We start from the raw sequence: 57065 nt of genomic DNA, 5'->3' as shown, positions 1-57065 counted from the left end.
GCCCTGGTCAAGGCCCAGGCGCTTGCCTTCCTGATGTTCGAGAAGCGCGACCTGCGCGCGACGCAGACCTTCCTGACGGATTTCGGCATGCATTGCGTGTCGCGCACCGGAAGCCGGCTGTTGATGCGCGGCGCCGGCCCCCAGCCGTGCCTGATGCTCGCGACGCCAGGGCAGCGCTCGCGTTATGTCGGCGCGGCCTTTTCGGTGCGCAGCGAGGCAGACCTGGACTACCTCGAGGCCAACGCGAATGCGCGCCGCCTCCAGGCAGACGAGATTCCGGGCGGCGGCGCCGGCGTCGAACTGACCGACCCCGCCGGGAACTTGCTGTGGCTGGTGACCGGCCAGCAGCCGGTCGACCCGCTGCCATTGCGGGACCCGCTGCATTCGCTCACCAACGACCCGGGACAGCTTCGGCGGGTGAATGCTACGGTCCGGCCGCCGCTGGAGCCCGCGGCCGTGGTCAAGCTCGGCCACGTCGTGCTCCAGACCGTCGACTTTCCCGGCATGGCGCGCTGGTATATGCGTCATCTCGGCCTGATCCCGACCGATGTCCAGTATCTGGAGGACGGGTCTCCCAATCTCTGCTTCTTCCGCTTGGACCTCGGCAGCACGCCCGCGGACCATCACGCCTTCGTGCTCGCCGGCGGCATCGAGGAGAAATACGAGCACAGCGCATACGAAGTGCTCGACCTCGACGCGCTCGGCCAGGGCAACAACGTGCTGCGCGCGAATGGCCACCGCCATATGTGGGGTATCGGGCGCCATGTGCTCGGCAGTCAGCTATTCGATTACTGGTTCGATCCGGACGGCATGGAATTCGAGCACTACGCCGACGGTGATGTCTTCACCGCCGACCGGGAAACCCACTACGTGCCGCTGGAAATGTCCGGCATCTGGGCATGGGGCGACGACGTCCCCGCCAGCATGGGTGTCAAGCGCAATCTCGCCACGGTGTTCCGGGTTGCGCGGCTGCTGCGCGCCGGCCGGCTCTCGGCCGCGCGGCTGAAGCTGCTTGGCCGCGTGATGACCCAGGCGCGGCCCTGGCTCTGAGCCTGCGCATCCGCCCCACTACGAACCCCCTCACGTCAAGGAAAGCAAATGTCCGTCAAAGTCGTCCGATATCTCCACGGCGGCGAACCCTGCTGGGGTGTGGTCCACGACCGCCGCATCGCGCCCCTGTCTTGCGGCTCTGCCAGCACCGCCGACTTCGTCACGAACGGCCTCGAAGCCGCGTGGCGCAGCACCCCCGGCCAGGCCACGCTGCCGCTCGACGCCGTCACGCTGCTGCCGCCGGTCACGTCTGACCGCCAGTTCCTGTGCCAGGGCATCAACTACGCCAGCCATGTGCGTGAGTCCGGCATGGACCCTGACAAGATCGGCTTCAACACCCTGTTCACCAAGGCCCCGTCCTGCCTTGCGCCCGCCGACGCCGACGTGGTGCGGCCGGCGCATGTGCATCTGCTCGACTACGAAATCGAGCTTGGTCTCGTGGTGCGCAAGCCGCTGAGCGAGGCGGTCCAGGTCGGGCCGGACCAACTGCACGAGTACCTCGCTGGCGTGACCATCGTCAACGACATTTCGGCGCGCGACGTCCAGCTGCCGCAGGCCCAGTTCTACAAGGGCAAGAGCTACCGCAGCTTCGGCCCGGTCGGGCCTTTCCTGGTGCTGTTGGACAAGGAGGAATGGCGGCGCTGGCCCGCGTTCCGCATGCAGTTGCATGTCAACGGGCAGCCCCGCCAGGACGCCTATTGCGGCGACATGCTTTTCAAGCCGCACCAGACGCTTACCGAGATGTCCGCGCTGCACGACCTGCAAGCCGGCGATCTGATCGCCACCGGCACGCCGGCCGGCTGCGCCGCCCGTGCGCCTGGCAAGCTGGCGATGTGGGTGTTCCGGCATTTGCTGTCCGAGAGTGCGAAGTGGCGCCTCTTCATCAAGAAGGGCTTGTCCAACCCGGCTTACCTGCGGCCGGGCGACATCATGACCGCTTCGATCCGCACCGACGACGGCGCCATCGACCTGGGCGAGCAGCGCAATCGGGTGGTGGCGGCATGAGCCACAGTTATACCGCCGCCATCGACGGCTTTGGCGATGCGTTCGGGTTGCGGCTGCGCCCGGCGCCCCGCCCGCAGCCGCGCCAGGGCGAGATCGTGGTGCAAGTGGAGGCCGCGGCGGTCAATCCCATCGATGTGCGCCGCCGCGGCGGCTACGGCAGCAGGTTTTTCTCTCTGATGGGCGCGGCGCGCATGCCGCTCGTGCTCGGTAACGATTTTGTCGGGACGGTTTGCGCGGTGGGCCAGGGTGTGACCGGGCTGCGCGAAGGCGATGCCGTGTTCGGCGCCAAGCCGCCATCGAGTGCGGGCACGCATGCCACCCATGTCGCCATGCGCGCCGAACACGCTCGCCTGAGGCCGTCGTCCATCCCGGCCGCCGCCCTGGCGACGCTACCGTACAACTTCCTGACCGTGACGCGCGCGTTCGCCGACGCCGGGATCTGCCGCGAGACCGTGAACGGGCGTCCCGTGCTCGTGCACGGCGCAACCGGTGGCCTGGGCCAGATCGCGGTCTGGTTGCTGCGCAGGCTGGGAGCGAGTGTTACCGCTGTCGGCGGAGGTAAAGGACTCGTTGCCTGCCTGGCCGCTGGCGCTGACGTACTCGTCGATCGCCACCGCCAGTCGCTGGCGAGCCTGCCGCGGCATTTCGCCGCCACCCTGAATTTCGCCAACTGGGATGACGAAGCGGACCTGCTGCGCCGGCTGGCGCCCGACGCGGCCGGTCATGCGACCACGGTACATCCGCTGCTCGGCAACTTTGACCGGCTGGGACTGTTCAGAGGCGGGGTGGCCACGCTGGTTGGCAAGCGTGGCAAACGCGGGCTGATAGCGAAGGGCGCGCGCTATGGGTGGACGACCTTCCGCCCGAACCCTTCGGCCTTGCAGGCACTGGCCGATTGCGCGGCGGCGCTGGCGCCCGCCGAGGTTAAGACTTTTGCGCTCAGCCAGGCCGGGCAGGCGTTCCTGCACGTCGGGCAAGGCCAACCCCGGCGGGCCGTCCTGCTGCCAGGGGAACTCTAGAAAAAGACAGCGCCACAACAAGGAGACAAGCATGCCCCATAACATAAACGACCGCGGGACGCGTACCGGCGGCATTCGGACCCAGGCCGATATCGACGAATTCGAACGCACGCCCTGGCAGGAAAAACTGCCCGCGCAGAACACCTACGAACTGCTGTGCCGTGCCTGCGACAGTCATCCGGACAAGACCGCGTTGCGCTTCGTCATGACCGGGGAGGCTGACGCGCCAGACTTTGTCGTCGATTACGCAACCCTCAAGGCGCGCGTGACGCAAGCGGCCAACGCCTTTCACCGCGCCGGCATTACCACCGGCACGGCGGTGGCGTTGCTGCTGCCCAATCTGCCCCAGACCCATTACGCCTTGCTGGGCGCGCAGGCTGCCGGCATCGCCAGTCCCATCAACCCGATGCTGGAGGTCGACTATGTCGCCGCCATCGTCAATGAGACAGGCGCGCAAGCGCTGGTCGCCTGCGCTCCGGTCTCTGACAGCGCGCTGTGGGACAAAGCCGTCGCCGTGGCCGACCGTTGCCCATCGGTGCGGACCCTGTTCGTCGTCAGCGCTGCGCCGTATCTTCCTGCCGCGCAGCGTGCGCGGGTCGACGCGGCCTTCGACACGGCGTCAAGGCCATGCCGCGCGGACGTGAAGATGGTCGGCTTCGACCAGGCGCTGGCGGCCGAGCCGTCGGACACGCTGGTTTCGAAGCGCCGCATCCTGGCGACTGACCTCTGCTCGCATTTCCATACCGGCGGTACTACCGGCCTGCCCAAAGTCGCGACGCACACGCATCTCAATGAAGTCTTCGTCGCGTCGATGCTCAAGGCGCTGATCCCGTCGCCAAACACGATCCTGTGCGGCCTCCCACTGTTCCACGTGAACGGCGCGATGATCACCGGCCTTGCCGCATTCCATGGCGGCTGGGAGGTCGTGATGCTGACGCCCGCCGGCTATCGGGGCCAGGGCGTGATGCCGAACTTCTGGAAGCTGGTCGAACGGTTCCGCGCCACCAGCTTCAGCGGCGTGCCGACGATCTACGCCGCGCTGGCCGATCTGCCGCGGGAAGGCGCCGACATTGCGTCGTTGCGCTTCGCCTTTTGCGGCGCCGCGCCGCTGCCGGCCGAGGTCGCGCGGCGCTTCGAAGCCGCCGCTGGCATTCCGCTGTACGAGGGCTACGGTCTGACCGAAGGCGCGTGCGTCTCGGCCCTCAATCCGCCGCAGGGCGAACGTCGCCTCGGCACGGTCGGCCTGCGCCTGCCGCACCAGGCAATCGGCGCCTGGAAGGTCGACGGCTCCGGCCACGCCACCGAGCCTTGCGCGCCGGGCGAAACCGGCGTCATCGGCATCAACGGCCCCAATGTGTTTCCCGGCTATCTGCGCGAGCAAGACAATGGTGGCATCTGGCTCAAGCCGGGATGGCTCAATACCGGCGACCTCGGCCATCTCGATGCCGACGGCTATCTGCATCTGACCGGCCGTGCCAAGGAACTGATCATCCGCGGCGGCCACAACATCGATCCGGCGATGATCGAGGACGCGCTGCTGCAGCATCAGGCCGTGGCAATGGCGGCCGCGGTCGGCCAGCCGGATGCGCACAGCGGGGAGTTGCCAGTCGCCTACGTCACGCTCAAGCCAGGCTTCACCCCGGCTGCCGACGAATTGCTCGCGGCCGCGCGCAACCTCGTGCCGGAACGCGCTGCAGTGCCGGTGCGCATCGACATCCTGCAGGAGATGCCGCTGACCTCCATCGGCAAGGTGGCGCGGGCGGAGCTACGCATGCGCGCTGCGCAGCAAGTATTCCGAGAGATTCTGGCGCGGGCCGGTACGGCCGCCAGCGTGCATGTGGGGCCGGATATCCGGCGTGGCACCGTCGCCTTCGTCCGATGCCCCGCCGCGGACGTGGCGTACGTGCAGGATCTGCTCGGACGGTTTCCGTTCCCGCTCGACTTCAACGGCCCGGTGTGAACGCGCCGAGTCCCCTCCCGTAGAGAAACCGCTCATGAATACCACATTGCCCGAGCAGGTCGACGTCTTGCTGGTGGGCCTGGGCCCGGTCGGCGCCACCGCGGCCAACCTGCTGGGACGCTACGGCGTCCGTACCCTGGCCATCGACAAGGCCGCTGATATTTTCACCGCGCCCCGGGCCATCGTGCTCGATAACGAAGCGCTGCGCATCTTGCAGATGGCAGGGCTCGAGGAAGGCGCGTTCGAAACGCTGGCCATTGCCAAGGTGCAGATGCATTCGCCGCTGTTCGGCAGATACGCGCGTGCCAACACAGCCGGCACCATGGACTGCCACCCGCGACTGGTCACGTTCTATCAGCCAGATCTCGAACGCGCCTTGCGCGCCCGCTTGAGCCGCTATCCCTGCGTGAGCATCGCGCTTGGCGCCGATCTTACCGGTTTCGACGACGACGGCGAAACGGTGCGCGCCACTGTGTGTCTTCCCGGCGGTGACACGGCCACCGTGCGCGCGCGCTATATCGTGGGCGCGGACGGCGCCAATTCTTTCGTGCGGCGCCACGCCGGCCTTGCCTTCGAAGGCAAGACCTTCACGCAGGACTGGCTGGTCGTCGACGCCCTGAACGTGCCCAACCCGATCGACCATGTCGAATTCCTGTGCGACCCGCGCCGGCCTACGCCGCACATGGTTGCCCCGGGCGGCAGGCAACGCTGGGAGTTCATGCTGCAGCCCGGCGAGACGCGTGAACAGATGGAATCGCCTGACAAGATCCGCGAGCTGCTCGCCCCCTGGTGCAAGCCGGAGGACATCACGATCGAGCGCACAGCGGTCTACCGGTTCCATGCGCGCATCGTCGATCGTTTCTCCAAGGGTAGGGCGTTCCTGGTGGGCGACGCCGCGCATATCACGCCGCCCTTCGTCGGCCAGGGGCTCGTCGCCGGGCTGCGCGACGTGGCCAACCTGTGCTGGAAGCTCGCTTGGGTCGTGCAGGGAAGGGCGACGCCCGCCATTCTTGAAACCTACGACACCGAGCGGCGCCCACACGCCCGCTCCATCATCAACCTGGCGCTCCTGATGGGCCGGCTGGTGATGCCGCGCAACCGGCTGGCGGCATTTGCCGTCCATGGCGCGATGGCGCTGATGCAGCGCATGCCCTGGGCTCGAGCCTTCTTCGAGGACCTGAAGATCAAGCCGCCGGCGCGTTTCAGGCGCGGCCTGTTCCAGCGCGGCAAGACGCGCGCGAGGCTGGTGCGCGGCGGTCTGCTGCCGCAAGCGCTTGTGCGCCGCGGGCCGGGGGCACCCATCGTGCCGAGCGACGATGCGCTCGGGGCGCGGCTCGTGCTGGCGGGATTCGGCTGCGATCCCGCGCCGATGCTCGACCGTAGCCTCCTGGCGGCATGGCGGCAGGCAGGCGGCGCCATCATGCAGCTGCGCCATTGCGGACAAGGCGAGCATGGGCCGCAGCAGGCGCACGAGCGGCAGGACGGACATTCCTGGGAGGACATGTCGGACCAGCTTATCCCGGGGGCTGCACCCGTCGGCTGGATCGCGGTCGTGCGTCCCGACCGCACCGTGCTGCACGACGGCCCGCTCGAAGCCGTCGACGACATCGTCCGAGAGTCGCTGGCAATGCTGGGAGAGGGAAGCCCCTTGCCAGACGGCATGGCGCGCGCGTTGCGCGCCGCAGGCTGACATTGGTCTGACCTGATCGCTTTGGCGTGCGCCCCCGCGCGCCAGCGATGTGCTGGCGATGACGCCCCGTCCGACCAGAGGCATCCCGCGATAACCGCGGGCGAACACACCGGCCCCGGTCGAGGCAAGGGTCGATCCCGGCTCGTCAAAAAATAAAGCAAAACGGCTTTGATGCCGGAGGAGACAAAGATGGCAACGAGAACAGCGGACGCGCTTCGCTCCGTCGTTTCATGGACCATGCTTGCGTGGTCTTGCGCGGGATGGGGGGCGGAGGGCTTCGAGCCGCGCTACAACCTCGCCGGAAGCCTGGGCGGCGAGATGTTTGCGCCGCCCAACCAGACCGGCTTTATCAGCGCGCTCGCCGCCACCTACGTCAGTGTCAGCAAGGTGACCGGGGACGATGGCGGGCAGCTGACCCAGAGCCTTCCGGGGGGCACCGTTGCCTTGCCCAAGCCGACGCCGTCGGCCCTTTATCCCTCTTATTCGCGTGGCACGGTAGAGATTCCCGCCTCCGGCACCATGACGCGCTGGGACCTCGTGCTCGGCTATATCACCAGCGAGCAGTATGGCGGCGGGCGGCTGGCCTTTGCCGTCGACGTTCCATTCGCCAGGAAATCTCAGTCAATCAGCACGAGCGGCGCCACGCCGGTGCTCAACTGGAGTCCCGCGGTTCCGGCCGACGTGCAGAGCGCCGTGCAAGGGCAATTCAGCAGCCAGTACCAGGGCGCGCTCAAGGCGCAGGGCGCGAGCGAAAGCGGCGACGTCAGCGGTCTCGGGGACGTCGAGCTCATCACCGGCTGGCACTACGTGGGCGACAAGTTGCGGGTGCTGGGCAGCGCTGCGCTGGTGGTGCCGACGGGGAAGTACAGCGCCGACGCCGGCCCGGATATCGGCAACGGCAACTTCTACACGGTGCGCCCTGCCATCCAGGTGGCCTACCTGCCCACATCGAACCTGGCCTTCGCGGCCAAGGTATCCGCGGGCCTGAACAGCCGCAACCGGGACAACGATGTACGCAGCGGCAACTGGTTCGGCGTGGAGCTGGCTGCCGGGTACAAAACGCCTATCGGGGTGGTGGGCGTGCATGGGATCCGGATCCAGCAGTACCAGGACGACGAGAACAATCCGCTGGGCGCAAGCCGTCTCCGTTCCAACAACCTGGGGGCGTTCTTCACGACGATGATCCCGGTGGTCGATGTGGCATTGACCGTGCAGTACATGGCGACGACATCGTCGCGCAATGCCAAGCACGGAAACTTTACCCAGGTCCGACTGATCCGGATGTTCTGACAGCCGCCAGGGGGCCGGCCGAGTATTCCCGGCGCTCCCCGACGGCGCCGGTCATTCCGGCTGAATGCCGGCGGCTTTGATCACCTCAGCCCATTTCACGGTCTCGCCGCGCACGAACGCGGCCAGCTCTTCTGGCGTCGATGGGGAGGGTTGGCCTCCTGTCCGGCTGAAGTATTCGGTAGCCGCGGGGTTCGTCAACCCCTGTCGAATCAGCTGGCTCATCCGCGCGACGACCGGTTTTGGCGTATTGGCAGGGAAGAAGGCAGCAACCCAGGCCGTCATCTCGTACCCTGGCAGGCCGCTTTCCGCCATGGTCGGGACATTGCCGAGCAGGGGATGGCGGCTGGACGTGGTCACGGCGACCGCGCGCAGCTTGCCGTTCTGGATCAGGGGCAGGGCCGGATTGATGTCGGAAATCATGAAGTCCACCTGGTGGCCCATCAAGTCGGTCAGGCCTTGCGGCACGCCCTTGTAGGGCACATGCAGTGCCGATGCGCCGCTCATCATCTTGTAGAGCTCACTGGCGACCCGGGTGGAAGAACTGCCGCTGGCGAAGGTCATCTTGCCTTGCCGGCTTTTCGCCAGCGTGGTCAGTTCTGACACCTTCTGCACCGGGCTGTCGGATGGCACCACCAGGACCAATCCGCTCTTGGCGATCAGTGAAACCGGCGCATAGTCCTTGATGGGATCATAGGGCAGCTTCCTGAACAGGGACGCATTGGCCGCGTGGGTGGTATTTGTCGTGATCAGCATCGTGTACCCATCTCCGGGCGCCGTCGCGACCGCCGTGGCCGCGATGAACCCGTTGGCACCGGGGCGGTTTTCCACGACGACGGTCTGTCCGGTCTGGGCCGTGATGGTCCGCGCGATGTAGCGCGCGATGTTGTCCGTGCCACTGCCTGCAGGGAACGGCACCACGACACGAATTGGTTTTTCCGGATACTCGTTCGGGCCGGTTGCCCACACCCATTGCGGGGCCGCTGAGGCAGCTGCCAGTCCGGACAGCAGGGCGAGCATGCGTCGCCGAGGAAATCGCTGGATCATCTTGTCTCCTCCCGCATCCCGGGATCTGATGGATTGACTTGGCCGCGCTTGCGTCAGGACAGCGGATCGTGTGCGCGAATGACAATCAGCTCGCACGTCCCGTCTGCCGCTTCGAGGCTGAGCTCCGCACCGTCGGGAACGTAGACCCACTCCCCAGTCCCGGCGGCAAAGCGCTCGCCTTCGATGCGACCGTGAATCGTGCCGCCACGCACGAAGAGCACCTGCTCGGTCTCGCCAAGCCTGTGCGGCTCGGCGCCGCCATCGGGAGCAAGATCGACCATGTAGATGTCGAGAAACCGGGAATCGACGGTCTGGCGTGTGATGACCGGCCTGGCGAGCGCGCCACGGTAGTGCGGCAGGGCGATCGGTTCGGTGCTGGCGGGAACGTCGCGGACCTCGGCGGCACCGGCCTGAAGGCGCGGATCGTCCGGGCCGGTCGCAGTCACTGCTGCGTTCGGGTTCTCGCTGTACGGCGGCGCGTAGACCACCATCACCTGCACCGGTTCGTCGCTGATGACCTCGAAGCGATGGAAGACGCCGGCCGCATTGAAGCTCCAGTCCCCTGCGCGCAAGACGCGCTGCTTTCCCGGTAGTTCGCCGAGACCCTCGCCGGCGAGCAGGAACGACGCCTGCTCGAGGTTCGGGTGTGCATGCGGCAACGCGCCATGGCCCCGCGATATCGTGCCCAGCAGGACCTCGAGCCGGCGCGCGCCGACAGTCTCCTTGCCGATGATGCGCTGGTTCGCCGTTCCCGTGTGGTTGGCCGGTGCGTATGCGGCCACGTCAGTGGCCCTCCGTACAAAGGGTGATGTCATACCGATGTCTCCTTTCTCGAATGGTGAAGGCTGTCGCGCTCAGCGGCGGCTGTCGGGGATGGCCAGCGCCGGGTAGTGCTCGGTCAGCTTGGCTGGCATCTCCACATCCAGGATGAAACGATCACCGCGATACCAGAACTCCCCTGCCAGGAGCACATTGCCGTCGACGTCCAGCGTCGATCGAATGATCCTGGCGATTGGCGCCCCGAAGCCATAGGCGAGATCGCGTGCCAGGATGTAGTCGGCCGGCTCGACCGTCATGGTCTGCTGCATCATGCCAAGGCGGTCGCCTTCCACCTGGCGCAGCAGGTGACCGAGCTTGTGGTGCTTTTCGCCACCGCGTGGAAAGCGGGCAAAGACTGACGAGGCCACATACACCTCGATCAGGCAGAATGGCGTGCCGCCATGCAAATGCAGTTTGCGGACCATCACATAGCTGTCCAGCGGCGTGCCGCGGCGGGCCAGCCCCGGCCGCAGCGCCACGCCCTCGCGCATTTCCAGGATGCGGATTTCCAGCTCGCTGCCATGGGCCGATTCGTCATTGATGGCGGAGCGCAGGCCTTCTCCGGGTGCTGGCGGCTGCTTCATGACGTGGGTGCCACGACCGCGCTGGCTGCTGACCAGCCCCTCTTCCGTCAGCGCAGCAAAGGCCTGGCGCACGGTGACCTTGGCGATCCCGTAGGTTTGCGCGAGGCTGTCCACGGTTGGCAGCTGCATGCCCACCGGGTACTCGCCCGAAACGATCTTGTGCCGGATGACGCTGGCCAGTTGTCGATATCGCGTCACGCCGCCGATGCCGTCGTCGGCGAGGATGACGCCCTCGTTGGCAGCTGCGTTGGACGCATTGCTCGTCATGACAACAACTCCCGCGGCACGCGCACCGGCATGGTCAGCAGGATCTGCGCCATGCCCTTGCCAAGCGGATCATTGCGCAGCGACGCCATGCCACCGCCATCCAATGCTGACTCGCAGACAAAGTTCATGGCGTCGAAGCCGGGCAGGTCGTAGCATGTCACCGGCCCCTTCACCAGGTACCCAAGCCAGTCCGCCACGCGCGCCACCGTCACTTCGGCCCGCAGCACGGGCAGGTACGCCGGCCGGCGGGCGATCAGCCCGATGTTGGAGGTATCCCCCTTGTCGCCGCTGCGGCCATAGGCAAGCCGTATCAGCGGAACTTCGACGGTATCGTGTTCCGCAGGGCCGGCGCCCGTTGGTTCAGCGACTGCAGGTGCTGCGGCCGCGACCGGTGCCGCCGGGCTGCCCGAAGGAACGGTGACGCCGCTGCGTACGCCGTCCATCACCACCGCCGGGGTCAGGGCGCTCTTGTCGAGCAGGAATGCATACTGGCGGATCGATGGCGAGGGACTGGAACGCCCGCCAGCCGAGCCCGTCGTGCCCGGCGCCCAACTGGTCCCCGCCGCGGCGATTTCCCGCGCGAACAGTTCCAGCGCCGCCTTCTCGGGATGCATCACCGCCAGCCGCATCACCGCCTCGCGGGTGTGCCGGACGGCAGCATGTGGCCCAAAGCAGGACTCCGCTCCCAGCACCTCAATGTGGGTACGACTGTAGTCTCCCCACCCGTTCTCCGCGAACAGCTTGCGCGTGCGGGCAAGGATCGCCTGCGCCGTGCGTTCTGCCTTGGCGACCGCGTCGACGCCGACGATGGAAAGCTGTGCATTGCAGCGAAAGCCGTCGACGTAGGTGGCACAGACCTTGTAGGCATTGCCCGGGGCCCGCCCGCGCGCGCCGCTGACTTCCACCACGTCCGGTGCGGCCTGCCGAAGGGTTACCTGCGTGAAATCGCAGGTGACGTCTGGCAGCAGGTAGGTGGCCGGGTCGCCGATCTCGTACAGCACCTGCTCGCCGACCGTGGCGGTATTGACCAGTCCGCCGGTGGCGGGCGGCTTGCCGACCAGGAAGGTGCCGTCGGCACGGCACTCGACCACCGGATAGCCGATGTCGTGCCAGTCCGGGACGCTTTCCCAGTCGGTATGCAAGCCTCCCGTGGCCTGGCACCCGCACTCGATGATGTGGCCGGCCAGACTGCCTTGCGCCAGGCGGTCATAGTCGTCCGCCTGCCAACCGAACTCGTGCATCAGCACGCCGAGCGTCACGGCACTGTCCACGCAGCGTCCGGTGATGACGATCTGGGCGCCCTGGTCCAGCGCTTGTTTGATCGGCAAGGCCCCCAGGTACGCGTTGGCGCTGACCACCTTCTCCGGCAGGGGTCGGCCTTTCTGCATGTCCTGCACACCGGCTTCGCGCAGCTGTGGAAGCAGCGGCATCACGTCATCGCCTTCCACCACGGCGATGCGCAGCGTCAGGCCCTGTTCCGCGGCCAGCGCGGCAATGGCCTGCGCACACCCGTGCGGGTTCATGCCGCCGGCATTGCTGACCGCGCGAATCCCACGCTCGGCAATCTCTCCGAGCAGGGTCTTCATTGTCACCGTCACGAAATCGGTGGCGTAACCCAGTTCCGGCTTGCGCAATCGGGCGGCGGCGAGAATCGACATGGTCAGTTCGGCCAGGTAGTCGAACACCAGGTAGTCGATATCGCCGTGGCGCACAAGCTGTGGCGCGCCAACGCTGCTGTCGCCCCAGAACCCGGAAGCCCCGCCAATGCGTACCGTTTTCGCGTCCATTCCCATCTCCCTATCTGCCAGTCCACTCGGGCTGGCGCTTCTCGCGGAATGCCAGCTGGCCTTCGCGCGCGTCCTCGGTCAGTGCAAACAGCCCGATCTGGCTTTCCGTGAACGCCATGGACTGCTCGAACGACATGGTTTCCATATGCTTGAGCGTGTACAGCCCCCGACGGATGGCGGCGGGCGAATTGTTCCGCAGGCGGGTCAGCAGCAAGTCCAGCCTGGCGTCGAGATCGTCGCTGACATCGTTGATTAGCCCCGCGGCCAGCGCTTCCCGCGCGGACAGTGGCTCGCCGCACAGGCACAATTCGGTGAGCGTGCGACGCGGCACCAGGTGCTGCAGCACGCTCAGCACCTGCGCCGGGAACAAGCCCAGCTTGACCTCCGGCAGGCCGAAGCGGGCACCTTCGCTGGCTATGGCCAGATCGCACATCGCCATCAGCCCCATGCCGCCCGCCATGCAGGCGCCATTGACACGGGCGATCAGCGGCACCGTCGACTGCCTGGCGCAGCGGAAAAGGTCCGCCATCCCCAGGTAGGGCTCGGCGTAATCGAAGGCAAAGGATTTGCCGGTCTGCAGATCGGCGCCGGCGCAAAACGCCTGCTCGCCCATTCCGGTAATGACCACAGCGCGGATGTCGGCGTCGCGATTGGCGCGCAGGATGCCGTCGCGAAGTCCCTGCAGCACCCCCGGCGTGATGGCATTGCGGCGCTCCGGCCGGTTGATGGTCAGGTAGAGTGCTGCGTCCCGGACCTCGCTCAGCAGTTCATCATTCATGCGGAGTTTCTCCTTCGGTGCGTTGCACTTGTGACCCATCCCTGGAGATGCCAGACGCGAACAGCGTATCGATGGCGTCGTCGTCGTAGCCGGCCTCACGCAGGACCTCGCGGCTGTGCTCACCCAGGCTTGGTGCATGGCGGCGGCTGGTCGGTGGGGTGCCATGCCATTCGCTGGGCACCGCCATCTCCCGGATACGCCCGACGGCCGGGTGGTCCGATTCGCTGAAGAAACCGATGTCCTGCAAATGGGGATCGTCCAGCAGCGACTCGAATGTGTGCATCGGAAAGACCGGAACATCGGCGTCCTTGAGCAGGGTGCGCCATTCCTCGGTGGTGCGCTTGGCCATTTCGTCGCTGACCATGGCATACAGCTCGGTGATGTTGGCGGTGCGGGTGTTGATGTTGGCGTAGCGCGGATCGGTGTCGTACACCTCCGGCTTGCCAATGACCTCGAGGAAGGCCCGCCAATGATGATCGTGATAGATCAGGCAGCAGACATGTCCGTCCTTGGTCTGGTACGGTCGCCGCTCGGGCGAGAGCAGGCGCGGATAGCCGAAGCCGCCCTTGGGCGGGACGAAGGTCTCGCCATACAGGTGGTCTCCCATCACATAGGGAACCATGGTCTCGAACATGGGGACATCAACGCGCTGGCCTTTGCCGGTGCTCATGCGCGCATACAGGGCGGCACAGATCACGCCGAAAGCATAGAGTCCCACCGAGCGATCGGCGATGGTGATTGGCAGGTATCGCGGACTGTCGCCACTGCCCAGCGAAACGGCCAGCGGCAGGCCGGTTGCGGCCTGGATCAGATCATCGAAGGCAGCCTGGGGCGCGTAGCGTCCGCGCTGCGAAAAACCGAACATGCCGACATAGACCAGGCGCGGATTGATGGCCGACAGCGATTCATAGTCCAGGCCCAGCCGCTGCATGGCCTGCGGGCGCACGTTGTAGGCCAGCACGTCGGCATCCCGTACCAGGGAAAGCAGAGCCTCCCGTCCCTCGGGCGCTTTCAGGTCAAGCACGATGCTGCGCTTGTTACGGTTCAGGCCAAGGAAGAGCGGCCCCAGCTTTTCATCGCCGCAGGGACCTATGCCGCGCGTACTGTCTCCGCCCGGCGCCTCGACCTTGATTACATCGGCGCCAAGGTCAGCCAGCATCTGCGTGGCAGAGGGCCCCATGAATACTGACGTGATGTCAACGACTTTCACGCCGGCCAGCGGCCCCGTTGTCTGGTCTTTCTTCATATCCCTTTCATCTCGGTGGGGCAATGTATGACGGCTGGCCGGGAGGCCACCGTTGCCTGCCGGTTGGCCGCCACATCGCGCTTGCAACAACACATCGATCATCGGTCGACCTCCGGCCTGGCCAGCCCTGGTATCCGCTTCTTGATTTTCGAGACGGTGTGGAGCTTCACCCGCTGCGCCCATGGCCCATCGATGGTGCGCAGATTCTTGTCCTTGAGATGCGCCAGGCCGAGCTCGTCGCTGAGTTGCGCAAGGGACGTCTCGACATCGAGCGAGAGGTTGGTGACAAGAACGTCGCCGCCATGGAAGACGAGGCTGTTCGACCAGAGGAAGCCGATGGGCGCCCCCTTGCGATCGATGCCGCCGAAGTCGCCGAGCTTGGCAATCACCTGCCCCTGCGTCGGCTCGAGCACAAGAATCTCGTTAGACTGGTTGCACGCGATCCAGAGGTTGTCGTGCTCGTCGATGATCAGGCCGTCGGGTCCGCCGCCGATCCGGTTGACGAAGACTTCAGGCGTGCCGGGCTCGAGCGTCGACCCGGTCACCGGTATCTTGACGACGGTGTCGTTCGCCGTATTGGCGACGAACAAGGCCGTCTTCTTGTTGTTGAACGACAAGCCATTGGCGCCGATGGTCGGTGGTATCCGCGTGGGCTTCAGCAGCGCGCTGGTGACCCATGCCGACGCTTCGCCGCCGGCGGGTCCGACTTTCCAGATGATGCCCTGGTGGGCGTCGGTCACGTAGACGTTTCCGGCGGGGTCGAACGTCATCCCGTCGAGGCCGGGGTTCTTGCCGCTGACCGTCATGAATACGGTCGAGGCACCCGTCCTGGGATCGACGCTCAGGACCTTCGCGCCCAGGTAGTCGACGACGAGCAACTGGCCCGTCCGGGGATGGAAGCCGAGGTCAAGCAACAATCGGCTCGAGCCCTTGATGGTGACAGTGCGCAGGTGCTTGCCCTGCGGGTCGAACACTAGCAGCGCGCCCTCGCTCGTCCTGGGTTTTTCCACCGCCACCGTGACGACGTAGACGTTGCCCTCGCGGTCCACGGTGATCCCCTCGGGATGCGCCTCACCCGCGGGCAAGGTGGCGAATGTCTCAACCTTGCCGCGCTCCCAGGCTCTTGCGGCCAGCGGTGTCGCCAGCAACACAAGCCAAATCAGCATTGGCAGTATCGGCATCCTGTGGGCTTTGATCATTCTCATGTTGCACTCGCTCAATCGCGCGGATTGATGGATCGTCACAAATTGATCTGATCGGTGTCGTACACGCTGGTCTCCAAAGGAGCAGAGGAACGGCACCGCGCAGGCCGACGAGCGGCCTGCCATGGTGGAAAGTCGCCTTTTTATTCCTCAGTAACGTCGGAGCCGTTGCCGCGGACGTAGGGCATCGGTCCGATGCCGCGCGCCGCCGCGAGCGTGTGGAGCGCGTACTGGATCGAGAGCGCGTCATTGAGCGAGTGGAAGGTGCCGTCCTCGTTGAAGCTCACTTGCGCGCCTTCGATCCAGGCGATTGTGATCGTGTCCTCGGTGTTGTCCTCGGGGGTATAGAAGGTGTGCACCGAGCCGCCGGGTTCGTATAGGTAGGAGCCGGCCGTCTGCGGCTGGTCGGGGTACTCGCGATACTTCCAGCAGCCCTGAATCGTCCACACCTGCGCCGTCCCGGTGTGGTAGTGGATCGGCAGGGAACAACCGGGTTCCACGATGGCCATGAAGACCCACTCGCCGCGCTCCGGGTCCAGGCGCAGCGGCTTGATGTGGATGCCCGGAAAGACGTCCTTGATCAGCGGGATCTGCTCGATGTTGACGGTCAGCAGCTTGTCTTGCGGCAGGGCGGGCAGCGGCAGCTTGGCGCCGGTGGACGTGGTGGGCTGCTCGAGAATTCTTGCATTCATGAGTTGTCTCCGTTTGTCAGAGGATGTGAAACAGTGGAAGGAAGCCGCCCTTTGATGAGACGGAAGAGTCACGCCGGTCCGCCGGGAAATTCAGAGCTGTGGCGGCAATGCGCCGAGGAATAGAAGCGTCCAGCGCGACGGTGAAGCCTGGATAACCTCTGCCCGGCCGCATGTCACTGGATACTCCTAAAGTTCTAATGTTAGTAGTTTAGAGGCTGAGAAAGGTTTTTTCTGCCCCTTGTTTACCCTAGGGACCTGACCAAGGGCCTATCGCTTCATTTGTGCTCGCTAGCCGCTCGCCGCTGGGGTTCGGTGATGGCGGGCACCGCCTTCAATGCGGACGCCGGGATCTCGATTTCGGAGACGTAGCGGTCACCCCGATACCAAGTGACGCCTGCGTACAGCACGCTGCCTTTGCCATCCAGAAGACGCCGCGACATCTTGGCGACGGGTGAGGCGAACGGGATCTTCAGCATGCCGCACAGAGGAAAATCCGCCGGCATCACGGTCATGCGTTGTCGTACACGTTTGCTGCGCGAGCCCAGTTCATCGAGCACCGCGGCGAGAAGCTTTTTCTTTCTGGCGGTGTCCTTGGGCAAGGCGTCGAAGACCGGGGCCAACACATAGATCTCTGCGTAGCAGAACGGCTCGCCGGAATAGGTGTGCAGCTTGCGGACACAGACGTATTCGCCGTCCGACTGGTCGCCCGGTCCGAGCAGTTCCTGCGGCACGCCGGTGCGGCGCCGGACTTCGAGTACCTCAAAGGCGAGCGCCGCAGGTGCGGCGAACGGATCGTTGATCGCCAGTTCGATGTCGCCCGTGGCGGCGGGCAGGGCAGCCACGTGGGTGCCGACACCCCGCTGGCTACGAATCAGCCCTTCTTTGGAAAGCAGCTCATACGCCTGCCGGACGCTGACGACGGCCACGCCGAGGTCAGCCGCGAGCTGCGTGATCGGCGGCAGCAGCATGCCGAGCGGATATTCGCCCTTTGCGATCCGGTACCTCAGCAACGAAGCCAGCCGCTGATATTGCGCAACGCCCCGTTCAGCCGACAGCTCCGCCCGCTCAATCCCCGTAGTTCGTTCGTCCGTCATTCCAGTTGCCTGATACTCAGAACATTGGAGTATGCACCAGAAGAACGGGCGGCCTATCACCTGGCAGGCGTCTACCGTCGGCCGGCTGGAGCCGGTAGCGTCGAGATGTGGCGCGGTGGCAGCGGGCGCGGAGCGTTTCACGTCTAGCGGTTAAGCGCTTGCACGCCAACCGCTATATCGGCCGCGGTTGCCGCGAGGATCTCCCGGTACGCCTTCACCACGCCCTCTACCGGCCCGGGCGCGGGCACCTCCGTTTCGGTGCGGCCGCTCAGGACCTTGCCGTCCGGCAGCCGCCGCACGGTCCAGGCGATGGTCGCCGCTGCCCGCTTGCCCACGTCGGCGTCGAGGGCTACCACATCGGTCGTCACGCGAAATGCCCGCTGCGTCGCCGACAGGCCGCGCTGGTAGACATCCACCGCATCGAGGCTCGCCTGCAGTTGCTGCGACAGCGCATCGCGCAGTTCGTTGGGGAATGGTGAGGTCCAGCGCGAGGTGTCGGACAGCTTGAGGCCACCGCCGTTGCCGTCACGCACCACCAGCTGAATGCGGTTCAGGCGCTCCGGCACGCGCACCGGCGTGACTTCGATCCATAACGGGTCGCCGCTACGGCTGGCTCGCGCGGTCGCGGGCGGCGCGGCGTCGGAGCGACTGGCCGCCAGCGTGTAGTAGCGCGCCTCGGGCGACGCGCAGCCGTTCATCAGGGTCGTGGCGGCGGCCAGCGCAACAAGCATCGTCAGATGTTTCATCATTTCTCTTCCCTCTTGCCTTGCAGGAGCGCTTCGGGATGCCGCTCGAGATAATCGGTGAGCATGCGCAGCGAGACGGCCGTTTGCGTGAGTTCCTGCATCATCCGGCGCGTATCCTGTTGCAGCGAGGCGTCGGGCGCCAGCGCGCCATTGGCCGTGGCGAGCGTGCGGCGCATATCCTGCAGTGCGGCGACCACCTGTGGTGCCACATCGCCATTGACCTGGGCCACGAGCTTGTCCGCGTTGACGAGCATCTTGTTCATCGACACCAGCGCCGTGCGCGCGTCCTGCCCGATCTGGTCGAACGGCACCTTGCCGATCTTGGTGACGATGTCGCCAAGCTTGGCCTGCAACTCGTCGAAGGTGCCCGGTGTGGTGGGAAGCTCAGGCACGGACGCGTTCAGGTCCAGATCAACCGGCGCGGACACTTTCGGAAAGAAGTCGAGTGCCACATACATCTGGCCGGTGAGCAGGTTGCCGGTGCGCAACTGCGCACGCATGCCGCGCTGTACCAGGCTATGCACGATCGCGCGCTTGCGCGTGTCGTCAGCCACGTCGTTCTCGCGCAGACCCATGCGAGACGGATAGAGCTCCACCACCACGGGCATGCGGAAGGCCTTCTTGTCACGCTGGTATTCGATACCGATCGAGCGCACCTGCCCGACGGTCACGCCGCGGAAATCGACCGGCGCACCGGGCGACAGCCCGCGCACGGACTGATCGAAGTTCAGCACTGCCAGTGCGGGGGCGAGCTCGTCCGGTTCCTTCATGGCTTCGGACTGGTCCGCTGCCAGCAGGTACTCGGTGTTCTCGGCGGCCGCGGCATGCGCGGTCGAGTGGTCCGGGGCCTGGAAGGCTACGCCGCCAAGCATCACGCTGGCCAGCGACTGCGTGGACAACTTCAGCCCGTTCGCGTCCAGTTTTAGGTCGACACCGCTGGCGTGCCAGAAGCGCGTATCGGCGGAAACGAGCTTGTCATAGGGCTTGTCGACGAAGACCCGCAGCGTGATGTCGCGGCCGTTCGGTTCGAGCTGGTACGCCACCACATGGCCGACCCGCACGCGACGATAGTAGACCGGTGAGCCGATGTCGAGCGAGCCCAGGTCCTGCGCACGCAGCACGAACTGCCTGCCGGAGGCGTCGGTGGTGATGACCGGCGGATTTTCGAGCCCGGTGAAGCTGTGCGTGGTCTCGCCCGACTTGCCGGCATCCACGCCGATATATGCGCCCGATAGCAGTGTTTCCAGTCCAGACACGCCACTGATGGCAAAGCGGGGCCGTACCACCCAGAACCGTGTGTCGGCGACGGCGAAGTTCTTGGCGTCCTTGGTCAGCGCAATCGTCGCGATCACATGCGAACGGTCCGCTGCCAGCCGTGCTGTCTTGACCAGTCCGATATCGACATCCTTGTAGCGCACGGCAGTCTTGCCTGGCGTCAGGCCTTCGGCAGTGCGGAAGGTGACAGTGATCTCGGGCCCGCGCGACGCAAGCGTGCTGACCAGCAGCGAGAGCCCGACCACCGCGGCAACGATCGGGATTACCCAGACAAGGGACGGTAGCCAGCGCGCGCGGGGCTGGCGTCCTGGCTGCGGTATGTCGTTGGGAGGAGGATGGTTAACGTGTTCGGGCATTATTGGCGTGCAGAAATTCGATGGGGGAGGGCGAGGTCTCGAGCGCATCCCACAGCAGACGGGGATCAAAGCTCAGTGACGCGAGCATGGTCAGTACGACAACCGAGGCAAAAGCCAGAGCTCCGGCACCGGCCGTAATCGTGGCCAGCGCCCCGGCACGCACCAGCGATGCCAGCAGTGCCACCACGAAGATATCGAGCATGGACCACCGGCCGATGACTTCGACCAGGGTGTAGAGCCTGGTCTGCTCGCGAATGCGCCAGGTCGATCCGCGGCGCGCCGATAGCAGCAGCAAGGTCAGGATCATCATCTTCAGCAACGGGACGACGATGCTGGCGATCAGCACCACGATTGCCAGCATGTATGAGCCGGACAACCACAGATAGATCACGCCGGACAGGATGGTGTCGCGCTGCGTGCCGAAAATTGACTGCGTCACCATGATCGGCAGCAGATTGGCCGGGATATACAGCAGGTAGGCGGCCAGCAGGAAGGCCCAGGCGCGCGCCAGGCTGGCCGGCTTGCGATGATGCAGTACGGTGCCGCAGCGCGGACACGGTTCGGCCTCGAGCGTCATCGGACTGAGCCGGTCGCAGGTGTGGCACGACAGCAGTCCGCGCGAGGTCGCGGTGGGGTGGGGTGAGTGAAGCGCGGTCACGGCGCGGCATCCCGCGAGCGGGCCGGTACGTCATCTGCATCGTGCGCATCGAGGTGGTGCCAGAGTTCACGCGGGTCGAACGACAGGATGACGGCGAGTACGACCACCAGGGCAGCGAACGACCAGAGCGCGACGCCAGGCACCACCTGCGCTATGGTCGACAGCTTCACCAGCGTAACCAGCACGCCGATCATGAACACTTCGATCATGCCCCAGGGCCGCATGCGGCAAATGCCGCGCAAGATGCGCTCGAACCCGGGTGGCGTGCGCTGCCGCGCCATCGGCACGAGCAAATAGCACATCATCAGCAACTCGGCCAGCGGAAACAGGATGGTCGTGGCGAACACGAGCATCGCCACCGGCGCCATGTTGTCCGCGTAGAGTGCCTGTACCGCGCTCCATAGCGTGGTCTCCATGCGCGAACCCTTGAGGTCCATGGCGACAATGGGGTACGCGTTGGAAATAAAAAGCAGGATCAAGGCAGTCACCACGAGCGGCAGCAAGCGGCGATAGGCTCGCGAACTGTCGCGATAGAGCGCGCCGCCGCAGCGCAGGCACGTGGCACGTTCGTCGCGCTTCAGCGCCGCGCGCGTATGGAGCGCGTCGCAATGCTCGCACGCCAACAGCCTGTGCGGATCCAGCATGGCAACCGGCGGCGAGGCGTGGTTCTGATGCACAGGTGTCCTGGGGAAAATGATCGGCCTCGTTGCGTGAGGCAAGCAGCGCGTGCGCGCACCGGAATCCTTCATGAGTTCCGTATTCTTCCACATAATGACTTACGTGTCATCATGACATTGTGTGTGTTATAAGAAGAGCACGGGCGCCGCTGCTGCCAGCATGGCGTACTCCATGTTGGCGGCGTTGAAGCGGCGTATTGATATAATCGCCTCGTCACATAAGGTCCTCTAACTGAAGATGCCTGCCGTTCCTGATCCCAAAGACCACCGCCCTCGCGTTGCCGCAGAACGGCGTGCACGGATGCGCCAGCGTCTCATTGAAAGCGCGATGATTGTTTTTGCGCAAAGGGGTGTCGGAGCCAGCGTGATCCCGGAAGTCATTGCATCAGCTGGCGTCTCGCAAGGTTCCTTCTACAACTACTTCCGTACTAACGAGGATCTGCTGGCGGCTGTCGGCGACGCGCTCAGTCACGACATGGTGCAAATGATCGAGAGCGTGGTCGGCGATATCGAAGACCCAGCGTTGCGTGTTGCAACGGGTATGCGCTTATACCTGCACCTTGCGCGCTCCTATCCTGTCGTGGCGCAATTTCTTTCCGGTACGGGCCTGCTTCTGGTCGGCGCCAAGGGTGCTGCCGTCTACGAATACCTGCCCTCGGATATCAAGGAAGGCCTGAAGACGGGCACGTTTGACGAGGCTTCGGCCGACGTGGCATTGGACATGGTGGCCGGCGCCGGGCTGATCGCCGTTCACCGCATGGCCAAGGGAAGAACCGCCAGGGATTATCCCGAACGGATTGTGCGGGCGGTATTGCGGTCGCTTGGCGTGTCCGCAGCGAGTGCGGTACGGTTGACCTCCGCGCCTTTGCCAAAGCTGGTGGCTCCGCCGGAATCATTGCTCGAAAAAGCCCAGGAGAAGCTCGCCGCCAAGGCCGAGCCCTCCAACTAGCAGCCAGCGCTACGGCACATCGCTGATCGTTTCCGCGAGCAAGCCATCGAACAGCGCTTCGCTCGCCTGCAGCGGCGACCTGGATATCGCATCGGCCGCTGATTCCTCCACGCCCAGGGCGCGCAATGCCACCGCAGCGGCGAGCTCCGAAAAGTCTTCGCGGCATTCGGTATCAAGCATGCTCTGCATTGCGCTCATTGCGGCGCCGGCAACGATATTGAAGCCCAGGGCGATCGGCATGCGCTTGAAACGATTGCGACGAACGCCTTCCTCTATGTCCCTGCGGACAAACTCCAGCATATTCGGCGCGTGGTAGCCCGCCCATCCGAGCCGGCCAAGGATGCCAGCCACACCGGGCTGGTGTACCGTCAGGATCGACGCCAGCCGTATTCCCCTGGCGATGTGCTCGGCCGGGTCGTCATGGTCGCGCACAATGGGGTCGGCCGCCCGCACCCACTGTTCAGCCATCTTCCCGACAAGCTCCCGCACGATCGCATCAGACGACGGAAAGTACTTGTAGAACGTTCCGCGTGAAACCCGTGCTGCCGAAATGATGTCGTCGATGGACGGCGTCGAGGCGCTGTTCTCCAGCATCAGGCGCATCGCACTGTTCAGCAACAGCGAGCGCATACGCTGCCGCCGTGTTGCCGCAACGCGCTGACGGTGGTCGCCAGTCTTCCACGGTCCTGTTTCAGCTGCGAATTGCGTCTGCATCGGGGTCATTGATCTGTTTCCTCCTCATGGTTAATGCGTCGACAACGCCGCGCGCCGGTCTTCCTGCGTCTTCGGCCTATACCCGTCGCATCACTTTGCGTATGCCGTTGTCGTTGCGCACCACAGCCTTCGGGCGCGCGCGTTCTTCGTCTCATGCGGTCCGGGACCGCAAAGTCGACCCGTCCTCACACAATAAAATAAATTGTACGTCATCATGACAAATAAGTCAGTATGACGTAGACTTCGAATCCTCAGGAAGGGCGAAGAGCCCGAACAGGCTTGCCGTCAATGACGCCAGCACGAGTCCGGTCAGACCGGCTCGGTGACGTGGATCGCTGATGACTCGCAGGCGAGCGACGGACCTTAGTGGAGCGCAGAAATTGAACAGGAACCTTCGAGCGGCAGCTCTTGCCATCATCGCGGCACATCTGGCCGCGTGTACCCCGGGTCCGGAACCCGAACGCAAGGACGTGAGGCCGGTGCGGACAGTGGTCGCCGGACGCACCGCCGGGTCGGTCGGTGCGACCTATTCAGGTGAGATTCGTGCGCGTTACGAAAGTCAGTTGGGATTCCGCACCGCCGGCAAGATCGTCGCGCGCATGGTGGAAGTCGGCAGCCATGTCAAGCGCGGCCAGCCGCTGTTCCAGCTCGACACCACGCAGGAAACGTTGCAGGTAGCCGCAGCGGGTGCGGAGGCTGATGCGGCAAGAGGCCGGGTAGCCCAGGCGCGGGTGGACGTCAAGCGTACCGAGCAACTGCTCGCCCAGAACTTTGCCTCGCAAGCCGAGCTGGACCAGCAGCGGCTGGCGCTTAACCAGGCGGAAGCACAACTGCGCTCGGCACAGGCGCGCCAACAGCTCAATGCCAACATGCGCGGATTTACCACGCTCGTAGCAGACCGCGATGGCGTGGTCAGCGCAATCAATGCGGAAGCCGGCCAGGTGGTTTCAGCGGGGCAGACGGTCGCCACCGTCGCGGCAGACGGCGAACGCGAGGTCTCGATCAGCATTCCGGAGTCGCGCGTCGACGAACTACGCAAGGCGCCGACACTGACGATTACGGTGTGGGCGCAGCCGGACAAGTCCTGGACAGGCAAGCTCCGCGAGCTCGCGCCGAACGCGGACGGCGTCACCAGAACGTACTCGGCACGCATTTCCATTCAGGAGGCGGATCCGGAGCTGCGGTTAGGCATGACAGCGTCGGTGATCGCACCCGACGTGGACGGCAGCGGCGTAGTCCGCGTGCCGCTGACCGCCATCGTCGATCATGAGCGTGGCCGCCAGGTATGGGTGGTCGACCCGAAGACGTCGCGGGTGATCGCACGTGAAGTCAAGCTGGGCGCAGCGCAGAACGACAGCGTGATCGTGGTTGGGGGACTGGCGGGCGGAGAGACCGTGGTCAGTGCCGGCGTGCACATGCTGCAGGCTGGCCAGCAGGTGAAGGTGGCCGAGGCGGTGACTGTCGCCAGGGCGGGAGGTGCGAAGTGAAAGGTATCAACCTGTCCGAATGGGCACTGAAGCACCAGCAGATGGTCGCGTTCCTGCTGTTGCTGTTGTCAGTGGCCGGCGCGCTCGCATATGGCAGCCTGGGTCAGAAGGAAGACCCCGAGTTCACGATCAAGACCATGGTTGTGCAGGCGTACTGGCCGGGAAGCTCCGCGCAGCAGATGGCCGACCAGGTCACCGACAAGATCGAGCGCAAGCTGCAAGAGGTTGCGGAGATCGACTATACGTCCACCTATGTGAAACCGGGCGAAACGCAGGTCAAGGTCAACCTGCGCGAGGATGTACCGCCGGGTGCCGTGCCGGATGTGTGGTACCAGGTCCGCAAGAAGATGGGCGACATCCGGCATACCTTGCCACAGGGCACGCAGGGTCCGTTTTTTAATGACGAGTTCGGAGACACGTTCGGTAACCTCTATGCCATCACGGGCGATGGCTTCGACTATGACGACCTGAGACGGATTGCGGACGCCGCGCGTAATGAGTTCCTTCGTATCAGCGATGTCAACAAGGTCGACCTGGTAGGCAAGCAGGAACAGAAGATCTATGTCGAAGTCTCCACCGCCAAGCTCGCCTCGCTGGGTATCGACCCGGCACTGATCGCGTCGACCCTCGCACAAACCAATGCCGTGACATCGGGCGGGACGGTGCAGACCACCGCGGAGCAAGTACGGTTGGCGGTCAGTGGCGAGTTTGACTCGGTCGAAAAAATTCGCGCCATCGGCATCCGTGCCGGTCAGCGTACCTTCCGTCTTGGCGATATCGCCGACGTCCGCCGGGGCTTTGTGGAGCCCGCCACCTCGAGGATGCGCTTCAACGGCAATGAGGCGATCGGACTGGCGGTGAGCATGCGCAAGGGCGGCGACGTGATTCGGCTTGGCGCAAGGCTGGATGAAACGATCAGGCACATCGAGTCCAACCTGCCGGTGGGCGTGCAGATCCACGCGGTCAGCGACCAGCCGCGTATCGTCGAGCATTCCGTATTCGAGTTCAAGAAGAGTCTGGCCGAGGCTGTGATCATTGTGCTCGTCGTCAGCTTCCTCTCGTTGGGCTTGCGCACCGGACTGGTCGTCGCGCTCAGCATCCCGCTCGTGCTGGCCATGACCTTCCTGGCGATGTACGTGATGGGCATTGAGTTGCAACGCATCTCGCTGGGCGCGCTGATCATTGCGCTCGGACTGTTGGTGGACGACGCCATCATTGCCGTCGAAATGATGGCGCTGAAGCTGGAGCAGGGCTGGGACAAGTTCCGCGCCGCCACATATGCCTACACAGCCACCGCTTTCCCGATGCTTACCGGCACGCTGATCACGGCGGCGGGTTTTCTTCCGGTCGGCTTTGCGAAGTCGGGAACGGGCGAATATGTGTACTCCCTGTTCCAGGTGGTCGGTATTTCGCTGGTGTTGTCCTGGATCGTGGCCGTCCTCTTTACGCCATACATCGGCTTCAAGCTCCTGAAGGCGCATGCGCACGCGTCGCATGACGAGGACGCGGTCTACCAGCGCGGCTTCTATGTCAGGTTCCGCCGCTTTATCGACTTCTGCCTGAAGCAGCGCGTGTGGGTGCTCGGCATCACGCTCGCCGCGTTTATCGGCTCGCTGCTGCTGTTCAAGGCAATACCCCAACAGTTCTTTCCCGCGTCTGACCGGCCCGAACTCATCGTGGACCTGTGGATGCCGAAGGCTTCCACGTTCGAGGCGAGTCAACGCGAGGTCCAGAAGCTGGAAGGCCTGCTCAAGGGCGATCCGGACATTGCGGCGGTGACCAGCTTTGTTGGCAACGGTGCGCCGCGATTCTACCTGCCCCTCGACGTGCAGACGCCCAATCTGAACCTGGGCGAGATGCTGGTGATGACGAAGGGCGGGGAAGCACGGGAGCGGGTGAAGGAGAAGCTCGAGAAGCTGTTCGACGAGAGATTCCCCAATGTGCGTGGCCGCGTCAATCGACTGGAAAACGGTCCGCCGGTCGGTTACCCGGTGCAGTTCCGCGTGTTCGGGCAGGACAACGCCAAAGTTCGCGCAATCGGGCAGAAACTGGCCGCAATCATGCGCGAAGAGCCGCACGTGCGCGAGGTCAACCAGGACTGGGGCGAACGCGTCAAGCGCTTGCAGGTCGACGTCGACCAGGACAAGGCGCGTGCACTGGGTGTCAGCTCAGGCCAGATCAAGGAGGCACTTGAGGCTTCGCTGTCGGGCACGCCAATCACCCAGTACCGCGAGGAAGACCAGGGTATCGACGTGGTCTCGCGCCTGGTCGCGGTGGAACGCACGGACCTGAACAACCTGAAGGATGCAAAGATCTACGTGCGTGACGGCAAGTTCGTGCCTGTCTCTCAGGTGGCCCGACTCACGCTTGACAGCGAGGACAGCGAGCTGTGGCGGCGTAATCGCGTGCCGACGCTGACGGTTCGTGCCGATATCGCCGGGGCGCAGGCACCCGACGTCACGCGTGCACTGCAGCCGAAGCTCGACGCACTGGAGAAAGAGCTTCCGCTCGGCTATGGCATCGAGATCGGTGGCGCTTACGAATCGAGTGCGAAGGCCCAGCATTCTGTTTTCGCGGTGATGCCTGTGACGATCATCGCGGTGCTCCTGCTGCTGATGATTCAACTGCAGGATATGAGAAAGATGGCGATGGTCCTGCTGACCGCGCCGCTCGGGCTGATCGGTGTCAGCGTCATCATGGCCGCGTTCCGGATTCCATTTGGTTTTGTCGCCATGTTGGGCGTGATCGCCCTCGCCGGAATGATCATCCGCAACTCGGTGATCCTGGTCGTGCAGATCGACCAGGACGTGGCCGCAGGTGTCCCCTTGTGGACGGCCATCGTCGAGGCCGCGGTGCGACGGCTGCGTCCGATCGTGCTGACTGCCCTGGCGGCAATCCTGGCGATGGTGCCGCTTACCCATTCCGTGTTCTGGGGTCCCATGGCATGGGCAATCATGGGAGGGCTCGCCGTTGCCACGGTACTGACCCTCGTCTTCCTTCCCGCCCTGTATGCGACCTGGTACCGGGCCAAGCGTCCTGCGACCGTCTGATCGCAAATGTGACGATGAGAGTGTTTTCGATGAAAAGATTGAGTATGGCCATGCGGGCCGGGCAAGTGGCGTTGGGCTGCATGCTTTTCCTGAACGCTGGAGAGTCGGGCGCTATCGATCTCGTGGGGGCCTATCAGCAGGCATTGGCGCATGATCCGACGAGCCTCGCTGCGAACGATGCGCTCACGGCGGGGCGGGAGAGGGCAGTGCAGGGCGACGCCTTGCTGCGTCCCCGCGTAAGCCTCCAGGCGACACTGGACCGGATCAATAATCGTTCGTCCGGCAACCCGCCGGCCGACGTTGCGCCGTTGGTATCCAGCGATAGCTCGGGAACTGCGCGCCAGGCCGGCGTGGTGCTGGTTCAGCCGCTGTACGACAGGACCGCCGTAGCCACGAGGAAGCAGTTCCGCGAGCAATCGAACCTGGCGCAGACGCAGTTCGACCAGTCTCGCCAGGACCTGGCCTTGCGGGTGGCCGAGGCATACTTCGGCGTGGTGTTGAGCGAGGAGACGCTTCGCGTGGTGCAGGCCGAGAAGGCGGCGTTGCGACAGCAACGCGACCGCGCGAAGGCACGCTTTGACATCGGCCAGGGCAAGATCACCGATCTCCATGAAGCCCAGGCGCGCCTGGATGGGGTCGAGAGTCGCGAAGTCACGGCGCAATCTGCGCTCGAACAGCGACGCACGGGATTCCAGGAAACCGTCGGCATGCCGCCCGATCAGCTCAGCGGGCCGGCGCCCGGTTTCACGCCGCGGCCGCCGGAACCGGACAATCTCACGGCGTGGCAGGCAAAGGGTGAAGAACAAAGCTACCTCGTCAAGACCAGACAGTCGGAGCGCGACATTGCCGGCGCGGAGATCGATAAGTACCGCGTCAGCAGTCGCCCGACCGTCGCGCTCGTGGCGCGTTATGGCGCACAAGGGCAAACCGGCAACCTGGCTCCCTGGGTTGCAGCCAGCAACACCCGGACCGCGACGGTCGGCTTGCAGCTCACCATTCCGCTGTACGCGGGCGGCGGACTGGATTCGCGCGAGCGGGAATCCGTTGCGAGGAAGAGCCAGGCGGAGCAGGAGGTTGCCGCCGCCCGGCGCGACGTGCGCCTGAAGGTGCAGGACGGATTCCTCTCGGTCAAAACGGGCGTGTCGCGCGTCGCCGCACTCGAGCAGTCGTTGACTTCGGCGCGTAGCGCGCTCGCGGCAACGACGCTTGGCCGGGACCTCGGTACCCGTACGGAACCCGACGTGCTCGACGCGCAGCAGCGCGTGTTCACCGCTGAACTCGACCTGGTCCAGGCACGCCTGGACTACCTCCTTGGCCGTCTGCGGCTTGCCGCCGCGGCGGGGGAACTGAGCGAGGAAACCTTGCGCTCGCTGAATGTCTGGCTCGCAGCCTGATCGAGAAATCCTATGCCAGGAGATCTGCAGCACTACTGGAGCGGCGCCTTTCTCGCCGCTAACGCGTTCATCGGGCTGAACATGGTGGGCGCGTTGCTGCTCGGCATGCTGGTTGGCTACGAGCGCTCATACAACGGCCGCGCCGCCGGCATGCGCACTTATGGTCTCGTCTGCATGGCGTCGACGGCCTTGACTGTGTTCGTCGGCTACCCGGGGCTGTGGTACGGGGGTGTTTCAGCGCACGCCCAGGCAGACCCGACCCATATCGTCCAGGGAGTCGTCACCGGCTGCGGCTTCCTTTGCGCGGGGGTCATCATGAAGGACGGCATGAGCATCCGCGGCCTCACGACCGCGGCATCGATCTGGGCTGCCTCGGCCATAGGGGTCTTGCTCGGCGTTGGCTTCTATGCCGCCGCGTTGCTGCTTGCCGTGCTCTGCGTGGGCTCGATGTCCCTGTTGCACCGGCTGGAGGCCAGGCTTCCGGGGCGCATGACGCTTGATGTGTCTCTGACTTTCCAACCCGGAGAAGCGCCTGACCTCGATCTGCTGATCGACAGGGCAAAGTCCCGCGGCTATCGCGTATTGCACGACAGCCTGACCATCACGTTTGCCGACAACCAGGCGGTGTGGAGAGTCAGCCTGGTCGCACCGGACAAGGCGCGCGCAACATCGCCGGCAGCATTGGCGGCCGAGATGGCCGCAACACAGGGTGTCTCCCGGTTCAGCATCCTGCCGGTGCGCAGTTGATTCGGGTACGCGAGCACTTCTTTATCAACCAACGCTGTTTTGCTGACAATGCATGGTGACCTAAATGAAATTACTGAGGAGCCTGGCGCTATTGACACAACAAACAAGAGCGCACATGGTTTCAGGCCATAGGATCCAATTAGTGAAGTCCACCGTTGCGATCACGCTGTTTGGAATGGTGTCAGCGGCAGCGTTTTCCGCTCCGCAGACAAGCAGTCGAGCCCAGATTCCAGACCAGCGCGGCATTAGCGAAGGCTGGAATGGCACTGAGTTGGAAACCGCGCCACTTTCAAAGCAGGAAAGCTCCGGGGCACAGCCGATTTCAACACCCGCGACTATGCCGGCTAATGGATCGGCGACCTTTCCTTACGCCGTCGTGCCGTACGTTAGGTTACCTAGCGTTGCTCCGACTCCCCCACCGATGCCACGTTTGCCGTAGGGAGGCACGGGCCACCAGCGAAGGCGAGCTGAGCAGTGGCAGTGCTGCAATTGCGGCCGCCGCGTCGCCTGTTGCAACCAATCATTTTGCGCTGACCGGAATTACAATCCCCTGCTCCAAACTACACATATTGCGATGTATCGGGAGAGTGACATAAACGGCTTTACCACAGGTTAGGGCCCGTTCCGGCAGGTACGCTCATTGCGAGTGACGTTCATGCGGTTCACGAGGAACCCGTGGTCGCGATGCATGCATCGACCGCAAGTCACCTCGTGTGGCGCCTCATGAAGACAGCCAGCGGTGCTGCGGGGAGGCCGCTGCAAAACTCGCAATATGAGTAATAGGCCCGTATTCTCCGCAAACGCGCGACAATAGGCAACCATTCCCCCATGGCATTGCTGACATGTCCGTTCGTTCCGCCGCCCCGGCGCTCGCTGCCGCACTCCTGTTCGGCGCTAGCACGCCGCTGGCCAAGACCCTGACGGGCACAGTCTCGCCGCTGTTGCTGGCGGGACTGTTGTACTTGGGTAGCGGCCTGGGCCTTGGCGGATTCCTGCTACTAAGGAAGCTCACCCGGAAGGCCGACAGCCAGACCCCGCCGCAACCGCCGATTCCGCGTCACGAAATTCCGTGGCTTTTGGGAGCGATCCTGGCTGGTGGAGTGGCCGGCCCGGCACTTCTGATGACGGGGCTTGCTGTGACCAGCGCGGCATCCGCCTCGCTCCTATTGAATGTGGAGGGTGTCTTCACAGCGCTCATCGCCTGGATCGTGTTCAAGGAGAACGCCGATCGGCAGATTGTGCTTGGCATGATTGCCATCGTTGCCGGGGGCATGCTTCTTTCCTGGCAGCCCGGTGCTGCCACCTTGTCTCCAGGTGCACTGCTTATTATTGCCGCCTGCGGATGCTGGGCGGTCGACAACAATCTCACCCGCAAGGTGTCATCGAATGATGCTGTCCTGATCGCCTGTCTGAAGGGCTTGGTCGCAGGCGCGTGCAATACGGGATTCGCACTGGTCGCAGGCAGCACGCTCCCTGGAGCGATACCTTTAGCTTCGGCGATGGTGATCGGCTTTGCCGGCTATGGTGTGAGCCTGGCGCTGTTTGTGATCGCCCTTCGTCATCTTGGTACGGCCAGGACAGGTGCTTATTTCTCAGTGGCCCCCATATTCGGTGTGGTGATCTCCTTTCTCTTATGGCCGGAGATACCGAATTTCCTGTTCTGGCTCGCCGCAGCGCTGATGGCATTGGGTGTGTGGCTGCATCTTCGCGAACGGCACGAGCACGAACACACCCATGAGGCGATGGAACACACGCATGCGCATCGTCACGATGAACACCATCAGCACGAGCATGATTTCCCGTGGAATGGGAAGGAGCCACATGTGCACACCCACTGGCATGCCCCCCTCGTCCACAAGCATCCCCACTTCCCTGATATTCATCACAGGCATTCGCACTGACATAGCCGAGACTCGGCCAATATGGAATACAACACGGAGGGATAGTGTTCGCGTCTATTCCTTGCACCAATTGGTCTCTATTCCTGCACTGCCAGTGCGGGGTGGGGTGGGGTAGGCCCAACACTCGCCGCCGCCATAGATGCAGGTGGCCAAGCGGCGTCACCCGGCGCGGCGGGCTGGTCGTTGCCAAGGTCACGGCATGCCAGCCGCTCATAACATGGCAGGGTATTCGGTCCCGGATCGGACTGTCAGGGTTTTGGTTCGCGTCACGATCTATAGTCACGCGCGACACGTCGTGGCTGGAGTCCGGGTAGTCTTACCATTTACGTAACTACAGTCTCACAAAGAACGTCCCAGTCTCACGAATTCCGTTTCCCGGCCCTATTGCATCGCGCACTTGCTTGCGACGTTGCCAATTGAACAGCTCTCGTTTCCACTGATCCTTAGCCATTCCGACAAGCCGGATTTCCTGCTGACCATGCCTGGTGGTGATGTCAAGATCGAGCACACGGAAGCCGTACCGGGGAACGTCGCCCGGGCCGATTTTCTTCGCGAAAAAGGCCTGGGGCCGGATGTCTACTTCACCCCTCGTGCCATGCCTTGGGAATCCAGGAAAACGGCCGCTGAACTCCGTCGCTGCGAAAGCCGGCCGGCCCAGATGACTACGCGCTCAACCGCAATGCCATCCGCTGGTTGGCCCAATTGCCGGAAGAAGTGCGTCCCCTAGAATTGGGGCGCAAGTACCCACGCATCGTCAACACCATTGCAACGAAATGGGTCGATTTCGTCGACTGCCCGCGCTACCTTGACAGCCTGCAGATGGACGCCGCCGCGGCCTCCGACAGGGGTTTTCGTTCGAGATCGTGCAGGAAATCGGTAAGCTGCGCGAATACTTCGATTCGCTCTACCAGCCCGGCAAGGACTTGCAAAAAAAATCGAGCGATGCGGATGCCAAATGATTGTGCGCGCTCCTGGGAGCCGTCCTACCGCACACAGCCAAGAACTCCTAATGTCCTTACATGGACGCCCCCAGTTTGCCAAGCCGTCATTTGGTGATGAGCGCGAAGGTAGATTGCAACCGTACATTCGGACTTTTGCTGCAGCGACGCTGCGGTCCCTGATGGGTTTCGCTGGCCGGATCCCCGTCGGTTCTTCGTGACATTATCGGGCTTTGCCGGTCACGGTCTAACCTGTCTTGCCATCACTCGATGATTGCCTGAGCAATCTGTGATCTTCCTACTGATACTGTTTCACACCATTAAGAGAACCGGCTAGGCGGCTGAAGCCACAGGCGTGTAGCCAGCTCGGTAATCCCTATCGTGCCTCCACAGTGCCCACACAGTTCGCGCGATCTTGTTGGCCAGAGCCACAGCGGCTATGTTGGTATTGCGCCGACGCGCCACGTCGTGGACCCAACGTTGCTCCATACCTTTGCGTCGTGACGCGAAGATTGCTGAGCGCGCACAGTGGATCAGCAGTGTTCGCAGATACGAGTCTCCACGCTTACTAATTCCAAGCAGATTCTGCTTTCCGCCGCTGGAGTGTTGTCTGGGCACGAGGCCGAGCCACGCTGCCAACTGTCGGCCGCTCTCGAAGTGCTTCACGTCACCAATGGTTGCAACCAGCGCGGTGGCTGTCACGGGCCCGACACCGGGTATCTTCTCAAGCTTGCAGCACAGCTCACTCTGCCTGTGCCATGCCCTGATCTCGGCATCGATTTCTGATACCTGTTGGTGAAGCGCTTTGAGATGTGTCATCAAGCGTTGTATGAGCTGCCGGAATGTCCCCGGCAGCTCGTTTGAGCCATCCTCAATGATGTCGGGGACCTTTTCCGCAATGCAGGCGATTCCTTGAGGTAAGACGAATCCATACTCGCTAAGCAGGCCACGGATCTGATTGGCCCTGCGCCGTGCGAGCGCACACAAATCCCTGGCGAGCTCGATGCAAGGCCAACATCGCCTGCTGCTCGACATTCTTGATCGGCACAAAGCGCATGTTGGGACGTGGTCACGGCCTCGCAAATTGCCTCTGCGTCGGCGGCATCGTGTTTGTTGGTCTTGACATAAGGCTTGACGAACTGCGGTGCCATTAAGCGGACCGTGTGTCCCATGCCTTGTAGCTTCCTGGCCCAGTAGTGAGCGCTGCCGCACGCTTCCATGCCCACAAGGGCGGGAGCAAGGTTCGCGAAAAAAATGACCACCTGGTCGCGTTTGAGTTGCTTTCTGAAGACGATCTTGCCGTTCTCAGAAACACCATGAACCTGGAATACGCTCTTCGCCAGATCGATGCCGATAGTAGTAGCCTTCATGATGGACGCTCCCTTCCGTGAAGTGGTGATACGCAACTCCACTTTGGCACACCGATGCCGTTGGGGTGGGGGCGTCCATCCCATTGGTTCCGTTGTTAACGGATCTATGTTCGCGTTAGGATGATCGTATCAGCGGAGAACCCAATTGGTTTCATAGCCGATGGGGTATTCCCTTGTAACTTGTGTCGATAGTCTGGTTACCGTGACGTAGCCCTGTAAACCGAAGTTCTCGTCGCCTTTTGGGTCAGTCGTATCCGTTTCCTGGAGTTCGAAATCACCTGCTGCCAGACCATTACGCTGCAAGGCCGCAAGAAAGTCCACGATGCCGGCATCTTCGATAAGTCGGAATAAGATCCTGCATGCTATTGGGGCGGCGGGTGAAAGATGACCACCTGCCTGATTGGATACTCGCGTAGAAGCAGGCAGCTCCAGACCATGCGCATGTACCCGGCAGAACACCTTCTCCTGCCACACTGCCCCAGTTTTCCTTTGGCCGAGATCCCTTGTACGGGTGCTACCGGTAATGCCGTTCAGATGACTTCTTTCTTGCGGTGAAGCACGGCGTAGCTGGGATACGAATTCACCCTTCTGCGTCACTCTGTTGCAAAGCGGCGGAAGAACCATTGCTTCATGCCTTCCACCGCCAACAGATACAAGAGCAACATGGCAGCGAGGATGAGGAAGAAGAATGCCGGCGGCGCGACGAAACCGAGATGCACGCCGGCAGGGGTGAACGGCAGCAGCACGGCCACCGCCACCACTGCCAGTGAACAGGCGATGAGCCACGGATTCGGGTAGCTCCTGAAAGGATTCCTGCGGGTGCGGATGATGAAGATAACCAGCACCTGCGTGGCCATGGACTCAATGAACCAGCCGGTATGGAAGAGCCTCTCGCCGGCATGAAAGACCGTCAGCATGATGTAGAAGGTGAGGAAGTCGAAGATCGAGCTGACCGGGCCGATAATCAACATGAAATTGCGGATGAAGTTCATGTCCCAGTGGCGGGGGTGGCTCAAGTAATCATCATCTACCCGGTCCAGTGGAATGGGCAGTTCGGATACGTCGTAGAGGAGATTGTTGAGCAGGATCTGCACCGGCAGCATGGGGAGGAAGGGGAGAACAAGCGAGGCGCCGGCCATGCTGAACATGTTGCCGAAATTGGAGCTGGTTCCCATCATGATGTATTTCATGATATTGCCGAAGGTACGCCGTCCTTCCTGGACGCCGGCATGGAGGACTACCAGGTCGCGTTCCAGCAGGATCATGTCTGCCGCCGCTTTTGCCACGTCCACGGCACCATCCACGGAAATGCCCACATCGGCGGAATGGAGCGAAGGCGCGTCATTGATCCCGTCGCCGAGATACCCGACCACATGACCGCGCTGCTTCAGCGCCAGGATGACCCGGTTTTTCTGGGTAGGCGCCACGCGGCAGAAGAGGTTCACTTGCTCCACCCCCGCTGCGAGTGCCGGGTCATCCATTTGCTGGATCTGCGCACCGGTAAGCACACCCACTACCGGGAGCCCAAGTTGGGCGAAGACATGCTGCGTGACCAATTCATTATCGCCGGTGATGATCTTGACCGCGACCCTATCGGCGGCGAGCTCCGCCAGGGCCGCCTTGGCGCTCTCCTTGGGGGGATCGAGGAAGGCCGCGAAGCCAGCAAAGACCAGTTCCGCTTCATCGCCCACCACGGCATGGGGGTGGTCCATCCCCACCTGCCGTGAAGCGATGCCCAGCACCCGGAAGCCCTCTTTGCTGAGACCTTCAAATTGCCCGTTGATCCCTTTGAGCGCCGCCTCATTCAGGGGCCGCAGACCGGCCTCTCCATTCAATCCATAGCTGACCGACAGACGCAGGATGTCTTCGGGCGCTCCCTTGACCACGAGCAGTCGGGTCGTCCCGTTGTCGAGGAGTACCGACACCCGGCGGCGCTCGAAGTCGAACGGCACTTCATCGATCTTGCGCCAGCCGCTCACGTCGATTTCTGTGTGCTCCAAAATGGCGTTATCCAGGGGGCTTCTTAGTCCTGTTTCAAAAAAGCTGTTGAAGTAGGCCAGTTCCAGAACCCGCTGACTTTCCCGGCCAAGGGGGTCCAGGTGGCGCTCCAGGTGGATGCGGGCCTCGGTCAGCGTGCCGGTCTTGTCGGTACAGAATACGTCCATGCTGCCCAGATTGTGGATCGAGGCGAGCCTCTTAACGATGACCTTGCTGGCCGCCATGCGCAGTGCGCCTCGCGACAGCGTCACGGAGACCACCATGGGGAGGAGTTCAGGCGTCAGCCCGACGGCCAGGGCCACGGCAAAGAGGAACGATTCGAGCCATGGGCGGTGAAAGAACGCGTTGACGAGAAGGACGAACAGGACGAGGAGGATCGTCATGCGCATGATGAGGTTCCCAAAGCGGTGGGTACCCTGCTCGAAGGCGGTGGGCGGGGCCGTGACCAGCAGGGTGTCGGCAATCTCACCAAGCGCCGTATTCTGCCCGGTGCGGCACATCAGCACCCTGGCCGTGCCGCTGATCACCGATGTCCCCAACAGCACGGTATTGCTGGCCGAGAGGATCTCTGTCTCTCCCGGCAAATCACCGGGGGTCTTTTCCACCGGATATGGTTCGCCGGTAAGGAGGGCTTGGTTGACGAAGAAGTCTTTTGCCTCCAGTACCCTGCCGTCGCAGGGAATCAGGTCCCCGGCGGTAAGGAGCGCCACATCGCCGGGCACCAGCTCCGCAAGCAGTATCTCAAGGGGCTTGCCGTCTCGCAGCACCCGCCCCCGTACTGCCACCGACTGGCGCAGTCGGTCCGCCGCCTGACCAGCCCGGTATTCCTGAACGAAATCGAGGGACACGCTGATGATAACGATGGTACCGATAATGAAGAAGCTGACGGTGTCGCCGGTGAAAGCGGAAAGGGTGCTCGCAGCGAGGAGAATGATGACCAAGGGGTTGCGGAACTTGGTCAGAAATTGAAGGATCAGCGCTCTTTTTCGCTCCCCATGGATCAGGTTTGGGCCGAACTGTGCCAGGCGCGCAGCCGCCACAGCACTGCTCAGTCCGTCAGGATTTGTGGCCACCTGTTTCAATAGCGCCGCGACAGGGAACTGCCAGAATGCGGAATCCGTTTTGACGGCGGGTGTAGGCATGATGGATTCCTCCGGCGAACTCACGCATCGCGGTATCCAGTCTAGTGGGCGTGTCCATGTCAATGCTTGCCGACCCGGCATGTGCGCGTCTCGCCGCACTGCACTGCACCGTCGTGTTCCCGCATTAGAGATTGACGGCGCGTGCTCGCCATCCTATAAACATCCTAGGACCATCCTGTTGGATGGCATAAGGATGAAGAATGGAAACGCACCAAGCCCGGGATGCACTTACGGTAGGGACCCGTCCGAAGGGGGGCGAGACGGAGAAGATCACCATCAATCTCGGTCCGGTCGACCTCGGCCAGATCGATCTGCTGGTCGAAGAAGGCTTCTACTCGAATCGCACAGATCTGATCCGCACTGCAATCCGCAACCTGTTGGCGCTCCATGCCCAAACCGTCAGCGAAACGGTTACGCGCCGGGCGCTGGTACTCGGTCTGCAGCACTTCTCCAAGCAAGACTTGGAGTCGGCGCGAGCGGCAAATCAGCGTCTCAACATTCATGTACTGGGGCTCGCCAGCATTGCGTCTGATGTTACCCCTGATCTCGCGCTCGCCACGATTGCGTCGGTCGTGGTGCTGGGTGCATTCCACGCTTCACCTGCGGTCAAGGCAGCTTTAGCTGGACGAATCAGCTAGCCTGGCCGGCTGCTTAAACCGACATACGGACACGGATCATGAAGATGAACGAGGATTTCCTGTCGTCCATGCGAGAAGCGATGCAATTGTTGCGCACCTCCGGTCCGCTCGAAGCTACCGCAGCGATTCAACGAGCGCTGCGGGGCGACGGCAGGCCAAGCCGGGAAGTGCCCCAACCGCCCGCTGACGCGGGCGACGTGCTACCTCATCTCGACGGCGTGTTGCCCAGGAATCGATTCGCCCGCGCGAGAGCCACAGACGCGTTTTCCCACCCGCATGTCGCCCGCGAAGCCGGCGTCGCGGACTGCGGGCATTTCAGTGCGAGCACGTTTGCAAACGACGCGGGGCGGCGGGACTACAAACTCTACGTACCCAGTGGGTACAGGGGCGCGCCGTTGCCGCTGATCGTGATGCTGCACGGCTGCACGCAGGACGCGGACGATTTCTCGGCGGGCACCCGAATGAACGCGCTGGCCGAGCGCCACGACTGCCTCGTCGCGTATCCGATCCAGCCTCAGTCAGCGAATCCGTCCAAGTGCTGGAGTTGGTTCAAGCCGGGCGACCAGCAGCGGGAGCGAGGTGAGCCTTCGCTGATTGCAGGAATCACCCGCGACGTGATGTCCAGCCACAGCGTGGATCCGGCCCGCGTGTACGTCGCCGGTTTGTCGGCTGGCGGTGCGATGGCCGCAGTGATGATTCACACATACCCGGAACTGTATGCCGCGGCGGGAATTCACTCGGGTCTGCCGTATCGCTGCGCTCACGACTTGCCGTCGGCAGTTGCAGCGATGAAGGGGGGCAACCGGGCGCGACATAGGCGGGCCACCGACGGTAACGATGGGGCCGCCGTGCCGAAGCGGCCGTTGATCGTCTTTCACGGCGACGCCGATGCGACGGTTCACCCCTCCAATGGCAGCGAAATCGTGCGGGGATTCAGTGCGAGCGCGTCGTCTGCCACTGATACGCCGTTCAGCCAGGTAGGCGGGCGCACGTGCACGCGGCGGCGGCTGACGGCCACCAACGGTGTCGATGCGGAGTATTGGGTCATCCACGGTGCACCGCATGCATGGGCTGGTGGCAGCGTCCGCGGATCGTACACCGATACCGGCGGGCCCGATGCTAGCGCCGAGATGGTGCGGTTCTTTCTTGCGCATCCGCAGTGCCGTTGACAGGGACCGGGTAAAGGGGTGCTATCACGGTAGTGCAGACGAGCGCAATGCCGGCAATCGCCCGGTCGCAAGGCGCGCCACTGAATTGCTCGACAATGGCCCAGTGGCACTCAGCGCGCTGGCGGCCACGGTCCCTGTGGGCGTCAGCTAGGTTGTTTGCGAGGTAGAGGAGTCGGGTTCACCTAAAGCTCTCCAGCAAAGATGTGCGCTGCTGACCTGTTGGGGGCGTCCATTCTCATATCCAGCGCAAATGAGGCAGGAAGTCGCCACGTTCCTCTATGCCAACTCCGCCCTTGCCATATAGCAAGGACTTGACCTTTTCCTTGTCGGAAGATTTGAAGCCGACGATCATGAGAATCTCGCCTTGCGATAATAGGGCGGCATGCCGGGCTAACCGCGGTCGCGCTAGCCTGGTTCCGCCCAAGGCGCCCACGCACCAGCCGCAGAAGCCGCCGATCACAAAGCCAAGGGGCCATACGCGGTGAGACTACTCAGCGGGTCAGGATGGTCGCCGTAGTATCCGGCGAGCGCTATGCCTAGTACCGCGCAGATAGCATATCCCGCCATCGAAGCTTCATGTCGGAAGGTGGTGTGGGTGGTATCGGCAGCCGGAAAGCCCTCGATCGGCTTGAGGCCTTTGCCCAGGAACCGTGGGCCCGTCACGTAGGTTGGCGCGTTCAATAGGGGAAGCAAGCGGGTCCCGCCATTTCGGGCGGAAGCGGCATCTATGAAACGAAAATAGAGAAGGGTACGCATAACGGCACCTCGGTAATCCGAGCAAAGCTTCGCTCGGAGGGTTGGGACCCACGGTGCCGACGTTAATTGGTACAGCCGGACAGGAATGCCGCGATGGTAGCGCCGAAAATCCGTTTGTAGGCGCGATAGCACCGCAAGTGATGTTGATGAAACTAGCTAAAATCTGCAATCTGTTTGCTTTGCGGCTCGAATTGGCCGGGTTGCGCCGTCTTGCGAGCTTCATCTGGTTGTTCGCTCTGGCGTTTTCTCGGCGCTGTCGAGCGCTTCGTCGGGGCCAGAGGTACACGGGCGTACTTCATGAGTGCCTTGTCGTTGCTTATAGCCTGTTGTTATGTCACTTCTTAAGAATACGCTCATGCTGCTTCCACCCGGCACGGACGACGACAACCATGGCGACTCCACCGTGGATACGCTGGCCGCCGCAGAGCGCGCCGCCGCGTTCGTCGATCAGTCCATGGAGCCGATCAAGGCCTATGAGGAATGGAAGGCCGCCATGGAAACCGAGAGCATGAAGGGAAACAAACGTTGATGCGCAACCGACCACGGAGCCAGTAGCAGCGGCCAACGAGCGCCGGCTACCAGGTGGAGATGGCCTTTGCTGTGAACACCGGCATTTCAATCCCGGCCGCTGTGTCGGTCACAGCCTGGATTTCGACAAAGGGCCGCTCCGATTCCACCGTGCCGAATATCGCCGCGAACGGTATGTCCGCAGCATCCCGGCCGGTGCCAATACGAAGTAGCCCTGTCGGGATCGATACGCCAGAGGGATCGAGCAGGTACCAACGGTGGGACAAGTACACTTCTACCACCGCATGAAAATCCGGCGCGCCCATTGTCGGATCCGCCCCATAGTCCAGGCTGCTGGACATGCGCGCCGGAATGCTCAGAGCGCGGCAGATCCCAATCATCAGGGGCTCTTTTGAAAAATGAGTGGGTTATGCGGCATGCGGGTTGATCGAGGAGAAGTCGAGCTTTCCGGCGATCAGGAAGATCACGGTGCGCATGGTTTTGAAGCTCACATAACCGCGGGCCTTGCGCTTAGCGGCTTGGAACAGGCCGTTGAGCGCCTCCAGGAAGCCATTGGTCTGGCGCGTCTGGGTCCATGCAACGATGCCGTCGAAATGCTTGCGGATCATGCGCGCGACCTCCTTTATTGGCTCGACCTTGGATCGCATGACGTTCGTGCACCACTGCTCGAGCATTGCGGAAACAACGTTGATCTGCTTGCGCCCAAGGATGTGGCGCAACTGCTCGCGATACAGCCAGGCACGGGCGGTGCGTTTGGTCGTGACGTTGGCGATCAACGCGTCGAGATCGGCACGCTGTGCGGCTGGCAAGCCGTTCCGATCCTTGAGCAGCGTCCAGCGCAGGCCTTTGAGGCTTGGATCGGTCTTCTGTTCGATACGCCGGGTCTTGTCCACGGCTGCCGAAGCGTGCGCCACGACGTGGAACTTGTCGAAGGTGATGCGCGCGTTGGGCAAATGCTCGCTGACGCCCTTGATGAACGCCGGCGACATATCGATACTGACCACCCCGATCTGCTCAGGCGCAGCGTTGTGCTCGCGCAGATGTTCAGCGAACTTGCCAACCGTGGCAGCATCCTTGCCTTCGGTCACAAACACGACCTTACGCGCGTCGGCATCAGCGACAAGCGTCAGGTAATTGTGACCGCGCCTGTAGGACGTTTCGTCAACGGCGGCAGCGGTCATTGCGGCCCGATCGAATTCGGCCACCGCGAGGTCGACATAGCGCTCGCAGATAGCGTACACGCGATGCCACGACTCACCCACCGTTCTGGCTACAGCAGAAAACGGCATCTGCTGCGCAAGCGCCACCACCATGGCTTCAAACAGCAACGTGAAGCCAGAGAGCTTGCCAGCCCAGTCCGGCTCGACCAACGCCACGCGGCCGTCGGGAAGCTTCACGCGTGGCGTGCGGACTTCCAGATAGCAGTCGTGCTCGAAGAAGTTCAGGTGCCGATAGCGTTTGGTCACCGTGTCGTGAACCGGGTGCCCACCGGCGACCTCCGGGTGGGAAAAGCGGCTGCCGGCGACAAAGTCAATCTGGATCGTCAACGTCTTGGTTTGCGCGTTGAAGTCGACTTCCCGGACGAACCACGGATCGCTTACGCCAAGGGCTGCTTCAAACAGTTTGCTATGCATCGCTCGTATTGCTCTTTACCTGAAACACCCCACGATACCACCCACTTGAAATTCAAAAGAGGCTACATTTTCGAAGCCGATAACTCGCCCCATGATTGGGAGCGCGTTTAAGAAAGTCGACACCTGCAATTGCGGTGTAATTGGGTGCCGCAGGTTCCCGTCCCCATTGGTTGCGCAGGGATTCAATGAACAATCCCCGCTACATTCGTATCAATCCTGATACCTGGGGATGCGCGAAGGGCGTCACATGATCACACGGACCCGTTCGTCGACCCCCACCTGTGATCAGGAGACGCCTGGGGGCTCCGATTGATTGGGTCCGACAGCGCACCCGCCGCGAGTAGGCGTAAGCCCGCTGAAGTTGTTTCAGATGCGATACTGCACGTCAAAAAAGGGTTCTTCGCCGATTTCCGGGAAACCCAAGGTCGCTTATCGGCCCCTACGGCCATTCGAGCTCGGGGAGGCGAATGGCAGCTTCCAAGTGGAAGCGACATTCAAGTGACTCGGGTGTCTTTGAGCCCAACGACAGAAGTCGAGCGGGATGGGCGGTCAACTAGCTTTTTCAGCGGCCGGTGCTATCTTGAAAGTTCGCGGCTTCGGCCAGCGATTGATACGCTACGCGGTGTCCTTGCAGAGGAGGTGAGCAGATGAAACATGGGCCGCAGTAAGCCTCATGACCATACGAGACCCAGACGTTTGTCTTATTTGTCGGCAGAGTTGGTACAAGTGCTATGAAAGGAGAATGCGATGTTTGCGACGGTACGACGGTACGAGGGCGTGACCAATCCGAGTGAGGCTGGGCGGCTGGTGAATGAAGGTTTCTTACCCCTCATCTCTCAGATCCCGGGGTTCGTGGCGTACTACTGGGTGGATGCCGGGTCAGGCGTCATGATTTCCACGAGCGTTTTTCAGGACCAATCCGGCGCGGAAGAATCAAACAAAAGGGCTGCAGGCTTTGTACGGGAGAAATTGGCCCCCCTGCTCCCAAACCCACCACAGATCACTGCCGGTGAAGTTGTCGCGCAAGGTAGCTCACTCAACTAGGATCTGCTCACGCTATACCGGTTTGCAGAGCACGAAGAACTAAATACGGGAAACTTCGGGAACTAAGTCGAGGTAAATAGTGATGCGTAGCCGTTTCCCACTTTAGTTCCCAGTTCATCTGCACAGGTTTCCGAGTCCGCGACCCAAAGCGGAAGTTGCCGGCTCGTGTAAGCGGTCTTCGAGGAACTCCCAATGTAGATGAGCCCGTTGGTTGGTACCGGTCAATTTAATGTTCGCCCGAATGGCCGTTTTGGGAGCGTTGGAGCCGGCTGAATGGCAGGATGCCGGCACGTTCGAACGGCGGTTCATGGCCGAGAGCTGCCTGTGGTCCTTCGGGGTCCCGTGAGCCTGGATGGGGTAGGGCGGTGCCGGTCGTCGGGCGCCGGCCCCGGGCTGTCGTGATATTCCCCACCTTATTGCAATGGCGATATCAGCAAGCATGTACGGGCGAACCGCGACGCAGTTTTCTGAGGCTGAGGTTCGAACAGCTTCAGGCATCGTCGAGCCACACTTGAATCGCTGAGACTGATCTTGAACGGTTCCCACTGCGCAAGCTGATGCGACGCCAGTCTACCTTCGCCACCATGATGCTCTTGGTCTGACGGGCGACGAAATCCGTCGCGGAATTCGGGGTAGGGCGTCTGGGCTAGGCTAAACACGAAAACAGTGAAAACACAGAAATCGAGCAGTTATCGATTAGGTTGGTTATCGATATAGCAGCGTGTTGTGGGGGCGAATCGACTTGGAATTGACGTATTTTCCGACCCTCCCGCAGCAGGCATGACGATCGCATCTCTCTCGCTGTCGCCGTTGGTCTGGCAGTGGACGCCCCAGCCTCCGGCTTTTTTGGCGAGCCGATTCACCATGGAGCACGCAGTGGGCGCATTCGCATCGTTGCCGCTAGCGGGACGTGCTAGACCCACGCACGTGAGAGATCGCGGAACGCTTCGTCCTCCACGGTGGGCACAAAGACCCTCGACAGGTCGCCCGCGCGGAGCGCACGCACGAGCTTCACGGTGTCACGTCGATCAGTCTTGACGCGTTCACCCGGCATTTTGGGAATCAACGACGGTGCGCACACCATGCCCTCGAATCCCTTCCCTGCAAGCTGTCGGTAAAGACCATATCCGCATGGGCCCGCCTCGTAGACGACCCTGACCCGTCGCGCTTTGGACTGCAGGCGCTTCAAAGGCAGAATACGACGATCACCGGCTGGCTGTACATGGCCTTCGAACTGGGCGGGAAGGGATGGAAGCTGTCGCTAGGCGACGGCGTGCGTGGCCCGAGCCGACATACGCTGGCGGCTGGTGACAAGGATGGGGTCTTGCGAGTGATCGCCAAGGCCAAAGCACGCTGCGGCCTGGCGCCGCAAGCCCCGGTGCGCAGTTGCTATGAAGCCGGCCGCGATGGCTTTTGGCTGCACCGATGGCTCATCGAGCAAGGTATCCAAAACCTGGTGGTCGACTCGTCCAGTATTGAAGTCGACCGCCGCGCGCGACGCGCCAAGACCGATCGGCTCGACGGCGACAAGCTGCTCTCGATGTCGATGCGTTACCACGCCGGCGAGCGGCGCGTGTGGGCAGTCGCGCGGGTGCCAACACCAGAGCAGGAAGATGAGCGGCGTTTGCACCGAGAGCTCCGGCGACTCAGGCTCGAACGCACGGCTCACAGCAACCGGATTCGTTCGCTCTTGGTATTGCACAACCTGCGGGTCGCCCACATTGGGGACCGATCCTGGAAGCGCTCGTGGAACGGTTATGGCTCGCAACTCCGTCCCGGCGTGCGTGCCGAGATCGAGCGTGAAGTCACGCGACTGGCGCTGGTGGTAATGCAGATCAAGACGATCGAAACCCAGCAGCGCGAGGCGCTGCAAGCCGGCACGCAACCAGCCATCGCACTGCTCGCGCGGCTCAGCGGGATCGGCGCGGGCAGTGCTTGGCTCTTGATCAAGGAACTGTTTGGCTGGCGGCGCTTTCACAACCGGCGCGAAGTCGCAGGTTGCCTGGGACTGGCACCGACGCCCTACAGCAGTGGCGAAAGTCAGGTCGAGCAAGGCATCAGCAAGGCGGGCAACAAACGATCCCGCTGGCTGATGATCGAACTGGCCTGGAGCTGGCTACGCTACCAGCCAACGAGTCAGCTCACGCAATGGTTCAATGAGCGCTTCGCGCCAGGTAGCAGGCGCATGCGGCGCGTCGGCATTGTCGCACTTGCCCGCCGATTGGCAATTGCCCTGTGGCGCTCTCTCGAGTACGGCGAGATTCCCCCCGGGGCAAGCCTCAAACCAGTAGTGACGTGTTCAAACCAGTAGTGACGTGATGCCGATCTAAGCGTGGAGAGCGACGCGGTAACGATAGCAGGTCAGCGTGCCCGTAACAGAGCCGGGCTACCTCCGCGGGTAGCCGTTCTTCTAGATGGGCCGCGCAGGTAACAGGGGAAGTCCCAGCGCTTTGCGCATGTGGTATGTGGTGCCCGGCCCTGCGCCGGCACGGATAGAAGGTAGTCCGGGCCAATAGCCCGAAATTGAGTACCCCGACCTCGATTTCGCGCCGCGTCAGTCCGCGAACGAAGTAAATCGCTTGCAAGGAGAAAATATCGCGCCAGACATACCTATGCTGAAATCCAATACTGAAGGGGGTTCACACCCTCGCCCTCATAGAAGGCTGTGTTCACAATTGCACCAATGATCCAAAGGCACAGGCAAGCAACGCGAAGACGAGATAGCTGTCGGCCGGGCTGGGCCGAGGCCAAGGTGTTGATCAGAAGTAAGGCCGCGATCGTCAATGGAACGTTGGCCACAGCAATGCCGCTCCGCATTTCGGCCTTCCTTAGGGTAAAGACGACTCCGCGGAAAATGCCGGATGTGCGGCCGCCGGGAGGCGGCGTTCAGTCGTACATGTGATAGCCGCTTACGACCTTCAGGCGATAGCCCTCCTTGGTAAATTTATCGAACTCTTCTTGATATCCGTCAGCGAGCATTTGATGCCGCGCCAGCCACGGTGGGCCATCGACCTTCTCCCAGATCGCAGCGAAACGCGGCTCGTTGGTCGATCGCCAACCACTCACCGTGACGACGCGATAGCCTTGCTGCCCAAGCCGGTTGAACTCCTGTTGATACTGCGCGGAGGTCATTCCATGTCGTGCGACCCAAGGAACGGAGCTGCGCTTCTCCCATATCGCTGCGTAGCGGTCCTGGCCGTTCACGTTGTAGCCGCTGACCACGACTGGCCGATATCCATCCCTCGTAAGCCGGTCGAATTCCCTCTGGTAAGAGGCGGAATCCAGGTTATGCCGAGCGACCCACGGTGGCGCTGGAGCTTTTTCGAAGATGGCGTTGTAACGGTCCGCGTTTCCGACGGCGAACCCATCCACAAAGACGGGATGGTATCCAGACTGCGTTAGGCGATCGAATTCGCGCTGGTAGGCGTCGCCGGTAATACCATGAAAAGCAGCGAACTCGGGGCCGGCGCGCTTTTCAAAGATGGCTGCATAGGTAGGCTGACCCCCAACGCTATAGCCGCTGACATCGACCGGCCTATATCCTTGGCGAACCAGTTCATCAAACGTCTGCTGGTACTGCTGACTAGTGAGCCCGTGGCGAGCCTGCCAGGCAGGACCGGGCGACTTTTCCCAGATGGTGGCGTACTCCGTCAACTTGGGGTTGGATGTGAGCGCCTGTCGCGAGCTGCCGGCCGACGCTCGGCAGCAGAACTTCTTCTGCCCAGTGACACATGCGGCGCCGCTTGTTGATCCTGCCGGCGGCGCCGCGGCGACTTCACCGGGTCCGCATTCGCCATCGCAAAACGGGGCGGTGCCATCCCATCGACATTGACTGCCAGCCGACGCCTTACAGCAGAGGGCTTTGGAGCCGAAAACGCATGCTGCGCCGAAGTTGGTGTTCTGGGCTATGGGAAACGCTTGCTTCCAGTGCTCGGGCAAATCGGATACGCGTGCCATTTCCGTTTCGCCGCTGCCGCAAGAGCCGCTACACCATGGGGCCGTGCCATCCCACCGACAAGTTTGTGCAAGGCCGATGCCAGGAAGCAGCGAGAGTGACAGGGTCACGAGAATACGGTTCATGAGGCGCATATGAACCTCTCTGCGTCAAACTTATAGGACCGAAAGCCGGGAAATCGTGCCTTGCGCCCCGACGTCGCCACTGCGTGTACTCCACGCAAACTGAAATATATTCAAACCGATTCGCAAGGCAAGTAGGCGGGACTAACTTGAGATCTTCTTAGCTTTTATAACGAAGCGCCGTTGTTTCTCTTTTGGAACGAAAAGGTGCGAAAGTGACGAGGATCGTTGGCATCGGTAAGAAAGCTTGCGTGTTCGTTCGAGATATGCAGAATAGAGTCCTCGCCAGAAACCTAGCCGCAATGGAGTACGCGGCGTCGCTTCCACGTTTATCTCTCCCGGACAGTTGTAGGCGCCCGGGTAGATTTGACTCAGCACGCCCGGTCCTTGAGGAAGGTAAGCGGAGGACGAGGCCTAGCGCCGATCGTTGTGAATCATAAACTCGATGTGCGAACGTACTGGCCAGGCAAGCTCTGATCTCACCAGATCGATGACCTTAGTCTCGCCCGGATCGGTGTTGTTAGCAAGAGCGGGTTCGACACGGCACCGAAGGAGCGCGCGCAGGGAGAAGCAGGTGAGGGGGATGCGCCGGACGAGCCCGCCGGCGAAGTGACAGCCAACGCGCTGGCCGCGTGACGTAGCAGCATGGCCCCGGCGCGTTGCGCCGGGGCATCCGCTCAAACCGGGCGCGGCAGATCTGCCGCGCCCGGCCTCAACGTCCACAAAAAAAATCGCCACGTCGCCGCCTTCAGCCAGGCGAAAGACCATGCAACTCGCATCCCGCTTCGCTTCCCGCTCCCCGGTGCTGCGCTCGGAACTCCCCTTGTCGGATGACCAGATCCGGGCGGTGGCGCGTCCATCTTCGCGGAAGCCCCGCACGAAAATCGCTCGGAACGGTACAGCTACATCCCGACCGCAACGGTCTTGCAGGAACTGCGCGGTGAAGGGTTCCAGCCCTTCATGGTTTGCCAGACCCGTGTGCGACAAGAAAGCCGCCGCCACTACACCAAGCACAATGATCCGGCTGCGCCATTCCAGCCAGATCAACGGCAGCGAGGCCAACGAAATCATCCTCTTGAACTCGCACGACGGCATGAGCAGCTACCAGATGCTCGCCGGCATGTTCCGCTTCGTGTGCCAGAACGGCCTTGTCTGCGGCGACGCCATCGCGGACGTGCGCGTACCAACGGTTGACTCTCTGAGGATTCGAAGCCGGCAACCGCCGGCGGTTTTGCAGCGCTAACCTGCGTTCATGTCACCGAGTTTCTTGGCGGACGCCTGAAGGCCTTCCAAGATGCTGTCCGAGACATGAGCAGGGAAATTTGGTGGCAGTCGATTGGCCACGTTCGAAACGGCCGTTGGGACCTTGGCAATCAACTCCTCCATGATTGGTTCCGCAGTTGAGTCTGCATAGCACTTAGGTGCCATGGCATTGAAATGGCGGCGCCGAATATCCTTCAACAGATAGTGGCGGTTCTTGCCTGCAACTGCCATGGCGAGCTTAGCCTTGTGGTACGAGACGTGGTTGGGCCCATCCCCGATAATCGGCCAAGCGGACAGAATGTCATAGAGCGGTGTGAGGTTGTAACGTCCCCCTGACAACATATGGATGCTGAAGTTCTTGGCGTGGCCGTCTGTAGCAGCCAGCATCCAGAACAGGACTTGTGTTGCCAAGAATGTTTTCAGATCCCGCTCTGGAGCTTGTGACTGCCGGAGAACTGCCGCAATGTCGACCATTGCAGGTCCGCCTTCTGCTTCGTACTTCAGATGGGGAGGCACGCCGAGGACCTGGCAGAAATCCTCTTGCGGCAAACGCATTATCCATTTGCCGCTGTGATGAAGTTGTCGGTCGAATCGCGTGACGACGAGCACCTTCTGCTTGCCGAAGGTCAATATCTCACAGTCGGCCACCGGCAGTCCGAACTCCTTGAAGAGCTGCATGCAAAGCCATTCGTTCTCTACCGAGGTCGACAAGTCAGCTTTCCGGTTGCCAACCAAGCCGAGCGGTAGCTTCAAGATATGTGTAGTCGGCGTTGCCCCATGCGGAAGCAGCCATTTCCCTTCGTGACGGAGCAGGGCGGTCTTTTCTTGGGCGCCTGCAATGGAGATGCGGAAATCTTCATCTTCCATTATTGTTCCAGGCCCCGTTGTGGTAACTGTGTTCTCGAGGAGCGTCTCAATGTCGGTGTCAGATAGCGGGGTGCCTTCAATACTGTTGACGTTCTGGGGGGCTTCGTCTTCCTTGAGAAGCTGGACGGCGCCAACGCAGTCTCGTCCTATTGCTTCCAACAGGTCGAAGGGGTCGGTGGAAGCGGTCTGATATTTGGTAGCGAGCCGCCGGCGGATGTTGTCGTTATCCGGCAGAAGGTTGTCGAAGTAGTTGCGGACCCGCTCGCCCTTCAAAGGAGAGGTGTCGATGCCGAACGGCAGTGAAAGGGACAAGGGGCGTCCTGCGGCAGAAGCCATCCAGTCTTTGTCATACTGGAGCTCCATAGGGCTATGCGGCGGGATGCGCCAGGTGCCAACACGTTGGCCATTGGTCCAGACTGACAACGCCCGAGTGTGTGACTTTCTTCCCATTGATTACCACTCCGTTTCTTGCGATGGAGAGGCGTGGTTCTTCGACTGGAGAACGAGCTCTAAGTCATAAAGGCTGACCAAGGCCAGTAACTGTTCCGAAGAGATGGCTTTGGGCTCAATCTCCAAGGCAGACAGCCGGCTTTGGCTTAGTCCCAGCCTGGTGGCGGCTTGGCCCTGCGTGAGCCGTTTGGCTCGGCGAGCTGACCGCAATATTTCGCCTAGCTGAGATGGCGTTGAGAGCACTTGCTTCATTTTGGATACCTGCAATGCGCGTAAATCAATTTTAACTGCTTTGCTTGTAAAAGCAAATTACTTGCTATGCAGGTAGGCACGACTTACCACCATAACGAGTAAAGTTGAAATAACTGTAAAGCAAGTAAATGTGTGTAGCAGGTACTTCAAGCCCGCGGTCTTTGAAGTGTGCGCTGGAGTACATCTGGCAAAAAAAGCTTCCTACGGCTTTTCGAATGAACTGTCAGGGTCGCAAGCGTTGTGCCCCGCTGCAGGGGGCGGTGCCGTGGGGCTACGCCTCGGCTTGCTGCAACAGGTTGTGCGAAAGCCTTCTGTCCTCGACGCTAGCGATTCGTCGCCCACAACGTCATGAAGGGCGGTTCACGGATACGCCGCTCGGCCTCTATGGAGCATCCACGCCATGCCTCGAAGGAGTCGCCGCGGGCTACGGCAGGGGCGTTCTCGCTTGTCGTTGAGGGACGGGTCCTTGCCCGCGTCAGGGCGTAAGCCGATGCAGGCAGTCATGCGAGGATGCCGAGTCGGCCACGGCTCCTTTCGGAGAGGGTCGGCCCATGCGTCCTTTGGCTGTTGTGCATCCTGGCAGGGGCGCGGCTGCGCCTCGGTCTTTATGGCCGCAACCTTCCAGCCCAAACAATTTCCCCGCCGCTGCGCGGCTTCCTCGCGCAGCAAATTGTTCGCGCCTGCAGGTCCTCCACTGCGTCTCGGCCGCAAGCGGTGCAGCCAGCCCGGCCCCCGCGGATCGGATCACAACAAGGACGCGATGGGCGCGACCTTGGGTAACCCGAAAGGAGAATGCATCATGGCCAACATCGGCATCTTCACCGCTCAGAACGACGGCTTCATCGGCACGGTTCGCACCCTGACGCTCAACGTCAAGGTCCGGTTCATCCCCAACGACAAGGCGAGCGAGAACGCCCCCGACTTCCGCGTCCAGGCGGCCGGCGGCTATGACCTCGGCGCGGCGTGGAAGAAAGTCAGCCAGTCCGAGCGGCCCTACCTGTCCGTGACCCTCGATGATCCTTCGTTTCCGGCGACGATCTACGCCCGGCTGATCGAGGAAGATGATGGTACGCACAACCTGATCTGGTCGCGCAGCAAGCCGACGGCCTGACGGATGCCCCAAACGCCCCGCCCATTGCGGCGGGGCAGCAGTTGCTGCTAGCCGCAGCATCGCGCGCACGCCTACGGCGCGTCGCGCTCTTTCAAGATTGCCTCCAGCTTCTGGCGCATTGGCGCCAGAAGCTGCTCGCCCTTCCGGTTGATTGAGCTGCTTACGGCTTCTGTTGGAATCCGTATTTGCGGATCCCAACAGATCAGGGTGACCGCATCCGTGCCTTGGCCTGGCTACTGAAATTCCGCTTCCGTGCCTGTGGCTGCACGATTCCGAGGGTTTTTGGAACCGTGCTTGTGTACTGGGAGCGCACCAGATTCGTCGGGTCACACGGCAGGCGCGGCTCAAAGTATTCCTGGCCGCCGCTGAAGAACTGGTAATAGACGTCCTGCGCCCACCGCTCGCACACCGACTCATCGCTCTCGTTGTACGCATGCTTGAGGTACAGCAGTACGACCATCAGGCGGATCGGCAAACGCCGGCGTCCGGCCGCACTGATCTCCGCGAAACGCACTGAGGCGCCTGTCTGTCTCGCATCAACCTGCGAATATCCTCAATGGCTGCGTGTGCCACTACCGACGACCGCTGCCTCGCTTGCGCCGGCTGGGCTACGGCAGGGGCCTGTCCGCCCGACACTTTGTCCAACTCGATAAGCCAGGCGCGCGCCCGGTCATGCGCCAAAGAGCTTCGGCGGCCGTTAGCGTCGGTGATCACGATGGACGCTGAATCGACTTCATAGGTCGATCCGTCGGGTGCTGAAACCCGTTCGTCTCGGTACATCTCCACGAGTTCGGCAACCTGCTGCCGCTCTTGCATGGCCCGAGCCTCGGCAGCGCGCTCACCGTCATCACGGAGCTTCCGCGTCCGGACTACATGTCCATAGTCAACAGGCTTTTCGAGGAGCGACTTGAGGTACGCGAACAGTTCTCGCCCCCGGAGCGGCCTGAGCGCATTGCCGGATGCCGAGACGACGTCCGACAGTCGGTGGCCAGCCTCCCTCGCGAGTCGCATCAGAAGGAAGAGGGCGGACGTCTTAAGTTCTTGATTGCGCACTAGAGGCGCCAGATCAATGGGGACTGCCCGATCGTCAATTTGTACAAAGACTCCCTGCCCGGGATGTTTCTTCGTAGAAGACTGCATGGTCTTGTTTACGCCACTCACCGATGCGAGACAAGCAGAGGTCCGCGATTCATCGGAACGTGCCGGAACGTGGACAGTGGATTGAAGCTGCGGACTGGCGATCCCAATGCATCGGAGCAACTTTGCGGAGAACCCGATCCGCCCAACGACCTCGAGATGCGCCCTGGTGCGCCGCTGCCGTTCACGCGCAATAAGCCCGGCATTTTCAAGCGCACCAAGCGCTCGATAGACAGTGGCCTCACTGATCCCGAGGTGTTGCGCAATCGTTGCCTTCTTGATGAAGGCGAGCGCAGAGGGATCCTTCTGGTTCAAAGCGAAGCGGACGAGCGTGGCCAGTACCTGACGATTCGTGATGTGCAAAGTCCGAAGTCCATCGGACTCGTAGACCAGCGCGATTGCCCTAAGAATCCGCTCAGGCAGCCGGCCGGCATCGAGCCTGGCTGCCTTGGGTTGCCGGCCGTCGGTAGCGACAGGGTTAGGAGCATGCGACGTACCGCCGCACATTGTTGATCTTCGGGCAATAGGAAGCCCGTCGAAGCCACATTTCATCTTCGATCAGCGCAAACTTGGAAAGGAAGCATTGACAGCGAAGGCGCGAGCTTCGTACACTCGATCTGTCTTGTAGGTCGAGTCAAAGGGGTTTCGAAGCTTGTGACCTCTTTTGCCTATGCAGATGAAAAACCTGGAGCTGCAACTCCAGGTTTTTTTTCGCCTATGGAGACGCCTACAGGCTCATCCATTCCTCCTTGGAAATCCGCGTGGCCACGTCGCACTGATGCCGCGGCGGACAGGTAGAGGATTGTCGATTAGCGGATGCACGGTCATTGGCAGCTTTCTCTCTCGGGATTTCTGCGCGCAAGTCGGACGTCATCCCTTCTTGCACGTGTTCCCGTTTGCAGGCAGCGACCACCGGGTCACAGTGCCATCTCTCTTGGCGCATCATGTGGCGATTGCCACATCAATACCTGCCTCCAACACAAATCGAGAGGTCGGATTCTTCTTCGCCATCGATAGACGCAGATCCTCCCGCGCTCTGGTCACCGCCACATAGAACAGCCGCCGCTCTTCCGATTCGGTGCTTTTTTCATCGGGCACAACGGTCTCCTCAGCACGAATGATCCATACCCGATCCCACTCAAGCCCCTTGGAGCTGTGCATGGTTGTAAGGATCAGCGCATCCGGCGCCGGCTCATTGTTATCGCGGCGCAGGAACTCCAGCCGTTCGGAGAATGGACCGTTGAGTCGGGATAGCACGTCATAGGCCGTGGTAATGGCACGACGGGCAGGATCCGCGGCGGTATGCTGCATCATCCACTCACGCGCGCCCTCGAGCACCAGGGAGTAGAACTGCCTGTCGCAGAGGGATCGCCACTCCGCAAGCCGCTTCATGAGTTCCCGATAGCGATCGCTGGACGCTTCCGAGAGGCCCAGTTCCAGAAGCTCCTTTCTCTGGCGTTGTTCTGTATTCGCACGGCCCTTGCTGTGCAGGAGCCGGAGTTCTTGAGTTCCAATCCCGACAAAGGACAGCAGCGCATCAACACCGGTACTTTTCGTCTTCTGGACCAGCTCCAGAAGATTGCACATCAGGGCAGCCTCCGGCCGGCTCAGGATCGACTTGCCGGACGCCCGATAATATTTGACGCCATGCGAACGGCATACGGCCTCGACCGGGTCAAGGATGCGGTTCGTTCGCGCCAGGATTGCCGCCGACTGGCCATTCCTTAGCGCCACCGCCAGGTGCTCCATGGCGGCCACTGCCTCGGCATACTCGTCAGGGAAGCGCTGGAACCGAACCTGCCCACCGGGGCCCTTGTGCGCAATCAGCTCCTTCGGAATCCTGTCACGGTTGTTCCGGATGATCCTGTCGGCCGCGCCAAGGATCTCTGCGTGGCAGCGGTAGTTGTTGCCGAGCACCACCGGCTGCGCATCGAACTGGCGAATGAACGACTCCATTCCGCGGAAGCCCAATGCCGAGCGGAAGCCATAGATGCTCTGGTCGTCGTCGCCAACGACGGTCACGATCGAGCCGGCCCGAGCATGCAACGCAATCCACTGGTACTGCAGGGGGTCGGTGTCCTGAAACTCGTCGACCAGTAGGTACGTGAACGGATAGGGCTCGATGGTGCCGCTCTGCATGCCTTCCACCGCGAGTCGCAGCATGTCCTGGAAATCAATCTTGCCATTTCGTTCCAGTGAATCCTGGTAACCGCGGTAAAGGAGTTCTTCCGCGCTGCCGCTTTGTACCTGGCCGAAGTTGGTCTTGATCGCTTCGATTGCTGCAATGGCGTCCTCCACCTTCCAGTCCATCCCGACGTCGGAGAGGACCTGGATGAGCAGGCCGGTACGATCGCCCTCGGTTGCGATGTCTGGCGCACCACCGCCGCGCCGTCCAAGCTGCTTATAGGCGAGAGAGTGGAATGTACCGGCAAGCAGCCGCTTCTTCGTCGCCGGTCCGGCAAGCGCCAGGATGCGCTCTCGAAGCTCGAGCGCTGCGTCTTTGCTGAACGTCACGGCGCCCACGGTAGCTTTGGGGTCCGCCAGAAGCATCGCAGCCTTGGTGGCAATGGTCTTAGTCTTACCTGCACCGGGACAGGCCACGGCGACGCAATGTCGCCGAAGCTCCACGACCTCTCGTTGCGCGGGATTCAGCTCAGCCAGCATGCGTGTCCAGCTCTGAAGGTTGAACGATGATTTCGATGTGGTCTTCGGCGCCTCGCCAGTGCATGCCATCGTCGTCACGGATGACCAGGTCGCCGGTGCGCTCGTTATGTGCGATCACACGGCCTTCACCGTACGAGTCCAGGTCGGTCTGAAACTCGACCCAAGCGCCTCTTATGTTCATATCCCGTCAATCGGTTGATGTTGCAGGGGAGTGGCCGGCCAGAAGCTGACCGGCCAACCAGTTCAGACGGCTCGAACGGTGGTCATGAGCTTCAGGTGAGTCATATAGCTGCGCAGGCCGAGCGGGTGGAACTTGCGCAGGAAGCTCGCGACCTCGTCGTTGATATCGCTCTGATCGCGGATGCCATTCCAGACCATGAAGTCGAACTGATCCATGGTGCGATCGAACTTGGCCAGGACGCCCAGCACGCGCATGGAGAAGCGCGAGTAGGCCTCGACCGTCAGGTTCAGAGAGGGGAGTGTGACTGTCGGCTCAAACACGATGTCGTTCCTGGCCCGCATCTCCGATTCGCGCTGGTCACGGTATGCTTCCGCCACGCGCAGCTGCTCATCGACGTAGTCCTCCATGCGGGTCAGTTCGCGCTCGAAGTAGGTTTCGACGGTGGATAGCTCGCCCTTGCCGAAGGTGGCACCGCCGAAGCGCTGCAGGTTGATGCTCATGCGGTTCATGAACGGCCACCATTGCTCGAACAGCGGGCGCAGGCGGGTGTGGTTGAGCTTGATGGCGACTGGCACGACTGCGGCGCCTGCCAGTTGGCGGGTGAGAATCTGCGCGCCGATCTCGCGACGGCGGCGGATGATCGCGGCGCGATCCTCTGGCTTCAGCTCGCGGAAGCGCTTGCGGGTGTTGGCGACCTCCGCCTTCTTTTCTTCCGCCTCGTCGGCCGAGATCAGGCCTTCCTTGCGCAGCGACTCGGCCGCCGTTTCCATGTCAGCCAGTTCACGCTCGATCGAGCCGTCGTCGGCGCCATCGGTGACGCCAGGGTTGGTGCCCGGCGCAGCGTCGGCCGGTCCCTCGATTGCGGTGTTCGGAGCCAGGGCATCCATGGTGGCCGCGAGCGGTGCATCGTCCTGGGTAACAACGGCGGTGTCGGTATTGGTGGTCATGCGGTTTTCTCCTGAATGGACCCCCATAGGTGGGCGATCCGCGTTGAATACTGTGGGTAGTGGTGAATGCGAGGACGGCTACCGATTCACATGGAACGAGGCAGCCAGACGCCAGGCCAGCACGCCCACGCAAGCGGTGGCGACCGTCCAGACGGAGGCGGGCAGCGAGAATGGCAATAGCAGAGCCGACGCGCTCACGCCGAGCGTAATGAGCAGGCCGTGCGCTGCGAGGTGAAAGCCAACGGGACTTGCGACCCCTGCGGCGGCCGCGCGGATGCGCCGCTGCACGGCGCCGTCGTTGAGCATGGCAACAGCAAAGAAGAGCGCACCCCATGCCCAGTTGCCGGCGACCGTGGCGCGGTAGATGCTGCGGTACATCTCCATCCAGAGATGCCGCATCCAGCTTGCGGCAACCCCGGCCGCGCCGCCGTCGCTGATCAAGCTTTGGTTGGCTGAGCCAGAATAGGAGCGGCGGATTGCACCCGAGTCAACGAACCAGGCGCCGAAGCGCGCATTGGCACGGCTGGAAATGTCTTCGGCCCGATCCTCCCCGAACAGGGACTCGACAGAGGCCTGTTCGGCGCCGTCGACTTCGAAATGCCCGTCGTCACGCAGCATGGGCGCGAGCGTCGCCAACAGGACAGGCGTGACAATCAGCCACATACGCAGGTGCGATACGAAACGACTGTTGCTCATGTCAGCGCACCAGGGCGTGCAGGGCCAGGATCGGAATCGCGACGAAGGCGAGCAGCCCGCCCCAGAATTGGGCGGGACGGGTCTGCTCGAGCTTCACCATCGCCATGGCGAACGCGTGTCGGCCTTGGGCGAACTGGCCCGGTACCGAAGCCTCCGCATCGTTCGCGCGCACCCATGCCCGCATGGCAGCGACCTCCGCGGGGGCGAGGCCGGAAAGGTTAGCAATGAGCGAGTTGGCCACAGACATCGTATTCCTCGAAATAGCGGCGGAAGGCCGGTCCCTTGAGGACGCGGGCGGCGAGTTGGAAGGCCGCGCTACGCGGCGTGATGGGCTCGGGGCAGGGCTCGTCAACCATGCGGCACACATACCCCGTCGCCTGCCGGCCTTCGAACAGCGGGATCGGTTCCAGAAAGGGTGCCCAGACGGTGTACTTCTCGCCCTTGAAGGCGGCATAGCGCTTGGCGTACAGCTCGTGCGCCCGGCCAAAGAGGCCCCGCATGAAGGCGACGTTGCCATAGCCGTCCTTGCGTTCGGCCTTGTAGCCAGCGAGGGCGTCCATCAGCATCTCCTTTACCAGTGGGTCGTCGCGCACGATGAAGTTCAGGCCGATAAAGTCCACGAGGCGGGTGCAGACGTCATCCAGCTCCGGGAAGCAGATGAAGACGGGCGACAGTTTGGCCGAGAGCTTGTGCTCTTTGACGATCTGGCGAAACAGACTGGT

Annotated in this window: 46 protein-coding genes and 6 pseudogenes (2 of these 52 running past the window's edge); 20 read left to right on the top strand and 32 right to left on the bottom strand. The window is 62.4% G+C overall.

Translation table 11 applies throughout. The annotated features are described in order from the left end of the window. From AC1Q7H_RS09975 to AC1Q7H_RS09950, 6 genes are all read left to right on the top strand, one after another. Positions 1-1050, top strand: the 3' portion of a protein-coding gene (locus AC1Q7H_RS09975) for a VOC family protein (RefSeq protein ID WP_442877091.1). Its footprint begins 72 nt before the window's first position; the window shows 1050 of its 1122 coding nt (coding positions 73-1122); the start codon falls outside the window, past its left edge; the stop codon is at positions 1048-1050. Between the two features lie 48 nt (positions 1051-1098). Then, a complete protein-coding gene (locus tag AC1Q7H_RS09970) occupies positions 1099-2055 on the top strand; it encodes a fumarylacetoacetate hydrolase family protein (protein WP_492381209.1) in 957 nt (318 codons plus the stop codon). Then, positions 2052-3074, top strand: coding sequence for an alcohol dehydrogenase catalytic domain-containing protein (locus AC1Q7H_RS09965; RefSeq protein ID WP_492381208.1), 1023 nt, complete (start codon positions 2052-2054; stop codon positions 3072-3074). The genes AC1Q7H_RS09970 and AC1Q7H_RS09965 overlap by 4 nt, the downstream gene beginning before the upstream one ends. Before the next feature lie 31 nt (positions 3075-3105). Further along, complete coding sequence (locus AC1Q7H_RS09960) at positions 3106-5034, top strand: acyl-CoA synthetase (protein ID WP_492381207.1); 1929 nt, start codon at positions 3106-3108, stop codon at positions 5032-5034. A 34-nt stretch (positions 5035-5068) separates the two neighbouring features. Beyond that, positions 5069-6724: a bifunctional 3-(3-hydroxy-phenyl)propionate/3-hydroxycinnamic acid hydroxylase gene (locus tag AC1Q7H_RS09955; protein ID WP_013959834.1), complete on the top strand. Its 1656-nt coding sequence runs from the start codon at positions 5069-5071 to the stop codon at positions 6722-6724. A gap of 189 nt (positions 6725-6913) precedes the next feature. Next, a complete protein-coding gene (locus AC1Q7H_RS09950; protein WP_492381206.1) occupies positions 6914-8014 on the top strand; it encodes a transporter in 1101 nt (366 codons plus the stop codon). A gap of 51 nt (positions 8015-8065) precedes the next feature. On the opposite strand, the gene AC1Q7H_RS09945 is transcribed toward AC1Q7H_RS09950, so the two are convergent. The 13 genes from AC1Q7H_RS09945 to AC1Q7H_RS09885 all read right to left on the bottom strand — a co-directional run bounded on the left by AC1Q7H_RS09945 (position 8066) and on the right by AC1Q7H_RS09885 (position 21206). Next, the gene (locus AC1Q7H_RS09945; RefSeq protein WP_492381205.1) at positions 8066-9058 is read right to left on the bottom strand and encodes a Bug family tripartite tricarboxylate transporter substrate binding protein; all 993 of its coding nucleotides are present in this window, start codon (positions 9056-9058) and stop codon (positions 8066-8068) included. A 53-nt stretch (positions 9059-9111) separates the two neighbouring features. After that, positions 9112-9873, bottom strand: coding sequence for a cupin domain-containing protein (locus AC1Q7H_RS09940; RefSeq protein ID WP_492381204.1), 762 nt, complete (start codon positions 9871-9873; stop codon positions 9112-9114). A 39-nt stretch (positions 9874-9912) separates the two neighbouring features. Next, a complete protein-coding gene (locus tag AC1Q7H_RS09935; protein ID WP_013959830.1) occupies positions 9913-10728 on the bottom strand; it encodes a GntR family transcriptional regulator in 816 nt (271 codons plus the stop codon). Next, on the bottom strand, positions 10725-12515 hold the full coding sequence (locus AC1Q7H_RS09930; RefSeq protein ID WP_492381203.1) for an acyclic terpene utilization AtuA family protein: 1791 nt from the start codon (positions 12513-12515) through the stop codon (positions 10725-10727). The genes AC1Q7H_RS09935 and AC1Q7H_RS09930 overlap by 4 nt, the downstream gene beginning before the upstream one ends. A 10-nt stretch (positions 12516-12525) precedes the next feature. Beyond that, positions 12526-13293, bottom strand: coding sequence for an enoyl-CoA hydratase/isomerase family protein (locus AC1Q7H_RS09925; RefSeq protein WP_492381202.1), 768 nt, complete (start codon positions 13291-13293; stop codon positions 12526-12528). Continuing rightward, positions 13286-14539: a CaiB/BaiF CoA transferase family protein gene (locus tag AC1Q7H_RS09920; RefSeq protein ID WP_211982483.1), complete on the bottom strand. Its 1254-nt coding sequence runs from the start codon at positions 14537-14539 to the stop codon at positions 13286-13288. The genes AC1Q7H_RS09925 and AC1Q7H_RS09920 overlap by 8 nt, the downstream gene beginning before the upstream one ends. A 98-nt stretch (positions 14540-14637) precedes the next feature. Beyond that, positions 14638-15738, bottom strand: a complete 1101-nt coding sequence (locus AC1Q7H_RS09915; protein ID WP_492379182.1) for an SMP-30/gluconolactonase/LRE family protein — start codon at positions 15736-15738, stop codon at positions 14638-14640. Between the two features lie 146 nt (positions 15739-15884). Then, the gene (locus AC1Q7H_RS09910) at positions 15885-16433 is read right to left on the bottom strand and encodes a 2,4'-dihydroxyacetophenone dioxygenase family protein (protein WP_013959825.1); all 549 of its coding nucleotides are present in this window, start codon (positions 16431-16433) and stop codon (positions 15885-15887) included. Positions 16434-16708: 275 nt separating this feature from the next. Further along, positions 16709-17527 carry a GntR family transcriptional regulator gene (locus AC1Q7H_RS09905; protein WP_492381201.1) on the bottom strand — a complete coding sequence of 273 codons (819 nt, stop codon included), beginning with the start codon at positions 17525-17527 and terminating at the stop codon, positions 16709-16711. Between the two features lie 143 nt (positions 17528-17670). Beyond that, complete coding sequence (locus AC1Q7H_RS09900) at positions 17671-18276, bottom strand: PqiC family protein (RefSeq protein WP_492381200.1); 606 nt, start codon at positions 18274-18276, stop codon at positions 17671-17673. Then, complete coding sequence (locus AC1Q7H_RS09895; protein ID WP_153955825.1) at positions 18273-19904, bottom strand: PqiB family protein; 1632 nt, start codon at positions 19902-19904, stop codon at positions 18273-18275. The genes AC1Q7H_RS09900 and AC1Q7H_RS09895 overlap by 4 nt, the downstream gene beginning before the upstream one ends. Next, on the bottom strand, positions 19888-20562 hold the full coding sequence (locus tag AC1Q7H_RS09890) for a paraquat-inducible protein A (RefSeq protein ID WP_035817725.1): 675 nt from the start codon (positions 20560-20562) through the stop codon (positions 19888-19890). Before AC1Q7H_RS09890 ends, AC1Q7H_RS09895 begins: the two co-directional genes overlap by 17 nt. Next, entirely contained in the window at positions 20559-21206 is a 648-nt protein-coding gene (locus AC1Q7H_RS09885) for a paraquat-inducible protein A (RefSeq protein WP_492381299.1), read from the bottom strand. The genes AC1Q7H_RS09890 and AC1Q7H_RS09885 overlap by 4 nt, the downstream gene beginning before the upstream one ends. 334 nt (positions 21207-21540) lie before the next feature. Here AC1Q7H_RS09885 and AC1Q7H_RS09880 point away from each other — a divergent pair, with 334 nt between their 5' ends. Continuing rightward, positions 21541-22188, top strand: coding sequence for a TetR/AcrR family transcriptional regulator (locus tag AC1Q7H_RS09880; RefSeq protein ID WP_492379184.1), 648 nt, complete (start codon positions 21541-21543; stop codon positions 22186-22188). 9 nt (positions 22189-22197) lie between these two features. Here the strand turns inward: AC1Q7H_RS09880 and AC1Q7H_RS09875 are convergent, their stop codons facing one another. After that, positions 22198-22911 carry a TetR/AcrR family transcriptional regulator gene (locus AC1Q7H_RS09875; RefSeq protein WP_153955827.1) on the bottom strand — a complete coding sequence of 238 codons (714 nt, stop codon included), beginning with the start codon at positions 22909-22911 and terminating at the stop codon, positions 22198-22200. 371 nt (positions 22912-23282) lie between these two features. Between AC1Q7H_RS09875 and AC1Q7H_RS09870 the strand changes: the two genes are divergently transcribed. From AC1Q7H_RS09870 to AC1Q7H_RS09845, 6 genes and pseudogenes are all read left to right on the top strand, one after another. After that, on the top strand, positions 23283-24389 hold the full coding sequence (locus AC1Q7H_RS09870) for an efflux RND transporter periplasmic adaptor subunit (protein ID WP_492381199.1): 1107 nt from the start codon (positions 23283-23285) through the stop codon (positions 24387-24389). Beyond that, on the top strand, positions 24386-27439 hold the full coding sequence (locus tag AC1Q7H_RS09865) for an efflux RND transporter permease subunit (protein WP_492381198.1): 3054 nt from the start codon (positions 24386-24388) through the stop codon (positions 27437-27439). The genes AC1Q7H_RS09870 and AC1Q7H_RS09865 overlap by 4 nt, the downstream gene beginning before the upstream one ends. Positions 27440-27519: 80 nt before the next feature. Next, complete coding sequence (locus tag AC1Q7H_RS09860; RefSeq protein WP_492381197.1) at positions 27520-28833, top strand: TolC family outer membrane protein; 1314 nt, start codon at positions 27520-27522, stop codon at positions 28831-28833. Positions 28834-28845: 12 nt separating this feature from the next. After that, entirely contained in the window at positions 28846-29580 is a 735-nt protein-coding gene (locus tag AC1Q7H_RS09855) for an MgtC/SapB family protein (protein WP_013959814.1), read from the top strand. A gap of 842 nt (positions 29581-30422) precedes the next feature. Then, the gene (locus AC1Q7H_RS09850) at positions 30423-31481 is read left to right on the top strand and encodes a DMT family transporter (RefSeq protein ID WP_153955832.1); all 1059 of its coding nucleotides are present in this window, start codon (positions 30423-30425) and stop codon (positions 31479-31481) included. A 636-nt stretch (positions 31482-32117) separates the two neighbouring features. After that, a pseudogene (locus tag AC1Q7H_RS09845) lies at positions 32118-32440 on the top strand (hypothetical protein). Positions 32441-32752: 312 nt separating this feature from the next. On the opposite strand, the pseudogene AC1Q7H_RS09840 reads toward AC1Q7H_RS09845, so the two are convergent. The 3 genes and pseudogenes from AC1Q7H_RS09840 to mgtA all read right to left on the bottom strand — a co-directional run bounded on the left by AC1Q7H_RS09840 (position 32753) and on the right by mgtA (position 36929). Further along, positions 32753-33789, bottom strand: a pseudogene (locus AC1Q7H_RS09840) (IS110 family RNA-guided transposase). A gap of 129 nt (positions 33790-33918) precedes the next feature. Beyond that, positions 33919-34143, bottom strand: coding sequence for a transcriptional regulator (locus AC1Q7H_RS09835; protein ID WP_420872264.1), 225 nt, complete (start codon positions 34141-34143; stop codon positions 33919-33921). Between the two features lie 239 nt (positions 34144-34382). Next, on the bottom strand, positions 34383-36929 hold the full coding sequence (gene mgtA / locus AC1Q7H_RS09830) for a magnesium-translocating P-type ATPase (protein ID WP_492381196.1): 2547 nt from the start codon (positions 36927-36929) through the stop codon (positions 34383-34385). A 200-nt stretch (positions 36930-37129) separates the two neighbouring features. Between mgtA and AC1Q7H_RS09825 the strand changes: the two genes are divergently transcribed. From AC1Q7H_RS09825 to AC1Q7H_RS09815, 3 genes and pseudogenes are all read left to right on the top strand, one after another. Further along, entirely contained in the window at positions 37130-37567 is a 438-nt protein-coding gene (locus AC1Q7H_RS09825; RefSeq protein ID WP_492381195.1) for a CopG family transcriptional regulator, read from the top strand. Between the two features lie 38 nt (positions 37568-37605). Next, entirely contained in the window at positions 37606-38736 is a 1131-nt protein-coding gene (locus AC1Q7H_RS09820) for an extracellular catalytic domain type 1 short-chain-length polyhydroxyalkanoate depolymerase (RefSeq protein ID WP_492381194.1), read from the top strand. 1111 nt (positions 38737-39847) lie between these two features. Beyond that, a pseudogene (locus AC1Q7H_RS09815) lies at positions 39848-40021 on the top strand (hypothetical protein); the annotation flags it as partial. Positions 40022-40067: 46 nt separating this feature from the next. Here the strand turns inward: AC1Q7H_RS09815 and AC1Q7H_RS09810 are convergent. Continuing rightward, entirely contained in the window at positions 40068-40400 is a 333-nt protein-coding gene (locus AC1Q7H_RS09810) for a transglutaminase domain-containing protein (protein ID WP_492381193.1), read from the bottom strand. Between the two features lie 27 nt (positions 40401-40427). Continuing rightward, the gene (locus AC1Q7H_RS09805) at positions 40428-41654 is read right to left on the bottom strand and encodes an ISL3 family transposase (RefSeq protein ID WP_492381192.1); all 1227 of its coding nucleotides are present in this window, start codon (positions 41652-41654) and stop codon (positions 40428-40430) included. 747 nt (positions 41655-42401) lie between these two features. Here AC1Q7H_RS09805 and AC1Q7H_RS09800 point away from each other — a divergent pair. Next, positions 42402-42698, top strand: coding sequence for a hypothetical protein (locus tag AC1Q7H_RS09800; protein WP_492381191.1), 297 nt, complete (start codon positions 42402-42404; stop codon positions 42696-42698). A 919-nt stretch (positions 42699-43617) separates the two neighbouring features. On the opposite strand, the pseudogene AC1Q7H_RS09795 reads toward AC1Q7H_RS09800, so the two are convergent. Beyond that, a pseudogene (locus AC1Q7H_RS09795) lies at positions 43618-43884 on the bottom strand (IS110 family transposase); the annotation flags it as partial. 36 nt (positions 43885-43920) lie between these two features. Between AC1Q7H_RS09795 and AC1Q7H_RS09790 the strand changes: the two are divergent. Then, positions 43921-45009, top strand: a complete 1089-nt coding sequence (locus AC1Q7H_RS09790) for an IS110 family RNA-guided transposase (protein WP_492381190.1) — start codon at positions 43921-43923, stop codon at positions 45007-45009. A 575-nt stretch (positions 45010-45584) separates the two neighbouring features. On the opposite strand, the gene AC1Q7H_RS09785 is transcribed toward AC1Q7H_RS09790, so the two are convergent. Both AC1Q7H_RS09785 and AC1Q7H_RS09780 read right to left on the bottom strand, forming a co-directional pair. Continuing rightward, positions 45585-46778, bottom strand: a complete 1194-nt coding sequence (locus AC1Q7H_RS09785) for a hypothetical protein (RefSeq protein WP_492381189.1) — start codon at positions 46776-46778, stop codon at positions 45585-45587. A gap of 411 nt (positions 46779-47189) precedes the next feature. Then, entirely contained in the window at positions 47190-47543 is a 354-nt protein-coding gene (locus tag AC1Q7H_RS09780) for a hypothetical protein (protein ID WP_492381188.1), read from the bottom strand. Here AC1Q7H_RS09780 and AC1Q7H_RS09775 point away from each other — a divergent pair. Continuing rightward, positions 47542-47961 (top strand): annotated as a pseudogene (locus tag AC1Q7H_RS09775) (DUF932 domain-containing protein); the annotation flags it as partial. The gene AC1Q7H_RS09780 and the pseudogene AC1Q7H_RS09775 sit on opposite strands and share 2 nt — an antisense overlap. A gap of 53 nt (positions 47962-48014) precedes the next feature. On the opposite strand, the gene AC1Q7H_RS09770 reads toward AC1Q7H_RS09775, so the two are convergent. Beyond that, positions 48015-49355: a type II toxin-antitoxin system HipA family toxin gene (locus AC1Q7H_RS09770; RefSeq protein ID WP_492381187.1), complete on the bottom strand. Its 1341-nt coding sequence runs from the start codon at positions 49353-49355 to the stop codon at positions 48015-48017. 3 nt (positions 49356-49358) lie between these two features. Next, positions 49359-49607 (bottom strand): helix-turn-helix domain-containing protein, encoded by a 249-nt coding sequence (locus tag AC1Q7H_RS09765; protein WP_153956765.1) that lies wholly within the window; start codon positions 49605-49607, stop codon positions 49359-49361. Between the two features lie 799 nt (positions 49608-50406). Here AC1Q7H_RS09765 and AC1Q7H_RS09760 point away from each other — a divergent pair. Next, on the top strand, positions 50407-50718 hold the full coding sequence (locus AC1Q7H_RS09760) for a DUF736 domain-containing protein (protein WP_035815586.1): 312 nt from the start codon (positions 50407-50409) through the stop codon (positions 50716-50718). Between the two features lie 307 nt (positions 50719-51025). Here the strand turns inward: AC1Q7H_RS09760 and AC1Q7H_RS09755 are convergent. From AC1Q7H_RS09755 to AC1Q7H_RS09720, 8 genes and pseudogenes are all read right to left on the bottom strand, one after another. Next, positions 51026-51226: pseudogene (locus AC1Q7H_RS09755) on the bottom strand (transposase); the annotation flags it as partial. Beyond that, positions 51178-52362 (bottom strand): helix-turn-helix domain-containing protein, encoded by a 1185-nt coding sequence (locus AC1Q7H_RS09750; RefSeq protein ID WP_492381186.1) that lies wholly within the window; start codon positions 52360-52362, stop codon positions 51178-51180. The pseudogene AC1Q7H_RS09755 and the gene AC1Q7H_RS09750, both read right to left, overlap by 49 nt. Positions 52363-52797: 435 nt before the next feature. After that, complete coding sequence (locus AC1Q7H_RS09745) at positions 52798-54519, bottom strand: ATP-dependent helicase (protein WP_492381185.1); 1722 nt, start codon at positions 54517-54519, stop codon at positions 52798-52800. Next, the gene (locus AC1Q7H_RS09740) at positions 54509-54700 is read right to left on the bottom strand and encodes a hypothetical protein (protein WP_211982665.1); all 192 of its coding nucleotides are present in this window, start codon (positions 54698-54700) and stop codon (positions 54509-54511) included. Before AC1Q7H_RS09740 ends, AC1Q7H_RS09745 begins: the two co-directional genes overlap by 11 nt. A gap of 62 nt (positions 54701-54762) precedes the next feature. After that, positions 54763-55647: an ATPase gene (locus AC1Q7H_RS09735; RefSeq protein WP_492381184.1), complete on the bottom strand. Its 885-nt coding sequence runs from the start codon at positions 55645-55647 to the stop codon at positions 54763-54765. Between the two features lie 78 nt (positions 55648-55725). Beyond that, positions 55726-56343, bottom strand: a complete 618-nt coding sequence (locus tag AC1Q7H_RS09730) for an IncC plasmid conjugative DNA transfer DtrJ family protein (protein WP_211982669.1) — start codon at positions 56341-56343, stop codon at positions 55726-55728. Position 56344: 1 nt separating this feature from the next. Beyond that, a complete protein-coding gene (locus AC1Q7H_RS09725; protein WP_249221384.1) occupies positions 56345-56590 on the bottom strand; it encodes a hypothetical protein in 246 nt (81 codons plus the stop codon). Beyond that, positions 56562-57065, bottom strand: partial view of a hypothetical protein gene (locus AC1Q7H_RS09720; protein ID WP_492381183.1) — the 3' portion only. It continues 3 nt past the right edge of the window; the window shows 504 of its 507 coding nt (coding positions 4-507); its start codon lies beyond the right edge, outside the window; its stop codon occupies positions 56562-56564. The genes AC1Q7H_RS09725 and AC1Q7H_RS09720 overlap by 29 nt, the downstream gene beginning before the upstream one ends.

Source organism: Cupriavidus sp. GW823-FHT06D04 (genome assembly GCF_058795055.1).
This window is presented reverse-complemented; position numbering and strand designations above follow the sequence as displayed.

What these genes read in the sequence shown, in the direction of transcription:
- AC1Q7H_RS09810 (WP_492381193.1), bottom strand. Translation starts at nt 40,400, where the DNA reads ATGATTGGGATCTGCCGCGCTCTGAGCATTCCGGCGCGCATGTCCAGC.
- AC1Q7H_RS09820 (WP_492381194.1), top strand. Translation starts at nt 37,606, where the DNA reads ATGAAGATGAACGAGGATTTCCTGTCGTCCATGCGAGAAGCGATGCAA.
- AC1Q7H_RS09915 (WP_492379182.1), bottom strand. Translation starts at nt 15,738, where the DNA reads ATGATCAAAGCCCACAGGATGCCGATACTGCCAATGCTGATTTGGCTT.
- AC1Q7H_RS09850 (WP_153955832.1), top strand. Translation starts at nt 30,423, where the DNA reads ATGTCCGTTCGTTCCGCCGCCCCGGCGCTCGCTGCCGCACTCCTGTTC.
- AC1Q7H_RS09945 (WP_492381205.1), bottom strand. Translation starts at nt 9,058, where the DNA reads ATGATCCAGCGATTTCCTCGGCGACGCATGCTCGCCCTGCTGTCCGGA.
- AC1Q7H_RS09765 (WP_153956765.1), bottom strand. Translation starts at nt 49,607, where the DNA reads ATGAAGCAAGTGCTCTCAACGCCATCTCAGCTAGGCGAAATATTGCGG.
- AC1Q7H_RS09880 (WP_492379184.1), top strand. Translation starts at nt 21,541, where the DNA reads ATGCGCCAGCGTCTCATTGAAAGCGCGATGATTGTTTTTGCGCAAAGG.
- AC1Q7H_RS09950 (WP_492381206.1), top strand. Translation starts at nt 6,914, where the DNA reads ATGGCAACGAGAACAGCGGACGCGCTTCGCTCCGTCGTTTCATGGACC.
- AC1Q7H_RS09925 (WP_492381202.1), bottom strand. Translation starts at nt 13,293, where the DNA reads ATGAATGATGAACTGCTGAGCGAGGTCCGGGACGCAGCACTCTACCTG.
- AC1Q7H_RS09805 (WP_492381192.1), bottom strand. Translation starts at nt 41,654, where the DNA reads ATGCATAGCAAACTGTTTGAAGCAGCCCTTGGCGTAAGCGATCCGTGG.
- AC1Q7H_RS09735 (WP_492381184.1), bottom strand. Translation starts at nt 55,647, where the DNA reads ATGACCACCAATACCGACACCGCCGTTGTTACCCAGGACGATGCACCG.
- AC1Q7H_RS09920 (WP_211982483.1), bottom strand. Translation starts at nt 14,539, where the DNA reads ATGAAGAAAGACCAGACAACGGGGCCGCTGGCCGGCGTGAAAGTCGTT.
- AC1Q7H_RS09785 (WP_492381189.1), bottom strand. Translation starts at nt 46,778, where the DNA reads ATGAACCGTATTCTCGTGACCCTGTCACTCTCGCTGCTTCCTGGCATC.
- AC1Q7H_RS09940 (WP_492381204.1), bottom strand. Translation starts at nt 9,873, where the DNA reads ATGACATCACCCTTTGTACGGAGGGCCACTGACGTGGCCGCATACGCA.
- AC1Q7H_RS09780 (WP_492381188.1), bottom strand. Translation starts at nt 47,543, where the DNA reads ATGGTCTTTCGCCTGGCTGAAGGCGGCGACGTGGCGATTTTTTTTGTG.
- AC1Q7H_RS09960 (WP_492381207.1), top strand. Translation starts at nt 3,106, where the DNA reads ATGCCCCATAACATAAACGACCGCGGGACGCGTACCGGCGGCATTCGG.
- AC1Q7H_RS09750 (WP_492381186.1), bottom strand. Translation starts at nt 52,362, where the DNA reads ATGTGCGGCGGTACGTCGCATGCTCCTAACCCTGTCGCTACCGACGGC.
- AC1Q7H_RS09745 (WP_492381185.1), bottom strand. Translation starts at nt 54,519, where the DNA reads ATGCTGGCTGAGCTGAATCCCGCGCAACGAGAGGTCGTGGAGCTTCGG.
- AC1Q7H_RS09740 (WP_211982665.1), bottom strand. Translation starts at nt 54,700, where the DNA reads ATGAACATAAGAGGCGCTTGGGTCGAGTTTCAGACCGACCTGGACTCG.
- AC1Q7H_RS09965 (WP_492381208.1), top strand. Translation starts at nt 2,052, where the DNA reads ATGAGCCACAGTTATACCGCCGCCATCGACGGCTTTGGCGATGCGTTC.
- AC1Q7H_RS09790 (WP_492381190.1), top strand. Translation starts at nt 43,921, where the DNA reads ATGGCCTTCGAACTGGGCGGGAAGGGATGGAAGCTGTCGCTAGGCGAC.
- AC1Q7H_RS09930 (WP_492381203.1), bottom strand. Translation starts at nt 12,515, where the DNA reads ATGGACGCGAAAACGGTACGCATTGGCGGGGCTTCCGGGTTCTGGGGC.
- AC1Q7H_RS09800 (WP_492381191.1), top strand. Translation starts at nt 42,402, where the DNA reads ATGTTTGCGACGGTACGACGGTACGAGGGCGTGACCAATCCGAGTGAG.
- AC1Q7H_RS09885 (WP_492381299.1), bottom strand. Translation starts at nt 21,206, where the DNA reads ATGCTGGATCCGCACAGGCTGTTGGCGTGCGAGCATTGCGACGCGCTC.
- AC1Q7H_RS09725 (WP_249221384.1), bottom strand. Translation starts at nt 56,590, where the DNA reads ATGTCTGTGGCCAACTCGCTCATTGCTAACCTTTCCGGCCTCGCCCCC.
- AC1Q7H_RS09910 (WP_013959825.1), bottom strand. Translation starts at nt 16,433, where the DNA reads ATGAATGCAAGAATTCTCGAGCAGCCCACCACGTCCACCGGCGCCAAG.
- AC1Q7H_RS09900 (WP_492381200.1), bottom strand. Translation starts at nt 18,276, where the DNA reads ATGATGAAACATCTGACGATGCTTGTTGCGCTGGCCGCCGCCACGACC.
- AC1Q7H_RS09955 (WP_013959834.1), top strand. Translation starts at nt 5,069, where the DNA reads ATGAATACCACATTGCCCGAGCAGGTCGACGTCTTGCTGGTGGGCCTG.
- AC1Q7H_RS09825 (WP_492381195.1), top strand. Translation starts at nt 37,130, where the DNA reads ATGGAAACGCACCAAGCCCGGGATGCACTTACGGTAGGGACCCGTCCG.
- AC1Q7H_RS09855 (WP_013959814.1), top strand. Translation starts at nt 28,846, where the DNA reads ATGCCAGGAGATCTGCAGCACTACTGGAGCGGCGCCTTTCTCGCCGCT.
- AC1Q7H_RS09905 (WP_492381201.1), bottom strand. Translation starts at nt 17,527, where the DNA reads ATGACGGACGAACGAACTACGGGGATTGAGCGGGCGGAGCTGTCGGCT.
- AC1Q7H_RS09770 (WP_492381187.1), bottom strand. Translation starts at nt 49,355, where the DNA reads ATGGGAAGAAAGTCACACACTCGGGCGTTGTCAGTCTGGACCAATGGC.
- AC1Q7H_RS09760 (WP_035815586.1), top strand. Translation starts at nt 50,407, where the DNA reads ATGGCCAACATCGGCATCTTCACCGCTCAGAACGACGGCTTCATCGGC.
- mgtA (WP_492381196.1), bottom strand. Translation starts at nt 36,929, where the DNA reads ATGCCTACACCCGCCGTCAAAACGGATTCCGCATTCTGGCAGTTCCCT.
- AC1Q7H_RS09860 (WP_492381197.1), top strand. Translation starts at nt 27,520, where the DNA reads ATGCTTTTCCTGAACGCTGGAGAGTCGGGCGCTATCGATCTCGTGGGG.
- AC1Q7H_RS09875 (WP_153955827.1), bottom strand. Translation starts at nt 22,911, where the DNA reads ATGACCCCGATGCAGACGCAATTCGCAGCTGAAACAGGACCGTGGAAG.
- AC1Q7H_RS09970 (WP_492381209.1), top strand. Translation starts at nt 1,099, where the DNA reads ATGTCCGTCAAAGTCGTCCGATATCTCCACGGCGGCGAACCCTGCTGG.
- AC1Q7H_RS09895 (WP_153955825.1), bottom strand. Translation starts at nt 19,904, where the DNA reads ATGCCCGAACACGTTAACCATCCTCCTCCCAACGACATACCGCAGCCA.
- AC1Q7H_RS09935 (WP_013959830.1), bottom strand. Translation starts at nt 10,728, where the DNA reads ATGACGAGCAATGCGTCCAACGCAGCTGCCAACGAGGGCGTCATCCTC.
- AC1Q7H_RS09730 (WP_211982669.1), bottom strand. Translation starts at nt 56,343, where the DNA reads ATGAGCAACAGTCGTTTCGTATCGCACCTGCGTATGTGGCTGATTGTC.